The organism is Romboutsia sp. BSD2780061687b_171204_C1, assembly GCF_015560225.1.
Lineage (GTDB): Bacteria > Bacillota > Clostridia > Peptostreptococcales > Peptostreptococcaceae > Romboutsia_C > Romboutsia_C hominis.
The window spans coordinates 173,015-230,685 of the sequence record NZ_JADMRK010000003.1 but is presented as its reverse complement, the minus strand read 5'-3'; the positions used below and the strand labels follow the sequence as shown (position 1 = coordinate 230,685).

The 57,671-nt window shown below is 28.2% G+C and carries 47 protein-coding genes and 1 riboswitch (1 of these 48 cut by a window edge); of the genes, 7 read left to right on the top strand and 40 right to left on the bottom strand.

The genetic code is table 11. The annotated features are described in order from the left end of the window. The 10 genes from I2H23_RS08860 to I2H23_RS08815 all read right to left on the bottom strand — a co-directional run. A protein-coding gene (locus tag I2H23_RS08860) for an ABC transporter permease (RefSeq protein ID WP_092922848.1) crosses the window boundary here: on the bottom strand, positions 1 to 643 show its 5' portion. It extends 488 nt beyond the left edge of the window; the window shows 643 of its 1,131 coding nt (coding positions 1-643); it begins with the start codon at positions 641 to 643; its stop codon lies off the left edge, out of view. A 1-nt stretch (position 644) separates the two neighbouring features. After that, positions 645 to 1,763 carry an ABC transporter permease gene (locus tag I2H23_RS08855; RefSeq protein ID WP_092922845.1) on the bottom strand — a complete coding sequence of 373 codons (1,119 nt, stop codon included), beginning with the start codon at positions 1,761 to 1,763 and terminating at the stop codon, positions 645 to 647. A 13-nt stretch (positions 1,764 to 1,776) separates the two neighbouring features. Next, positions 1,777 to 2,709 carry an ABC transporter ATP-binding protein gene (locus I2H23_RS08850; RefSeq protein ID WP_092922843.1) on the bottom strand — a complete coding sequence of 311 codons (933 nt, stop codon included), beginning with the start codon at positions 2,707 to 2,709 and terminating at the stop codon, positions 1,777 to 1,779. A 217-nt stretch (positions 2,710 to 2,926) separates the two neighbouring features. Beyond that, positions 2,927 to 3,571, bottom strand: coding sequence for a response regulator (locus I2H23_RS08845; protein ID WP_092922840.1), 645 nt, complete (start codon positions 3,569 to 3,571; stop codon positions 2,927 to 2,929). 4 nt (positions 3,572 to 3,575) lie between these two features. Beyond that, positions 3,576 to 4,670: a sensor histidine kinase gene (locus I2H23_RS08840; RefSeq protein WP_092922837.1), complete on the bottom strand. Its 1,095-nt coding sequence runs from the start codon at positions 4,668 to 4,670 to the stop codon at positions 3,576 to 3,578. A gap of 207 nt (positions 4,671 to 4,877) precedes the next feature. Next, a complete protein-coding gene (locus I2H23_RS08835) occupies positions 4,878 to 5,069 on the bottom strand; it encodes a (2Fe-2S)-binding protein (protein WP_092922834.1) in 192 nt (63 codons plus the stop codon). A gap of 244 nt (positions 5,070 to 5,313) precedes the next feature. Continuing rightward, the gene (locus tag I2H23_RS08830) at positions 5,314 to 6,267 is read right to left on the bottom strand and encodes a TDT family transporter (protein WP_092922831.1); all 954 of its coding nucleotides are present in this window, start codon (positions 6,265 to 6,267) and stop codon (positions 5,314 to 5,316) included. An 18-nt stretch (positions 6,268 to 6,285) separates the two neighbouring features. Further along, entirely contained in the window at positions 6,286 to 6,741 is a 456-nt protein-coding gene (locus I2H23_RS08825) for a C-GCAxxG-C-C family protein (RefSeq protein ID WP_092922828.1), read from the bottom strand. A 429-nt stretch (positions 6,742 to 7,170) separates the two neighbouring features. Next, positions 7,171 to 9,672: a heavy metal translocating P-type ATPase gene (locus I2H23_RS08820; RefSeq protein WP_195581521.1), complete on the bottom strand. Its 2,502-nt coding sequence runs from the start codon at positions 9,670 to 9,672 to the stop codon at positions 7,171 to 7,173. Between the two features lie 445 nt (positions 9,673 to 10,117). Continuing rightward, positions 10,118 to 11,878, bottom strand: a complete 1,761-nt coding sequence (locus tag I2H23_RS08815; protein ID WP_166504796.1) for a 1-deoxy-D-xylulose-5-phosphate synthase — start codon at positions 11,876 to 11,878, stop codon at positions 10,118 to 10,120. Positions 11,879 to 12,048: 170 nt separating this feature from the next. Between I2H23_RS08815 and I2H23_RS08810 the strand changes: the two genes are divergently transcribed. Next, positions 12,049 to 12,423 (top strand): MerR family transcriptional regulator, encoded by a 375-nt coding sequence (locus tag I2H23_RS08810; RefSeq protein WP_092922819.1) that lies wholly within the window; start codon positions 12,049 to 12,051, stop codon positions 12,421 to 12,423. 136 nt (positions 12,424 to 12,559) lie between these two features. Here the strand turns inward: I2H23_RS08810 and I2H23_RS08805 are convergent, their stop codons facing one another. From I2H23_RS08805 to I2H23_RS08785, 5 genes are all read right to left on the bottom strand, one after another. Then, complete coding sequence (locus I2H23_RS08805) at positions 12,560 to 13,144, bottom strand: helix-turn-helix domain-containing protein (RefSeq protein WP_166504795.1); 585 nt, start codon at positions 13,142 to 13,144, stop codon at positions 12,560 to 12,562. A gap of 221 nt (positions 13,145 to 13,365) precedes the next feature. Beyond that, a complete protein-coding gene (locus I2H23_RS08800) occupies positions 13,366 to 15,135 on the bottom strand; it encodes a glycoside hydrolase family 3 protein (RefSeq protein ID WP_195581520.1) in 1,770 nt (589 codons plus the stop codon). A 56-nt stretch (positions 15,136 to 15,191) separates the two neighbouring features. Beyond that, positions 15,192 to 16,031, bottom strand: a complete 840-nt coding sequence (locus I2H23_RS08795) for an HAD family hydrolase (protein ID WP_092922810.1) — start codon at positions 16,029 to 16,031, stop codon at positions 15,192 to 15,194. A 263-nt stretch (positions 16,032 to 16,294) separates the two neighbouring features. Further along, positions 16,295 to 17,686 carry an MFS transporter gene (locus I2H23_RS08790; protein ID WP_195581519.1) on the bottom strand — a complete coding sequence of 464 codons (1,392 nt, stop codon included), beginning with the start codon at positions 17,684 to 17,686 and terminating at the stop codon, positions 16,295 to 16,297. A gap of 910 nt (positions 17,687 to 18,596) precedes the next feature. Beyond that, positions 18,597 to 24,992, bottom strand: coding sequence for an NPCBM/NEW2 domain-containing protein (locus I2H23_RS08785; protein WP_195581518.1), 6,396 nt, complete (start codon positions 24,990 to 24,992; stop codon positions 18,597 to 18,599). A gap of 210 nt (positions 24,993 to 25,202) precedes the next feature. Beyond that, positions 25,203 to 25,289: riboswitch (cyclic di-GMP riboswitch) on the bottom strand. A gap of 258 nt (positions 25,290 to 25,547) precedes the next feature. Here I2H23_RS08785 and I2H23_RS08780 point away from each other — a divergent pair. After that, complete coding sequence (locus I2H23_RS08780; RefSeq protein WP_166504791.1) at positions 25,548 to 26,306, top strand: SagB/ThcOx family dehydrogenase; 759 nt, start codon at positions 25,548 to 25,550, stop codon at positions 26,304 to 26,306. Positions 26,307 to 26,622: 316 nt separating this feature from the next. Here the strand turns inward: I2H23_RS08780 and I2H23_RS08775 are convergent, their stop codons facing one another. From I2H23_RS08775 to I2H23_RS08760, 4 genes are all read right to left on the bottom strand, one after another. Next, positions 26,623 to 28,032, bottom strand: coding sequence for a vWA domain-containing protein (locus I2H23_RS08775; RefSeq protein ID WP_166504790.1), 1,410 nt, complete (start codon positions 28,030 to 28,032; stop codon positions 26,623 to 26,625). Positions 28,033 to 28,035: 3 nt separating this feature from the next. Further along, a complete protein-coding gene (locus I2H23_RS08770; protein ID WP_166504789.1) occupies positions 28,036 to 29,166 on the bottom strand; it encodes an ATP-binding protein in 1,131 nt (376 codons plus the stop codon). A 12-nt stretch (positions 29,167 to 29,178) separates the two neighbouring features. Continuing rightward, a complete protein-coding gene (locus I2H23_RS08765; RefSeq protein ID WP_195581517.1) occupies positions 29,179 to 29,982 on the bottom strand; it encodes a hypothetical protein in 804 nt (267 codons plus the stop codon). Positions 29,983 to 30,182: 200 nt separating this feature from the next. Continuing rightward, the gene (locus I2H23_RS08760; protein ID WP_195581516.1) at positions 30,183 to 30,737 is read right to left on the bottom strand and encodes a helix-turn-helix domain-containing protein; all 555 of its coding nucleotides are present in this window, start codon (positions 30,735 to 30,737) and stop codon (positions 30,183 to 30,185) included. Positions 30,738 to 31,037: 300 nt separating this feature from the next. Here I2H23_RS08760 and I2H23_RS08755 point away from each other — a divergent pair, with 300 nt between their 5' ends. Then, a complete protein-coding gene (locus I2H23_RS08755) occupies positions 31,038 to 32,399 on the top strand; it encodes a D-serine ammonia-lyase (RefSeq protein WP_195581515.1) in 1,362 nt (453 codons plus the stop codon). Between the two features lie 201 nt (positions 32,400 to 32,600). Here the strand turns inward: I2H23_RS08755 and I2H23_RS08750 are convergent, their stop codons facing one another. From I2H23_RS08750 to pfkB, 19 genes are all read right to left on the bottom strand, one after another. Further along, complete coding sequence (locus tag I2H23_RS08750; protein ID WP_092922783.1) at positions 32,601 to 33,041, bottom strand: N-acetyltransferase; 441 nt, start codon at positions 33,039 to 33,041, stop codon at positions 32,601 to 32,603. 276 nt (positions 33,042 to 33,317) lie between these two features. Next, positions 33,318 to 34,433 (bottom strand): 4-hydroxybutyrate dehydrogenase, encoded by a 1,116-nt coding sequence (locus I2H23_RS08745; protein WP_092922780.1) that lies wholly within the window; start codon positions 34,431 to 34,433, stop codon positions 33,318 to 33,320. A gap of 250 nt (positions 34,434 to 34,683) precedes the next feature. Next, a complete protein-coding gene (locus I2H23_RS08740) occupies positions 34,684 to 36,714 on the bottom strand; it encodes an ABC transporter permease (RefSeq protein WP_195581514.1) in 2,031 nt (676 codons plus the stop codon). Then, on the bottom strand, positions 36,704 to 37,471 hold the full coding sequence (locus I2H23_RS08735; protein ID WP_092922774.1) for an ABC transporter ATP-binding protein: 768 nt from the start codon (positions 37,469 to 37,471) through the stop codon (positions 36,704 to 36,706). The genes I2H23_RS08740 and I2H23_RS08735 overlap by 11 nt, the downstream gene beginning before the upstream one ends. A gap of 223 nt (positions 37,472 to 37,694) precedes the next feature. Further along, positions 37,695 to 38,732 carry a sensor histidine kinase gene (locus I2H23_RS08730; RefSeq protein WP_195581513.1) on the bottom strand — a complete coding sequence of 346 codons (1,038 nt, stop codon included), beginning with the start codon at positions 38,730 to 38,732 and terminating at the stop codon, positions 37,695 to 37,697. Between the two features lie 2 nt (positions 38,733 to 38,734). Then, on the bottom strand, positions 38,735 to 39,403 hold the full coding sequence (locus I2H23_RS08725; RefSeq protein ID WP_195581512.1) for a response regulator transcription factor: 669 nt from the start codon (positions 39,401 to 39,403) through the stop codon (positions 38,735 to 38,737). Positions 39,404 to 39,838: 435 nt separating this feature from the next. After that, positions 39,839 to 40,999 carry an iron-containing alcohol dehydrogenase gene (locus tag I2H23_RS08720; RefSeq protein WP_195581511.1) on the bottom strand — a complete coding sequence of 387 codons (1,161 nt, stop codon included), beginning with the start codon at positions 40,997 to 40,999 and terminating at the stop codon, positions 39,839 to 39,841. Positions 41,000 to 41,024: 25 nt separating this feature from the next. Next, a complete protein-coding gene (locus I2H23_RS08715; RefSeq protein WP_092922762.1) occupies positions 41,025 to 41,225 on the bottom strand; it encodes a hypothetical protein in 201 nt (66 codons plus the stop codon). Positions 41,226 to 41,255: 30 nt separating this feature from the next. Next, positions 41,256 to 41,441, bottom strand: coding sequence for a helix-turn-helix domain-containing protein (locus tag I2H23_RS08710; protein WP_092922759.1), 186 nt, complete (start codon positions 41,439 to 41,441; stop codon positions 41,256 to 41,258). A 114-nt stretch (positions 41,442 to 41,555) separates the two neighbouring features. Beyond that, the gene (locus tag I2H23_RS08705) at positions 41,556 to 42,752 is read right to left on the bottom strand and encodes a MalY/PatB family protein (RefSeq protein WP_195581510.1); all 1,197 of its coding nucleotides are present in this window, start codon (positions 42,750 to 42,752) and stop codon (positions 41,556 to 41,558) included. A 4-nt stretch (positions 42,753 to 42,756) separates the two neighbouring features. Further along, positions 42,757 to 43,827 carry a M24 family metallopeptidase gene (locus I2H23_RS08700; RefSeq protein WP_195581509.1) on the bottom strand — a complete coding sequence of 357 codons (1,071 nt, stop codon included), beginning with the start codon at positions 43,825 to 43,827 and terminating at the stop codon, positions 42,757 to 42,759. Between the two features lie 9 nt (positions 43,828 to 43,836). After that, positions 43,837 to 45,168: a PTS sugar transporter subunit IIC gene (locus I2H23_RS08695; protein ID WP_092922750.1), complete on the bottom strand. Its 1,332-nt coding sequence runs from the start codon at positions 45,166 to 45,168 to the stop codon at positions 43,837 to 43,839. A gap of 31 nt (positions 45,169 to 45,199) precedes the next feature. Then, entirely contained in the window at positions 45,200 to 45,535 is a 336-nt protein-coding gene (locus tag I2H23_RS08690) for a PTS sugar transporter subunit IIB (RefSeq protein ID WP_092922747.1), read from the bottom strand. Positions 45,536 to 45,625: 90 nt separating this feature from the next. After that, positions 45,626 to 45,931, bottom strand: a complete 306-nt coding sequence (locus I2H23_RS08685) for a PTS lactose/cellobiose transporter subunit IIA (protein ID WP_092922744.1) — start codon at positions 45,929 to 45,931, stop codon at positions 45,626 to 45,628. A gap of 15 nt (positions 45,932 to 45,946) precedes the next feature. After that, entirely contained in the window at positions 45,947 to 46,990 is a 1,044-nt protein-coding gene (gene ypdE, locus I2H23_RS08680) for an aminopeptidase (RefSeq protein WP_092922741.1), read from the bottom strand. 2 nt (positions 46,991 to 46,992) lie between these two features. After that, positions 46,993 to 48,894: a BglG family transcription antiterminator gene (locus tag I2H23_RS08675; protein WP_195581508.1), complete on the bottom strand. Its 1,902-nt coding sequence runs from the start codon at positions 48,892 to 48,894 to the stop codon at positions 46,993 to 46,995. Between the two features lie 328 nt (positions 48,895 to 49,222). Next, a complete protein-coding gene (gene fba, locus I2H23_RS08670) occupies positions 49,223 to 50,074 on the bottom strand; it encodes a class II fructose-1,6-bisphosphate aldolase (protein ID WP_092922735.1) in 852 nt (283 codons plus the stop codon). A gap of 48 nt (positions 50,075 to 50,122) precedes the next feature. Beyond that, positions 50,123 to 51,292 (bottom strand): SIS domain-containing protein, encoded by a 1,170-nt coding sequence (gene agaS, locus I2H23_RS08665; RefSeq protein WP_092922732.1) that lies wholly within the window; start codon positions 51,290 to 51,292, stop codon positions 50,123 to 50,125. Between the two features lie 274 nt (positions 51,293 to 51,566). Then, positions 51,567 to 52,496 carry a 1-phosphofructokinase gene (gene pfkB / locus I2H23_RS08660; RefSeq protein ID WP_195581507.1) on the bottom strand — a complete coding sequence of 310 codons (930 nt, stop codon included), beginning with the start codon at positions 52,494 to 52,496 and terminating at the stop codon, positions 51,567 to 51,569. 231 nt (positions 52,497 to 52,727) lie between these two features. Between pfkB and I2H23_RS08655 the strand changes: the two genes are divergently transcribed. After that, a complete protein-coding gene (locus tag I2H23_RS08655) occupies positions 52,728 to 53,453 on the top strand; it encodes a GntR family transcriptional regulator (RefSeq protein WP_166504776.1) in 726 nt (241 codons plus the stop codon). Positions 53,454 to 53,491: 38 nt separating this feature from the next. Continuing rightward, on the top strand, positions 53,492 to 54,646 hold the full coding sequence (gene nagA, locus I2H23_RS08650; protein ID WP_195581506.1) for an N-acetylglucosamine-6-phosphate deacetylase: 1,155 nt from the start codon (positions 53,492 to 53,494) through the stop codon (positions 54,644 to 54,646). Between the two features lie 171 nt (positions 54,647 to 54,817). On the opposite strand, the gene I2H23_RS08645 is transcribed toward nagA, so the two are convergent. Both I2H23_RS08645 and I2H23_RS08640 read right to left on the bottom strand, forming a co-directional pair. Then, positions 54,818 to 55,480, bottom strand: a complete 663-nt coding sequence (locus I2H23_RS08645) for a B3/B4 domain-containing protein (RefSeq protein WP_195581505.1) — start codon at positions 55,478 to 55,480, stop codon at positions 54,818 to 54,820. Positions 55,481 to 55,586: 106 nt separating this feature from the next. Beyond that, positions 55,587 to 55,811, bottom strand: coding sequence for a helix-turn-helix transcriptional regulator (locus I2H23_RS08640; protein WP_195581504.1), 225 nt, complete (start codon positions 55,809 to 55,811; stop codon positions 55,587 to 55,589). Between the two features lie 335 nt (positions 55,812 to 56,146). Between I2H23_RS08640 and I2H23_RS08635 the strand changes: the two genes are divergently transcribed. Next, entirely contained in the window at positions 56,147 to 56,899 is a 753-nt protein-coding gene (locus tag I2H23_RS08635; protein WP_195237960.1) for a polyphosphate polymerase domain-containing protein, read from the top strand. Then, positions 56,893 to 57,579, top strand: coding sequence for a DUF4956 domain-containing protein (locus I2H23_RS08630; RefSeq protein ID WP_195581503.1), 687 nt, complete (start codon positions 56,893 to 56,895; stop codon positions 57,577 to 57,579). The genes I2H23_RS08635 and I2H23_RS08630 overlap by 7 nt, the downstream gene beginning before the upstream one ends. Positions 57,580 to 57,671 lie beyond the last annotated feature (92 nt).

Below are 57,671 nucleotides of genomic sequence, written 5' to 3'. Positions count from 1 at the left end.
AAATTCTCCTGTCTATTTTGAGCTCCCTTTCTTTTAATAATGGTGCTATACATCTTCCTCCTATAATTAAAAATGCCATTTCAAATAAACCAAACATGATTATATAATGGAAAGCATACGATAAATCACTATTTTCATAAGTAAATTTATAGCTATTCTTTTCATATTCTTTATATAATTTTAGGTATTCATCTTTGTTATCTCCAAAAGATTGAATTTGCATAATTCCAGTATTTATAACGCTAAGTATATACTCTTTGTTTCCTGAATTACTTTGAGAAATGACTTCTATTGTTCCTTCTTTATTAGTTTTTATATCTTTATATATATCTTTACTATTTATTATGACTCCAACAGATATATCTCCTTTATCTAAAGTTTCTTTAAGCTCTTTTACACTACTAACTTTAAAAAAACTACCTACTTTATCTGGTGGCAATAAACCATCTACTATTTCACTATTGTCTTTTGTATATATCCCTACATTAAAACTATTATTTGAATCTTCTAGAGATGAGTCTACTTTATCAACCAACACGCTAACAAGTATATTAATAGCTATTGGAAATATTAATACTAACCAAAACCACCCTTTCATAGTACCTTTTAAATTATGCTTTAATATAATCATGATATTTTTCATATTATTTCACCACTTTTCTACTTAAAATTAGTATTGATATAGCCATTAACACAATAGATGCTATAATTCCAACACCTAATGCAGTATATAAATTTTCACTATAATTTAAAGTTACTAATGAATTAAATTCTTTACTGATCCATACAAATGGATTTAACTTTAATATTGGAATATTTTTTGCAAATTGTTCTATTTTCGGCATAAGTTCGCCTGAAGCTAAAGCCATAACAGTTACAATTATAGAGCAGACATTTTCTCCAACGCTTCTTTTCTTACATATAGATGATGCAAATAGTCCTATACAAACAGAAAGCATACTAAGTACACTTATCAAGGCTATCATTCCTAATAAATTTTGTTTAGTAATATTTACACCATATAAAATGGATATTGCAAGTAACATTATAATTCCTTGACCAAAAATAACTATGAATGAGCCTATTAACTCTAGTGACATAAGTTTAGATATTTTCATTGGAGAGGACTTTGCCCTTTCTCCTATATTTTCTTTTATGTAAAAGGTATTTTTAAAAGAACAAGCACTTACTGCAAGGATTGCCATTTGAAGCATGACTACACTGAAGTATTTACCATAATCTATATCTTCTGCTATTAAGTTTTTGTTTCCTTCACTTTTGTATTCTGATACCTTTACTAAATTATTACTTATACTAGGTACTTCACCTTCTTTGGCCACTGATTCGTATACAGACATTAAATTAAAAAATTCTTTTGTAATCCCTTCAATAACTTCTTCACCCATACTAAGTTTTTTGCTTCCTTCAAACTTTATATTCCTATTTTTATCATCTATAATTACAGTTAAATTACTCTTATTTACTTCTTCAATATTTTTATCAAGTTCTTCTTTGTTATAGATTTTATAATCTAAGCTTATCATCTCATTTTCTTTATCAAATTCTTCTAATGCTTTTACATATGATTTGTTTATTTCACTATTTTTGTTTCCTACTATACTTATATCAAGGCTTTCCTTTACACTATCAAAGCTAAAAATTATTGAGAATATATAAGGAAGCATTATAACTAAAAATATAGTACCAATGATTGTATTCTTATCTCTTAAACTTCTTTTTATTGCAGATAGTATTATACTCATTTTTTCCTCCTCCTTAATCTCTAAGCTTTCTTCCTGTGAGATTTAAGAACACATCTTCAAGTGTTAGTGCCTTACTTTTTATATCTAAAATTTTAATGGATTTACTACTTATATAAAGTATGAACTCATTTAAACCATTAATTTCTCTATCTATACTTACAATAATTTTATTGTCTTTAAATTCAACACTATCTATTCCTTTTATATCCATTAACTCTTTTTCATTTATTTCTGTAATATCATTAACCATTACTTCAAACTTGTTTTTATCTGTAATAATTGATTTTAAGCTTTCCTTACTTCCACTTGCTATGACCTTCCCTTTATCAATTATTGCGATATTATTGCAAATAGCTTCTACTTCTTCCATATAATGTGTTGTGTATATTATTGTGCATCCGTTTTTATTTAGAAATTTTATAGATTTCATTATATGATTTCTGGATTGTGGATCTATTCCAACAGTTGGTTCATCTAAGATTAATAACTCTGGATTGTGTACTATTCCACAAGCAATATTTAATCTTCTTTTCATTCCTCCTGAAAAAGTCTTGCTTAACTTTTTAGTGTCTTCTAATCCTACAAATTCCAAAGCTTTTAATGCTTTTTCTTTTAAGTCTTTTCCTCTTAGCCCATATAGGCTACCAAAAAACATTGTATTTTCTAATGCTGTCATATCTTCAAATATAGCTAAGTCTTGAGGAACTATCCCAAGCTTACCTCTTATGTTAGCATCACTCCTTCTTAACTCTTCATTACATATTTTTATACTTCCCCTATCTTTTTCTAGTAGTTGGCAAAGTATATTTATTGTTGTACTTTTTCCAGCTCCATTTGGTCCAAGCAGGCCAAATATATCCCCCTTTTCTATATATAGATTTAAATTTTCTATAGCATTTACATCCCCAAAACGTTTATATAAGCCACTTATCTCAATATATTTCATAAATATCACTCCCATTTATTTACATTAGTTTATATTTTAATTATATTAAAGATATATAAATTCCTTAAGTACACATAGTCATTGATTAACCATGACTAAAGTCATAAATTTCATGATTATCAAATAACCTTAATCATTTACTAATTTCATTTAAAATAATTCCTTGTTAAATAAAAAAGAAAACCTAAGTGGTTTTCCTTCAAAATCAATTATGTAATTAGTGTATTTTACTATTTAAATACTCTATAGCTATCTGTGTCCTATGTTTCAAATCCATTTTAGACAGAATAGATGTTATATGATTTTTTATGGTTCCTTCAGATAAAAAAAGCTTATTTGCAATTTCTTTATTTGATAAGCCTTTTGATATAAGTCTTACTATGTCTTTTTCTCTATCTGTTAACCCATAAATATTTAAACCCTCATCATCTGACTTATCATTTTTATTACTACTACCCACTACCAATTTTGACACTATATCAGACTCAAACACACCATTTCCAAGATAAACAGATTTTATCCCACTTATGATTTTCTCTGGCTTACTACTCTTTAGCAGATATCCACTAGTCTTATGCTTTATAGCACTACTTATTAGTTTTTCTTCATCAAAAGTTGTAAGTATTAATACCTTAACCTTTATATTCCTCTTGCTAATTTCCTCTAGCACTTCTGCACCATCCATCACTGGCATTCTCATATCTAAAAGTACTACATCTACTTCATTTTCACTTAAAAAATCTATACATTCTTTCCCATTTTCCAAAGCTTTAACTACTTCAATTTCATTATCTATCCCTATTATTATTTTTAGACTTTCTCTTATTAAAACATCATCATCTACTATAATTAATTTTATCATTTTCTCACCTTTTAAGTATTATTAGGTTTGAAAATCCATCTTCATTATTAAAATAAATATCTCCACCTAAATTGATGATTCTCTCTTCAATCCCTAATAACCCCATTCCTTTTTTTATTTCACCCTGATAACAACCATTATCTTTTATATGTAATCTTATAATTTTATTTAATACGCTAATGTCAATGTTAATTAATTCCCCATTGGAATATTTCATGCTGTTTGTCAATATTTCACTACAACATTCTATTATAGCTTTCCAATAAACTAAATTTATCTCATTTAAATCTCCCTCTATATTTAATTTAGTATTTATATTAGATTTATTAGAAAAATCCTCTAACATTAACCTTAGATTATTTATATTAACTTGCGATTGATCTGGCTTTATTTTTCTTAAAGTTTGCCTTATATCATCCATACCATTTCTTAAGTTTGTAATTATACTTTCTAGCATTTCATTGCCTTTTTCTTTATCATTTACAATTACTATTTTTAAAGCTTCTAGTTGCATTATACTTCCTGCCAAAGTATGTCCTATCTTATCGTGAAGTTTTTGAGATATCATATTTCTTTCTTCGATTTTTACAACTTCAACATTTTGATGTCTTATACGATTTTCTTTTTTTCTTCTTTCTTCAATGTTATAGTTTTTCTCTTTTAAATCATAGTTAATTTTTTCTATTTTCAAGATTTTTTGTTCATATCTCATAATTTCATAAGTAAAAATACTAGCAATTATTCCTATAAATATATCATTATAATTTAATCCTATCTTTATAGATAACATTATATATACAAAAAGTAAAATATACCTACATTTATAGCCTTTAACTTGTATATATTCAGTTATCATATATGTCAAAATCACTAAAGATGGAGGATAAAGGTAGGTTACTATAATCATATATAAAATATTTCCTAATAGTATTTTTTTATTTTTAAGTTTGATTATGTATAGCATATAAACTGATAAGCTTATGCTAATTAAAGCTATACATATTGGATAACTTACTTTGTCGAAGTATATATCATTTTCCATACCATATAAAAATATATTTACTGCCAAAATAATGTTTACAATTATTCTAAGTATCATTATTATTCTCCCAATATAAAATTTAAAGCTATGATTTAATTAGCTTTAAGCCCCCCACTTTAATCCTATTTAAACTTTATTCAATTACTTAATTGTGTTCTTTTCAATCATATCACATAAATTATATATTATTTAATACTTAAAAACTAATATAATTTTTTTGTAAAATAAAAACCATATTGAATCTTTCATCAATATGGCCAATTATTACTTTATATAAAGTCTATTTAAAAGTACTTTTAAAATCATTAACTCTGCTTTATCTTTGCATCTACCACAGGCTCTTCCTACATTTGTTTCTTTAACTATCTCTTCAACACTTGTGCATCCATTTTCTTTAGCTTTTATTATATCTTCAATAGTCACATTGCAGCAACCACATATTCTATCATTATTCATAGTAAAACCTCCCTAGGCTAAAGTATATTTTATTTATACCTAGTAAACACTTAATTAAACTATGGAAATTCTATATTCTTAAATAAATCTTTATTACCTTAAATTTTTATAATATTAAATGTGTTTTTTATTTATTTACTAACATAAAAATGACTATAAATAATCGTTTATTCAAAATCCGCATTATACTCTTTTATATAAAATGGCATATAAAAAACAAGTGTAAAAACTACACTTGCTTTCTTTATACACTTAATCCTTTGTCATCTACTGTTTTAAATTTACTAAATAATAAACAAACAGCTTTAATTACTACATATGCTATAACTAAAGTAGCCACTACACACTGGACATATAATAATATTTCGCATATCCCTTGTAAATTTGAATTTTTATTTCCAAGATATTTTACATATCTTTGAGAAGCTATAACTCCTATAGATAATGGGAATGTCAATGGTGCTAAATGCGGAAGTGATTTTTCCCTTATAAGTTGTGGTAATAATACATAACTATAAATAATAGATATGTATGTTAATATTGCAAGAATGCTTACAAGTATTTGATTTTCCATATTGCTAGTAGCTAAACAACCCGCTAAACATACACTAGCTGGAGCTGTAAATATCATTATTGTAGATTTTGCAGGCCCTTGTAATTTAGAATGTTTTTTTAGTCTGTAAATCATAATTGGTGTTATTATTGCAAACATAGCTAATGCATAGTAAAATACAATATCCGAAAGTAAAGGCATATTCATTGGACCGCTGGTAACGGCTCCTACTCCTATTCCCACACTAGGAATAAACCAACCTGGTATCATTTTATCTAATTTAAACTCTTTAAACATTTCTTTGAAGAAAAATATACTTATTATAAAATGTAGAGCTATTGCAAATATCCATGTTCCTTTTCCTATCATATGATTAAAATCATTAAAATAGACAGCTATAACCATAATTGTCATACAGACAGTAGGATAAACACTTCCTAATACAGGGTGTTTTATTTCTTCTAAAACTACTTTTGGGTGCATAACATACTTTAAAAATATAAGTCCTAAACAAATTACTGAAAATAAAACTGCTATGTGTCTTACCCATAAAATATTAAATCCTGCAAAGGCAGTTCCCAATCCCATAAAACCTAATGATATAGCTGATAATGCTATTGGTATATTCTTAAAATTATCTTTCATAGTAACTAAATCCTTCGACTATTTATTTAATTTATTATCTTCCATTAAAGTTTTTGCTACATATTCGCAAACTTCACCAGTTATTTTTATACAATGTTGTCTTCTTTCTTCTGATACAAATTCAAAATTTCTAGTCATAACCCTACAACAAGTGCTTTTGTAAAGTTCTTTTATGTGGTCATGTAATCCAGATGAACGTTTAAACATATCCTCATTCATAGGCTCTCCATGTTTTCTACCATATACCATTCCTAGGGCCATTACTCCACCACTTACTGCTCCACATAAACATCCAGCTTTACCTATTCCTATAGGAAAACCTGATGCTAGTTTAGTTATATCATCACTAAAAGGATTACCTAAAGCGTCATTTATAGTTTTTACTACTGCTTCAGAACAGTAAAATTCTCCTCTTTCAAAGTATCCTTCGCCTATTTTTCTTATTTCTTTTGCTTTTTGTTCAATATTATTCATAATATCCCTCCTATTTTTTCTGGTTATTATTATAACATTGGAATTTTCCCACGTTAAATAGATATTTTCTATAATTAAGTACTTGAATATAGAAATAATACTTGAATAAGTTTTCCCTATAAAATATTTTTTAAAAATTTATACATAAAAATGAGCTAGATTTTACCCTAGCTCTTGAAAATCCATATATGATTTTATTTTGATATAATCTTACCACTTTGGTATTTATTAATCTTTTACTATATTAAAAATACATTTTATCCTTATGATTATAAAAGTTATAGTTTTTTCATTGACCTTTAAATTTATGGAATCATCTTTTATGGATATTTACGTAAATTCATTTTGTAAAAGAATATTTTGTATTTCATAAGTTAATTTAATGTTCATACTTTATATCTGTCTAATCAACTTATATTAACTAGAATATTATTTATATGCTTTGAATCCTTTAAGTCTAAGTGCATTAGTTATTACAGATACTGAGCTTAAACTCATAGCCGCTGCTGCAAGCATTGGATTTAATAATGGTCCACCAAACATATATAATACACCTGCTGCTACTGGTATTCCTACTGTGTTGTATGCAAATGCCCAGAATAGATTTTGTTTTATATTTTTTATAGTTTCTTTGCTTAATTTTATAGCTGTTGGAACATCCATTAAGTCACTTCTCATTAAAACTATATCAGCAAATTCCATGGCTACATCTGTTCCACTACCTATTGCTATACCTATATCTGCTTGTGCTAACGCTGGAGCGTCATTTATTCCATCTCCCACCATTGCAACGAATTTACCTTGCTGTTGAAGTTTTTTAACTTCATTTGATTTATCTTGTGGTAAAACTTCTGCAAGTACTATATCTATTCCAACTTCTTTTGCTATTGCATCAGCAGTTTTTTTATTATCTCCTGTTACCATAGCAACTTTTATTCCCATGCTGTGAAGTTTATCTATTGCTCTTTTACTACTTTCTTTAACTACATCGGCTACTGCTATTATTCCACCTAATTCATTTTCTAAAGCTATATACATAGGTGTTTTACCTTGCATTGCTAATTCATCTGATTTATTACTTAAATTTCCTAAGCTTATTTTTCTATCATCCATAAGCTTTTTATTTCCAAGTAATACATTTTTATTATCTATAGTTACCTCTATACCATGACCTGGTATAGCTTTGAATTTATCTACTTTCATAAATCCAATATTTTTTTGTTCACCAAATCTTACTATTGCTTCTCCTAATGGATGTTCTGAACCTTTTTCAGCACTTGCTGCTATTTTTAATAAATAATCTTTATCAATATTGTTAGTTACTACTATATCTGTAACTTGAGGTTTACCTTCTGTTATTGTTCCTGTTTTATCAAATATTATAGTATCTATCTTGTGTGCTAACTCTAATGCTTCTCCACCTTTGATTAATATACCATTTTCTGCACCTTTGCCTGTACCTACCATAATCGCTGTAGGTGTTGCAAGTCCTAGTGCACATGGGCAAGCTATTACAAGTACTGATATAAATATTGTAAGTGCAAATTCTACACCTTTTCCTCCAACTGTAAACCAAAGTAATGCCGTTACTACAGCTATTGTTATAACTGTTGGTACAAAATATCCTGATACAGTATCTGCTAATTTTGCTATTGGTGCTTTTTTACCTTGTGCATCTTCAACTAATTTTATAATTTGAGATAAAGCTATATCTGCTCCAACTTTTTCTGCTTTAAACTTTATACTACCGTTTTTATTTATACTTGCTCCTGTAACTTTATCTCCTACACTTTTCTCTACAGGTATACTTTCACCTGTAAGCATAGATTCATCTACAGAAGTATGTCCTTCTATTACTATACCATCTACTGGTATCTTACTTCCTGGTTTAACTATTATTACATCTCCAACTTCTACTTCTTCTATTGGAATTTCTATTTCTTTTCCACTTTTTATAACTATTGCTGTTTTAGGTTGAAGACCCATAAGTTTTTTTATAGCTTCACTTGTTTTTCCTTTTGATCTCGATTCTAAATATTTACCAAGTAATATTAGTGCTATTATTATACCTGCACTTTCATAATATAATTGGTGATGTTCATGTCCTGCTACCATATTTGTAGTAGCCATTTGGACTGTTGTATATAAACTATATAAAAATGCTGCTAATGTTCCTATTGCTACTAGTGAATCCATATTTGGACTTTTATTTATAAGTGCTTTAAATCCATTAGTGTAGAATTTATTTCCAGCTATCATTACTGGTATTACTAGTACTATTTGGATTAAAGCATAGTTTAGAGAATTTGTCATTGGGTTTATAATATCTGGAACTGGCCACGGTCCAATTGGACTTGGTACCATAGGTCCCATCGCTATATAAAATAGCGGTATTGAAAATCCTACTGCCACTAAAAACTTTATAAATAGTGTTTTCATTTCTTTTTCTTTTCTTAATTTATCTTCATCTACATTGTTTGATTTACTAGTTGTACTTTTTTCTAATACTTTATATCCTGCTTTTTCAATAGTATTTCTTATTGCGGTTAATTTTAGCTTAGATGAATCATAACTTATAGTTGCTTTTTCGGTAGCTACATTTACATTAATACTTTGTATTCCATCCAATTTATTGACTGCTCTCTCTATTGCTTTTGCACAAGAAGCGCAAGTCATACCACCTATTTTAAAATCTATTTTGCTATAACTAACATCTTCTAATAAATTGTAACCTGCCTTTTTTACTGCATTTTGCAATTCCTCAAAGCTAACCTTATTTTTATCATATTCTATGTTAATTTTTTCTGTAGCCATATTTACACTTTGGCTGACTACGCCATCTATTTTTTTGACAGCTCTTTCTGCAGCTTTACCACAGGCTGAACATGTCATTCCTGTTACTTTGTAACTTCTTTTTACTATATTATTCATGTTAAATCTCCTTTCATATTTTTTATAGACTTTATATATTTATAAGCCCTATTTTTTATTTCAGCCGCTTGAATACTATTTTCATTATACCCCCAGGGGGTATTAATATCTATAAGTATATCTCATTTTTTTTATTTGTCAATAATCTTTAAGAAAATAGAATATATTCTTAAAATAATTTTAATCAATTTAAATATACACTATACAATAGAAGTTAAATCTATCATTAAACTTCATATCAAATTGATATAAACCCTTATTTAAATTAAGGTGGTTCTTTGTTATACAGTACCTTATTTATACATAAATTATTTTTACATAAATAAAAACCATATTGATAAATTCATCAATATGGCTCTTAATAGTGAAAGCTACTCCTATTCTTACCTCTTAATATTCGCAATAATTAGGTTGATTATAATCTATCTATAATCAAATTTTAATCTTATTTAAGAGCATCCTTTATATCTGAAATTATTAACTCTTCAGTTAGGTGATAACGCTCATATAATTCTTTTAATGATACACTATCTGTAAATTCTTTTGATGCTCCAAAGTTTAATACTTTCATATCTTTATCCCCATAGAATCTCGATATCTTTTCACCAAATCCACCGTCAAGTATTCCATCTTCTAATGTTACTACTAATCTATGGTTATCCAATAGCTCAGTTAATAATTTTTCATCTATTCCACTTATGAATCTAGGATTTATTAATGTAGCATTTATTCCTGTTGATTCTTTTAGCATCTCTTGTACCCTATTTCCTAAATGGTAGAATGAGCCAAGTCCAATAATTGCTACTTCACTTCCTTCTTTAACTTTTTCATAAGTGTTTAAGTTATCAAAATTAGGTTCTACCTTAACACCTGTTGACACTACCTCCATATTAGGAACACGTATTGCAACTGGATGTCTATCTTGCTCTATTCCCCACTCCATCATTGCAATATATTCTTCTTTATTAGTTGGTGCAAGATATACTATGTTTGGTATATTAGATATAAGCGGTATATCAAATAATCCAAGATGTGTTACATCACTATCTGTTATTCCTCCCCAATAAACCATGATAAGTGCAGGATTATTATTTATAGCAAGATCTTGAGATAATTGGTCATAAGTTCTTTGTATAAATGAACTAACAAAAGATGCAACGGGTTTACCACCTTGTGATGCTATACCTGATGCAAGTGCTATTGCATGTTCCTCAGCTATTCCAACATCTATAAATTGATCTTTAAATTCATGTCTAAATGAACCTAAACCAACTGGCCCAGGAGTTGCAGCTGTTATTGCTACGATACTACTATCTTTTCTTGCCTTTTGTGATAAAAATTCGCCTGCAACCTCTGAATAAGATTCACCTGTACTTTTAAATCTTGGTTCTTTTGTTTCCAAATCAAATGGCATTACCCAATGGAAAGCTTCTTTATTTTCCTCTGAATCTTTATATCCCTTTCCTTTGATAGTATGCATATGAACTACCACTGGATGATTTGTGTCTTTAACTTTTGAGAATGTTTTAATTAAAGACTCAATATTATTTCCATCCTTAATATAATGATAATCAAATCCTAATGCTTTAAAGAAGTTATTTTCTGATTTTCCATTAGTGTTACGAAGTAAAGCTAAGTTTTGATAAAGACCTCCGTGGTTTTCAGCTATAGACATATCATTATCATTAACTACTATTATTATATTTTTTCCTGATGCTGCTGCATTATTTAATCCTTCGTAAGCTTGCCCACCACTTAAAGAACCATCACCTATAACTGCTATAATATTTTCATTACCACCTTTTAAATCACGAGCCTTTGCTAATCCACATGCTAAACTAACTGAAGTTGATGTATGTCCGATTGTAAAGAAGTCATGTTCACTTTCTTGAGGTGAAGTATATCCTGTAACACTGTTGTATTTATCAGGATTTATAAATGCATTTTTTCTTCCCGTCAAAATTTTATGTGTATATGATTGATGAGAAACATCATAAACTATCTTATCTATAGGTGAATTAAACACATAGTGTAGTGCTATAGTTGCTTCAACCATCCCTAAATTAGGACCAAAGTGGCCACCTGTTGTACTTACTTTTTTTATTAAAATTTCCCTTATTTCGTCAGCTAATACTTTTAAGTCATTACTACAAAGTCCTTTTAAATCTTTTGGTTCATCAATTTTATTTAAAACATTTAATATCATATTAATTCCTCCTAGATGCTAGTCTTTAAAGTAATTTTCGTTGTTTTAATAAGTATACCCCTTAGAGTAAACTCTAAGTCAATAAGTATTTTTTAGTTTATCTATTTTGATTTTGCTTACAATTAACTATAGAGGTATAATATATTATCATATATTTTAGGAGGCTATATATGTCATATACTATTAAAGAAGTAGCACAAAAATATAACTTGTCACCTCATACACTTCGATACTATGAAAAAGAAGGGTTACTCCCTTTTATTGAACGTAATGAACAAGGCAATAGAATATTTAAAGATACAGATTTGGAGTGGCTTAATCTAATATGCTGTTTAAGAAATACTCATATGCCTATTTCTAAAATTAAAGAATATGTTAATTTATGTATAGAAGGTCCAGATACCATATGCCAACGTGAAGATATACTTTTAAAACATAAAAAATATATCGAAGATGAGATAAAAAATTTTAATTCTTCTCTTAAAATTGTCAATAATAAGATAAACTTTTATATTAAAGAACAAAAATCTAACATATGTAAATAATTAAAATTTATATAGTATTTTTCTACTATTATTTTCTTATAAAAAAACCTACCATCAATAAATCGATAGTAGGTTTTATCTTTAAAATTAATATCTCTATATAAATATATTTGTTTTTTGGTAACTAATTTTTTCTCTATACTATTTGATAAAATAGTCCGTGTTCTTTACAATAAAAATATAATTTACCACGTCCATTTTGATTTAACCTAAACTGCATATTCCACTCTGGATATTGTTTTACAATCTGAACTCTATCTCCTTTTACATGTGCTACAAAAGAAATATAATGTTCCTTCTTCATTTCATGTTCTGATGTAATAAATAACTCATTTTCTATATTTTCTACATTAAGTCTATGTCCATCTTCTGCTTTTTTTGCAATTGATGGTTCTATTTTCTTACCACAACAAGATATAGATGCTTCACCTGTTGTTGTTATTAAATTTCCACATTTATCACATATATAAAATCTTATATTTTTCATATTTCCTCCCTCTAATTCATTTAAATTTATTTCTCCTGATAGAATCCCTTCTATACTTACACCAAATATATCTGATAATTTTAAAAGTAAAGAAATGTCAGGGCAACCTAATCCTCGCTCCCATTTACTTATTGTTTTATCACTTATATTCATTAATTCGGCAACTTGTTTTTGTGTCATGTTTTTTTCTTTTCTTAGTTCATATATTAATTTGCCAACTTTCTTACAATCCATCAGTTTCACCTCTTGTTAATAATTTAAACTATTAGAGAAAATCTTTCAATAAACTAATCGTAGAGTTTATATTATGTTTTTCTTTTTATATTAATTATTTTACATCATTTAACTATATCCATTAGTCATTTAAAAAAAGTTTTGTAATATATTAAAAATAGTTGTAGTTAAATACAATATTTAACTACAACTATTAGTATTTGATTATTTATATTTATAAATTAATATTGTGTATCTAATAATCCACAGTACGCATCTACTGAGCTTACACCGACAAATTCTGATCTACCTAACATCTTTTCAACTAATGCTTTTATAGTGTATTCTTTATTATCATAAGTGTTTATATAAGTTTTTACTTGAGGTACATCAGCTAAATGGAATGGACATTGTACTGACACAAATATTGTTGGTATTTCATTTACATAAAATGGTATATCAGGAGTACCTTTGCTCATTGGCCATTGTATACGTTGGTCTGTTCCTGGTCCAATATCTGCTATGTTTATTATTAAATCATATTTGCTAGTTAACTCAGATATAGGACGCTTTCCTGAGTAAATATCCATCATTGATTTCATCATCTCTTCTGGTGGTAACTTCATTGCTTTTTCCATTGGAGATTCATATATTTCAACTACAAATCCTTCTGCTTCTAATAACTCTTTCATTAACTCGATTGCATTTTTACCTTTTCCACCCATCATAGCCATTAGTTTTCCAAATCCACCGTCATGACCTTTAGGCTCTACAAGTAATACGCGTTTTTGATTTTCTGGAGATATAGGGAATATATCTTCTTTATTCTTAACTAATGTTATAGCTTTATCTGCTATTTCTAAAGCAGGTATTTTATTTTCTTCTAATCCTATTTTAGCCATAGCTTCTTCTTTTAGTTGTAGTATTTCTGTTTTAGCTTTTTTATGTAATCCTAAAGCAGCTTTTAATCCTAATATACGAGTTAATGCTTCTTCAAGACGCTCATCAGTTATTATTCCATTCTTATAACCATCCATCATCCACTTGAAGTCCTCATCTGGATCATTGAAGAATAGGAATAAATCACTACCTGCCGCTATAGCTGTTGGTAACATTTCACTACGCTTCATTGCCGATGTCATAGCTACCATATGGCTTGCATCTGTTACTATTACTCCATTGAATCCCATTTTTTTACGTAATAAATCTGTTAATATATATTTACTTAATGTGGCTGGCATAGTTAATTCTTCAATAGTTGCTTCTGGATTAAAGTAACGTACATATTCAGGTAAAGCTATATGTCCTGCCATTATTGATGGAAGACCTGCATCTATTAATCCTCCGTATACCTTTCCAAATGTAGCATCCCATTCGTCTACTGAAAGCCAGTTTGGAGCAAATGATAAATGTTGATCACGTTCATCAATTCCATCTCCAGGGAAATGCTTCGCCGCAGGCATAATACCACTTTCCATTATTCCTCTCATGTACTCTAAAGAAAATTCTAATACTTGCTCTGCACTAGATGAATAACAACGAGAAGATATTATTGGATTTCTCCAGTTTCTATTTATATCAACTACTGGTGCAAAGCTCCAGTTACATCCTATTGCTGCTGCTTCCACACCAGAAACACGCCCCATTTCATAAGCATATTTAGGGTCATTTGTTGCTCCTATCTTAACTTGGCTTCCTACATATGTCCCATCTGTACATGCTCCATTACCACCATTTTCAGTATTTGCAGCTATTAATAGTGGTATTTTACTATTTTCTTGTAATATTTTATTTTGATCATATACATCTTCAGCTTTACCTGGATTGTATCTAACTGCCCCTATATGATAATTATTTAAAACACCTTTTAAGTATTGTTCATCACGGCTTGCACCCATATTTACAAATAGTTGACCTATTTTTTCTTCTATCGTCATATTTGCAATTGTGTCTTTTACCCATTGTATAGATTGTTCATCAAGATTATAAGGTTTTGATTTTAAATTTAACATATAATTATTCCCCCTATTGTATTTATTATGGATGTTTTTTATTACAAATATTTTTATTATTTTAATGAATCATTAAATTCCTTTATTAGTTGATTTTGATAAGCTTCATCAAATGTACCATTCATTAATTTAGGAACTACTTCATTTACTAATCTTTTCCAAGAATAACCTTCCTTATTTACTAATATAGGATAGAAATTTACATTATTATTTTTAGCAGCTTGTAAATCTCCTGGTGCATCTCCTACCATTAATATTTTCTTCTCATCATATCCTTTTTTCTTAAGCTCAGATATACAATATTGTTTTGTTCCAGCTTCTTGCCCTAGTAGTGCTTTAAGATGCCTAACAAAATTATGTCTATTCCACTCATCATCTAAAGCTTCTCCATTTGCTGATGATACTACTGCAACATCTACTAACTTAGATAATGTTTCTAATCCTTCTTTTACATTTTCAAATGGTTCATCACCCTTTGGTAATTGTTCTATAGATTTGTTTACATTTAAAGACCATTCATATGCCATTTTTAAGGCCTTACTATTAGTCTTTTCTATTTCTCTTTCTAAGGATTTGTTTGATAATTCATTTGTAGTCTCAACCCAATTTACAAGGCTATCAAGGTCATCTATTTCTATACCTTCGTTGCTTATGATTTTAAAGGTTTCAGCTAAACCTTTAAATCTATTTATACCCCTAGTTTTTGTATAAAGATTTATGTCATACCAAAGGTTTAATATATAATCTTCTTTTTCATATAAGTTCCATGTTTTTATCATCTCTGGTGCAAAACATCTTCTATGCTTTATTTCCATAGTATTCATTGCACATCCATCAGAGTCAATACATATTAAAAATTCTTGTGTCTTTTCATACTTATCAAATATATTCGCCATAATATCCTCCATTAGTAAGCAATTATATAGCTCTTTCCTTTATACTAGTATACTAACATACGCAATAATTAAAGGCAATCGTTTTTCAATTCATTTCTACAAAAATTTTGCTTTTTAAAGTTAATAAAAAATAAATTGATAAAATTCTAATACCTAATATAATTTAGCCTATAAACTATAAGCCCTTGTACATACAAGGGCTAATTAAGTATTTATATCTGTTTTGCTTAATTTTCTTATAATTTTATAGTAATTTCCTATATTTATCCCCTTCTAAGTTCTAACTCCTTTGTCATTTCTGCTAATTTAGTTTTTGATAAGTTATACACAAATGTCATAGCTATAGTTGAAATTAAAGCTGATACGAAAGGTAGTATTGTTATTATGTATTTTATCCCTTGAGCAACTTCTGGTGTTTGTGTTGCTACCCCTGCTTTGTATCCAATGAAAGTAAGCGCAAATCCACCTATTCCACCAGCTATAGCTTGACCTAGCTTTCTAACTAAAGAGTAAGATGCATAAACAATACCTTCTTCTCTCTTACCAGTTATATATTCTTGATAATCTATTGCATCACCTACTAATGCCCAAATTAATACATTGAAGAACCCAGTTCCTATAGATGCTATAAAGTTTATAGCCATATACACATATGGACTTTTTATAGGCATTAAGAATAATGCTAAGTTTGCTGCTACAGCAATTAACATAGTTCCTACTGAAAGCTCCTTCTTTCCAAACTTATTAACAAGTGGTGATAAGAATGGTAATATTAAAAATGATGAAATCATTCCAATTACACCACCAAGAGATATTAGTTCTGGTGCTTTAAAATAATCTTTATATAAGTATGGTGTTAAAGCATTAACTGCCATCATAGATGCTAACATACCAAATGAAGCTAACATTAACCCTATTAAAGCTCTATTACTTAGTAAAGTTTTAACTGTTTTTATAAAACTTGACTTTTCTTTTGTTTCTTGAACTTTATGCTTAACACGCTCTGTTGTTAATTTAAATGCCCCAAAATAACATAAATTAGAAAATACTACAAAGACAGCCGAAGCTTTCATAAACCCACCTGCTGTGGCTACACCATCACTAAATACTAATTTAGGTACTATAATCATTATTGCTAAATTTGCAATTAGTGCACCTACTGATCTAAATGTAGATAAAGATGTTCTTTCCACTGGGTCTGTTGTCATTACTGATGCCAATGACCCGTAAGGTATGTTTATAGCTGTATAACACATACCAAAACCTATGTAAGTTATATATGCATATACTAACTTTAAGTTATCTGGTATACCAGGTATAGCTGTAAATGTTAAAAATCCCATAATCGTTACAGGCAACGCGGCGTATAATAAGTACGGTCTAAATTTACCATTTTTGCCAACTTTTCTTCTATCTATAAAAGTCCCCATCATTGGATCATTTATTGCATCCCATATTCTAGCAATTACTAACATAGTTCCTACTGCCCCCGCAGTTATTCCTAACACATCTGTATAGAAAAGCATTAAATATCCACTTACAAATTGGAAGAATAAGTCATTTCCTAAATCCCCTAACATATATCCTATCTTGTCTTGCATACCAAAAGGTTTTACTACATCCTGCTTTAGAACTTTCTCTGTTGATATTTCCATTTCCCCACTCCTTAGAACATATTATGATTCTTTTTTCCTTATGATATTTCAAATTTTTCACTTTGTTTTATACTAGTATACCAACTTCACCCAAATTTAAAATATCGTTTTCTTAATTATTGATGATTGCTAAGCGCAATTTAGTATATAATCTGAAATATCTGATTTGGACTTAGTCATTATCCATATAATTTCCTTTGTTATTTTTTTATCTATCCAAGCCCTTCCTCTTTATACTAGTATACTAACACACTTTTTATTTTCTTAGCAACCGTTTTCTAGAAATTCATCAATTTTTGTCATTAATTTTTAATTTAAATATTTTATAGCACTCTGATATTAATTATTTATTTAATCATTCACCTATATATTTAAAACAAAACCATTAATGTGGTGTGCCTTTTTCATAAAACTATTTGAAAATAAATTTCTAATAATTTCTTCATTTTTTTCGGTTATAGAAATTTAAATACTTCCCATTTGCTAGTATTTCATCAGTAGTATTTAAAGTAAGCAAATCTAGAGCAATTTGATGACAATTATCAAATACAACTACCTTTTCACCACCATAGAGTGCATTATAAAGTTCTGATAAAAATAAATTATCTGCATCTTTTTAAAGTTTATATTTTGAAATATTTATTGAATATGCTCCTTTTTGTTTTATTATTTTTTGATCTTTTAAAATTTAGTTATTAATTTTACTTATACGTGTCTACCAAAACTCTTAGGTCGCGTTATAAATATAGTATTGTTTACATTGTATCTTTTTCTATATTCAAATGGTCTTTTAAAAACAATTACTAGCTTAGATAAATCAATATGTTTAATAAAATATAAAAAATCACTGCCTATTAAAAATAAGCAGTGATTTTTCTATAGTTAAAAAAGTAATATTTTGAATACTTTTTTAATTTATATTGAATAGATATATCATTATGCCATCAAAATCTTCGTCTTCAAATAATACATGAACACCATATAAACCTTTAGGTAAACCTTCTATACTTATAACAGACTCATCTTTAGCATCTTGTTCTATTACTGTATTACCATCTTTATCTACAAGTTTAACAGTTTTAGCTACATTTTTTCCTTCTCTGTTATATGCTTTAGAGTCAACTACAACTTTACCATTAGATGGAGTTAATTCTCCTACTGCAATAATTTGCTCTTTTGCATCTAATGTTTTAAGTTTTTTTAGATTTGCTAATGGTCTTAAATCTTTAACTTCATTATAGCTCATTTCTAGAGTCTCTAAGTTTCTAGCATGCTCTATACCTGTTAAATCGACAACACCAGATAACCTTAAAGTAGTTAAACTACGCATATCACCTAAAGTTATATTTCCGGTTTTTCCCAATTGATTTTGTATAGATTTAACTAAATATTTATCTGGAATATTAACAACTTCCTGTAGATTTATTTCTATTAAACCTTTTACATTATCTTGAAGTTCTTTTGTCATAGCGTCTATAGATTCTTGATTTGGTTTCTCTTCTGTTAATAATGCTTCAGCTTTAGCTATACTGTCTGCTAAAACTTGATAACTTTTGTCTGTATAATTATCCTTATCCAACTTCTTAGCTTCTTCTAATGCAGTAGTTAATTCTTCAGTATAAACTCTTTCAGTATTAACATAATGTAACTTAGCATCTCCCCAAGTAGCATGATCAGAACCTATTCCGTTTCCACCATCTTTAGCTATTAGTTTAAGTTCTTTAGCTCCTGCTAAGTCTACATCCACAAACTTTTGTGAATCTCTAGAATTCATTAAACCACTATCATAAACTTTTTCACCATCTACATACACTTCAAATTGTACACTACCTACTGAACCATACATAGCACGGTCTACTCCTACAAATGCACTAAATAAGTCTACATTTTTATCTGTTAAATCATATACTATTGTAGAGTTTGCATGAGTCCCAATTCCTTTATCATATACAACCTCTTGACCATCTTCTCCAGTAAGTTTTAACTTATTTCCACTTACTGCGTTGTCTTTCCTAACACTTTGCCAGCCTGAATTTGCAGACTTCCAATCAAAGTCACTCAAGTATTTAAAGTCTTCCATGTTTATTACATTTATAACTCTACTCTTCTCTACCTTATTGCCGTCTTTATCTGTTACACTATAAGTTATAGTATAGTTACCAACTCTATTAAAGTTAACTTTGTCTTGTCCAGTCACGACTACATTACCAGTTATGTCACCGTCTTCGGCATCTGTAGCTTTGTAAGTTCCAACTATGTCTTCTAAAGTTTGACCAACTTTAACAGTTTGAGACTTAGGTATAGTTAACTCAGGTTTAGCATTATTAGTTGTTAATTTAGGTTCTACAAATATACCGTGGTCTGAAGTATTTCCGTTTCCACCATTGTTAACTTCTAATCTAAGTTCTTTAACTCCTTTTACAGGAACATTTATATACTGCATATTATCCTCATGCTTTAATACTTTAGTTGTTGCTAAAGTCTTTCCATCGCCTACAATCTTGAAAGTTATACTTGAATTATTTTGAGCTTCTAAGTTCATGTCTACTCCAACTTTAACCTCAAAGTTATCATAGTTATGCTCACCTAAATCATAAACAACATTTCCGTTAGCATGTAATCTTATTCCCTTATCGTAGTCTTTAATCTCTCCTAAAGTTCTTCCCTTTATAGAGTTATTACGTGATGGTTTACCCCAATCGGTATGTTCACTCTTCCACTCACTATCTGATAAGTAATCATATTTACTAACAACATTAACGTTCATTGTTTCTTTAGAAATTGCATCATTATCAGTTACCTCATAAGTTACTGTGTAGTTACCCTTCTTAGTAGTATCCACATCACTTGTGACCTTAATGTCTTTCAATTTATTACCATTGTAATCAGTTGCCTTAACATAATCTAAAGCATTGAAATTTTCACCTAAAGCTAATGTCAACCCTCCGACTGTTTCTAATATAGGTTGATGTGCCTTAACGCCTACACCTTCAGAAGGATTTAATTGAGTATCGTAAGCAACTACTTTATACTCGTGATTAGTACCTGGATTTATGTTAGTGTCAATGAAAGTATCTTTAGTAGTAAATCCTATCACTTTACCATCCCTAATTATCTCATATCCAAGAAGACTATTAGCATTAGTTTTATCTATTGATATATCTAATTTAACAGAAGTCTCTTGTGTCTTAACTTTAACTTTACAATCTACCTCGTTATTGAAACCTTCACCTTTGTTCAGATACTTATTATCATTTATATACCATAACTTCTTATCTGGCTTTTTGTACTGAGCCATATGCTTAGCAGTCTCTTCATTAACGTAGAAACCATGTCTAGCAAAATGTTCTTTTAAGTCTAATTGAAGAACATCTGATGCAACAACTGCCCAAGCTTCATGCTTGTTATTCCAGTCACCGCCACCTATGTTTCTCTCTCTAAATTGTTGCTCAAAACGAGGCCAGAATGTATTATCATATAGTTGTAATTGCCATAATGGTGCCATATGAGTTAATGAACTAGTGTCACTTGCAGGGTACCACTCATTGTTAGAATAATCTTCTTTACTTACTTTAGGGAATATTTTACTCTCCCATAAGTTTTGTTGAGATATCTTACTAGCTTCACCTTTAATCATTTGGAAATGAAGAGGTAAAATATTATTAGTTATCTCAGGCATTGCTCTATTATTTGTATCAAGGTTGTGTCCTAATTCATGCATGAATCCCCAGCCAGTGTCAACGTTTAGAGCTCCACCTTGTTGCCCTTGGTTGTATCCAGTTATACCGTTTCCTGCATTCATGAATACTCCACCACTTAAGTTCTTAAGCATAGTTACATATCTAAAGTTGAAGTCCGAATGTATATCTTTAGAACCATCAAATCCCCAGAACTTCATTGCTTCCTTTATTACTTCGTCAGATCTATCTGCTGTATAACTAGGTACTTTATTATTTTCTGTATACCAATCTAAAGCATACGTTGCTCTAACGTTTACTAAAGCTTTATCTCCTAATACTTCGAATACATCAGGTAGTTTAGGATCTTTCTTTAACTTCTCAGTATATTCACGTAACTCATTTATTACCTGTTCATCATTATCTACACCTTTTACGAATTGAGGATAACTTACACCACCTATTATTCTTATCTTAGGCTTTCTTGCTTGTTGCTCTGGAGTATAAGGATTTGAAGCATATAATACTCCTGCTTTAGCAGTCCCTGGTCTTATATCATTTACTTCGACCTCAGGTATTGTAATTTCGTTCTTACCTCTAGTTAATCTTATATCTGCTAAACCGTTATGTCTACTATCCATTTGTTTAAATACTAAGTTAGGTACTGGGTCGCCTGGTTCTGTATCAACATACACAGTTATCTTTTCACCTGACTTAACTGCTAAACCTGTAGGTTGCCAATCTCTGAAATTCCATACCTTTCTCTTTTGACTTTCCTTTATAGCGTCTCCTCTGCTTTCTAATTCATAAACATGACCTTTATTCTTATCAGGAGATTTAATTAAATCTTTAGCCATATCTATACTTTCCATAAGTTCTACTTTTAATGGATGTGTTTTAACTTCTTTCTCTAAAGCTTCAATAGCTTCTAATGAATTGAATTCTGGGTTTAACTCATTCTTTAATTCATTTGTAAATAAGTTATTAACTTTATCTGAAACTATATCTCTCTTAAAGAACATTATTTCGTTTAGTGTAGCCCAGTTTTGGTTACTTTTAACCCACTTTAATTTCATTCTCTTAAATGTTGTAGGTTTGAATTTAGCTTCAACTAAACCAGAAGTACTGTCTGCTCTACCTGTAGCCACTAATTGGAAGTTATCACCTTTAGTAGCGTTAGAACCATATATCTCGAATTCCTCTAAAAATCCTTTTCTATCTGACTGTCTAGCACCATAAGCTATTCTGCCTACAGTTATAGGTTGTTTGAATTCTATAGTTACTTCATTAGACCATTCTTTATCGTTTCCTCTATTAGTCTCCCAGTAAGTGTCTACATTACCATCAACCGCGTTATTTATATGCTGTTGTAGATATTGCCCTGCATTATTACTTATACTCTTTATATTCTCGTAAGGTATTCTAAATTGTTTTACATACTCCGCATTATCCAGATGATTAAACTTCTTACTTGTAGCAACAGAACTCTCTACCTTGCCTTGTTCTATTAGAACTCTTGCATTGTATAAGTCCTCTTTAAAGTCTTCAAAGAATGGGTGTGTACTACATTCGTTCTCTAAAGCTTTTAATTTATCAACTGTATCAAACTCTTCACTTACTTTAGACATAGTATCATCAGTGAATAACCTTTGTATTTTATCTAGAGTTTGGTCTTGTTTATATAATCCGAACTCAGAGGCTAAAGCCCAACCTTCATATCCTTGCTTATAAACAAACTTAACTCTTCTAGCTTGAGTTGGATTAAACTTTATAGATATAGAGTCTCCAGTTCTTGAAGCACTACCACTAGTTACTTTAGTAAATGTGTCTCCTTCACTAGTCTTAGAAGTATAGATATCGAACTTCTCTGCGAAACCTCTATCTCTCGGAGAATAATATACTATTCTATCTAAAGTTCTTATTTGGTCTAAAGTCATTATAACTTCGTTTGTATGAGTTTCGCTATTTCTAGCATCAGAATGCCAATTAGTGTTAGGATCACCATCTATAGCTTTATCTATAGTTTGATTTGACCAATGTCTACCGTTAGTAGTTATATTCTTTATATGACTATTATCTATCTTATAAGTCTTATCATACTCTGCTAACTCTGGAGTTCCAAAAGCTTTAAACTTCGAAACTTTAGCATCTGCATAAGTTACCTCGTTACCTTCTAATACAAGTTTAGCATCATCTAAATCTTCTTTGAACTTACTGTATAAAGGATGTGCCTTCGCTTCATTCTCTAAAGCAGTAAGTTTCTCTAAAGTCCCAAAATCAGGGTTTACTGTATTCTTATTACTGTCTGTAAATAGTTTATCCATTTTCTCTGATAAAGCATCTTCTTTATAGAACCTAGCTTCTGATATGAATGGTCTATTTTCATGGCACTCTTTAAATACAAACTTCAGTCTCTTAAAGTTTGTTGGGTTAAATTTAAATTGCATGAAGTCTTTAGTAACTTCTGCAGTACCGCTAGAAACTAATTTGAATGTATCCCCTTGAGAAGTTTCTGAAGCATATATTTCATACTTAGTAGGAAATCCTTTTTGATTTCCGCTTCTAGGTAATAATGCTATTCTATCAAGTTGTTCTATTTCATCAAAAGTGAATACCACTTCATTAGTGAAACCATTACCATTGCTTCTGTTTGTTTCCCAATGTGTATTAGGGTCACCATCATACATATATTCTATTTTTGTTGTAGAGTAAGTTCCACCATTTACTTGTGTATTAACGATGTGGTCTTTACCTAACATAAACTTGTCATCATAAGCTTTTTGGTTTTCAGTTCCATACCCTAATAACTTAGATACTTTAGTTTCAATAAAGTTAACCTCTTTGTTCTCTAGAACAAGTCTTGCATTATCTATATATTCTTTAAAGCTATCGCGGAATGGATGTCCTTCAGTTTCTTTCTCTAAAGTGTTTAATGCTTCAGGAGTTGCAAACTCTTTACTTACTTCATTCATGTTTGCATTAGTAAATAATCTTTCCATCTTATCTAGAATTCTATCCTCTTTATAGAACCAAAACTCTGCGGCACTTGCCCACTCGTCATGTGCTTCTACGAATTTGAATTTAACTCTCTTTGCTCTTACAGTATCAAATTTAAATTCAACCATTCCACCTGTAACTTTACTTCCTTCTATTTTTCCTGCTAGTTTAAAATCTTCACCTATTTCACTCTCTGAAACATATATCTCTGCACTAGTAGGATATCCTTTACCTTTAGCCCCGTCTTGTCTTGTAGCATAAGCTAATCTATTTATCTCGGCTATATCTTTAAACTCCACAATTACTTCATTTTTAAATTCATTTGTATTTCTAGTGTATGTTTCCCAATGTGTATTAAGTTTTCCATCTATAGCATTTTCTATCTTAGTTCCTGGGTAACTTCTTCCATTGTTTGTTATAGACTGTATCTCAACTCTATAAAGTTCATTATACTTAGCGAAGTTAGGATTGTTCTTAATTTTAAAATCACTAACTGTCATACTTTTAGAAACTTGTTCCTCTATCGCTAATGCTTTTTCCTTTATTACTTCGTTAGCAAAAACATTTAAAGCAGGTGTGCTGTTTGTTGCTATAACAGATATGGCCAATATTGATGCTATCTTTTTCTTCATAATATTCTCCCTCTTATATTATATGAATTTACAATAACTAAATATTTTACCCCAAATTTCAAAATATAGTCTTGCTATAGAGCTATAGTTGTTTTTATTAAATAAAAAACTACCCTTTATAAAGGGTAGTTGCCATCTAAAGTAAACATTATAAAACAATCTTACAATTATATCATAAGATAACTCTATAAAAACAAAGAATATCAATTCTTTGGCAACTGGCTGGCATAGTCTAATTTTACCTTAGCCCCTTTAGCTTTGCGTCGCTAGATTTCTCTAGGTTTGCTAATATGTAATTTTTAGTCATCTATATTAATTATACATAATTTTTTATAAATTAAAATAGTTTTTTTTAATTTAAAATAATTTTAATATATTTTTGAATATATTCTATTAAAGCAAATATTAATTATTACTACACAAAAATATTTATTAATTTTTATCTGTAATTAAGCTTCTAATATGAAATTTTTACCATTTAGGCTTTTTCCACTTATATTTATATATATGGTATAATAAGTGTAAAAATTTATACATTTTAATAAGGAGACATCTATGGATAAAATTGCACAAAACAGAGAATTTTTCAAAGCTGATTTTGAAATACTAAAACAGATAAAAACGGATAAACAAAAAGGAATACCCGCTCCTTCTTTCCAAAAAGAATATGATTCAAATTCTAATTTAATAGAGTTACCTCCTGTAAGCAAAGACATTTTAGTTAAACCTAACGTACTAGATTGTATAAATGATAGAAGAAGTATAAGAAAATATAGTGATGAAAAAATAAATTTATCTGAACTTTCGTATTTACTATGGGCTACTCAAGGAATCCAAACTGTAAAAGATAAATTTAGTGCCTTAAGAACTGTACCTTCTGCTGGTTGCACTCACCCATTTGAAACATATTTAATAATAAATAATGTTGATGGTTTAAAGAGTGGAGTTTACAGATATTTACCTTTAGAACATAAACTTTTATTTATAAAGACTTTAAGCAATATAGATGATGAAATAGATAAAGCAACTCCAAACCAACCTTTTGTTCAAGGTTTCGTATCTAAAAGTGCCGTTGTGTTTGCTTGGAGTTGTATTCCATATAGAAGTGAACATAGATTTAGTATAACTGCTCATAAGAAAATACTTATAGATATTGGACATGTTTGCCAGAATCTTTACATAGCATCAGAATCTCTTAATTACGGGACTTGTGCTATCGGAATATATGATCAGGATATAATTGATAATATGTTAGATTTAGATGGAGAAAATGAGTTTGTAATTTATATGGCTTGTTTAGGTAAAAAACTTTAATAAATTAGCTTAATTATTAATATAATTGTATTACTTTAAAGTAAAAATCTCAAAAATATCTTAAATTAAGATACTTTTTGAGATTTTTTAATTTTAATATTTTTAAATAAAGTATAGTATAAAGTACTTTATTTTGATATTTGACTTAATATATATGAGGTTACTTCATCAGGAGAAATATTTAAAATAATCGCAAATTATTCATTTAATAATCTTTCTGCTTCTTTCATAATATTATTATCTCCTTTAGAAATTATATTTCTCATTGAAATTTTATTATTATGTTATTAGAATAACCAGAATTTAATACATAAATTTATAAAATTGGAGCTTGGTTATTCATTGAATATCCATCATTTCTAACATCACTCATATCTAATGTATCATCTTTTATTTTAACCTTGCTAAGTTTTTTAACTGCTCCATAAGGCTCTCTTAATGAAAGTTTGTCTCCTCTTCCTGAAATAACCCATAAAATTTTATATCCTCTAGGTATTACTTGTAGCCTGTCTTCTCCTTTACCATCAGTAAAGTATACCAATAAATTAATTTTTTTATTATTAGCATATTCAAAAACTGGGCTAAATTTAGTTGATCCTCTTCTTTTAAGCCTTTCTTTTATATCTTTTACAGATTTGACTTTATACACACGTCTAATTTCATTATCACATTCTATGATTGTAATTTCATGGTTATAATTTTTTACTATATTAAGTACTTCCTTAATAGCTTGTTTAAATTCTTCATCACTAATACTTCCACTTATATCAAGTGCGACAGCTATCTCTGCTTTATGAGATCTCAACTGTCCCCTCAAATCTAATCTATTTGGCTGTCTTCTATTTCTTCTTGTTATAGTCTTCTTTTTATTGCTTTCGACTGTTCCCATCAATCTATTAAGATATAAGTTCCAAGGCAATTCACCTTTACTATTTTTAAGTGATGATATCATACCATCTAAGTATTCTGGAATTTTACCTTTTTGAGAATTATTAATAGCTTTTTGGGTAAATTCTTTAAGAGTTTCCTCATCTATATTACTAGAATCTTCCCAAATATCATGAGTTTTTTCTGGATTGTATTCAGTTTCTATATCATCAGACTGACGAGTATCATCTTCTTCGCCATCTTTATCTACTTCTTGTAAATCTAATTCAGTTTGAATTTTTTCTACATAGTATTCAAAAGGCTCATAAGGCTCAAGTTTTAAATTATATTTTACATTTACATTTTCTAAAGTAACAGCATATGGTGGTAAATTATTTAAATATTTATTAACCACTATATCCATCGCCATATTAATAGCTAATGTACTGTATTTTCCTTTTAATTCTCTTGCTCTTACTAAATGCATAGATATTACATGAAGAATTTCATGTTTAATTGTACTTTCCATTTGTCTCATATTAAGGTCTAAAAAAATTATTGGATTAAAGTATATGACATACTTAGCACCTTTAAAATTTATAGCAGTGGGACTACTTATATCAAATCTTATTTCTCTTGATGTTTGAAATAAAAAATATCCATAGAAATTATCTTTGTCTTCCATAAGGCTTAGATTAACTTTATCTACTAAACTGAAAAATTCATTTTTGAAATCTTGTGGTATATCTATCTCAAATTTTTCACCCTTGTGATTTGCTTTTAACATAGCATACGTATCTATAATTTTTTCTGTTTTATAATAAAGATCTCTTTTTTGTTTATCAAAGTAAGTTTCCATAGGCTATCCCCTTATTAATTTATAAGATTCGAAGTAAGCTTCTACAAATTCTTCATTTTCTATAGCTTTTTCATATACTTTTTTATAGCTATTTTTAATCTCTTTCATAATTCCTACCATTAAATCTATAGGGTATACTTTTAAAAACTGTACAAATCTATTAATATAATAGCTTGCCTCATAATCTTCATTTTTAATATTTGATTCTAAATCCCTTAAAATATTCATTACTGATAAATAAAGTCTTGTATGACTTTCATTTTTTACTTTTTCTATAACAGATTCACTTAAAGTTTCTCCACAAAAAACCTCTTCATAAGATATAAGTGGACTATAATCTGATTCAATAAAGTTTATAAATTCCTCTGCGATAACTTTACCTACATTTCCTTTTATAACATTTAAAAATACAGCCTTTGGTATTGAATCTTTTTGATCCTTATATACTTTGTAACTTTTAGAAACTCTTTCATAACTTCTTGGAGTTGCTGATACATCTCCTTCATTTATTTTGTGTAAATATTCTGGGAAGGTTGAAATAAACTCTATAACCTTTTGTTCAAGACCTTCACCTATTGCCCATTTTAGCCATTGATTATAATCAGACTCCATATTTAGCCATACAAATCTATTTTCTTGAGCTGCATCCATATCTACAACTTGATAATCAAAATCTGAACCATACTTGCTTGATGGATTCATTGCTGCTAAAATTTTTACATCATCATGTAACTTATATCCATTTATTTCTCTATTTAATATTAAGTTCATAAGCTCTTGTTGTACCGTATGCTCACAACGATTTATTTCATCTATAAATAAAAGAACATTTCTTCCTTTAGATATTTCTTCATCAATTTCCCTTAGCTTGTTATGAACTGCATATACTGTTGTTTTCTTTACTACTTCCTGACCATTAGAATTGCTTATTATATAAGATTCTACAGTTGGTAAGCCTCCTATTTCACCTTCTTTAAGTAAGTTTCCATCAATAACAATTAAACTCCACTCATTTTCTTTAGCAAGCTTTTTTGCTAATGCAGTTTTTCCTATTCCACTTTCGCCAACTACTAGAGGTACTTCCCCAGTAGCTAAAACTAAGTCAACGCTTTTTAATGTCTCTATAAAATTCATTTTTTATTTCTCCTATATCATCTTAAGTTTTTCATCTACAGCTATTTTTTTAGCTTTTTTACTTCCGTATTTATGAATGAATATTATCTTATCCATGGATATATTATCATTATTTTTATCTATAGTTTTACAGTTTAAAAAATCTCTAACATATTTTTCTTCAATATCTTCCTTTGATAGCATTTCTTTTAACACTTCTTCTAATTCTTCTTTAGATATCTTATTTGAAATATATTTAATAGTTAAAATGTTTGCCTTTAAAAATTCTAACATTTTATTTTTATCTAAGTTTTTTATAAATCTAATAGCCGATTCATTGCTTTTAATAGCTAAAATCTGTGCATTATAGCTAGGTGAATCTATATATCTTAATGCAGTATAATTTATTTTTACAGCCTCTTCTTGAACACTTTCATAAGGATTTTTTATATATTTTAATGAATCATAATCTTTTCTTACTGCTAATAATTGTAGCTCCTCATTTGGATTTTCAACATATTTAATAGCCCATCCAGCTTTATCTATAGCTAATTTAATTACCTTATCAGTTGGATTTTTAATGCACTCTAAAATAGTCCATCCATCACTTACAGCTTTTATCATCATATCTTCTGTTGGTTTATCTATATATTTAATTGCTCTAGCATTGTTGTCTATAGCTAATTCTTGCATCTCTATAGTTGGATTTTCTATATACTCTAATACAAGCCCATTTTTCTTTATAGCTAATAACTTAATCTCATCTGTCGGATTGTTTATAGTTTTTATAACAAATGGATTATTATTTATCATCTTTATAAGTTTTGCTTCTTCCATAGCATACCTTTCCCTCTATGTTTATTTTTAATTTTTATCTATTTTAATTATTTCTTATTATAATTAATATACCTTTTTAATAAATTTAAACAGAATAATTATGGCAATATATAAAAAAAGTACCTAAAACTATTTTAGCTTTAGGTACTTTTTTATACAAATCCTTCTATTTTTCTAATTTATTTTAAATTTTTTATTTTTTAAAATGATGGCGGTGTTACTGCAAATATAACCTCACAATCCTCATCAGAATTATTTTCCCACTTATGATTTGAGTATGGTGGTATTTTTACACTATCTCCACAATTTAACTCAATAACTGTATTCATCAAATGTAAACTTACACAGCCTTTCATAACATAAGCCACTTCTTCGCCCTTATGACTAAAAAGTTCTTTTGAAGATGACTCTCTTTTAGGTATCTTCATAAGCATAAACTCTATGGTTCCTCGCGAGTTTGGAGTCAATAATTCATAAGCAAAGCTATCATCCTCAGCAAACATTATTTTTTTTCGACTATCTTTTCTAACTACTAAATTTTCAGTAGGATTATCATTTATAAAAAAATTAAATAGGGGTATATCTAAAGCCTTAGAAATTTGTTTTAGCGTATTTATAGACGGGTTTGATGTTCCCTTTTCTATTTGACTAAGTAAAGAAGGTGTTACACCTGTTAAGTTAGCTAATTCTTTTATGGTTAAATTTTTACTTTTTCTATATTCAGTAATATTTCTTGATATATCTACTTCATTCATATGTTAATTTACCTCTTTTGTGTATTTGAAATTATCATTACATATTATATCAATATAACTTATTCTTATCAATTTAATTAAATTTTATTTAAATTTTATAATAATAATTAAATTCAATTGACGTCAATCATAAAAAATGTTAGTATTAGTTAAGTATTATTTAATTATTTGAAATAAAATTAATTAATACTTATTTGAATTAACAAATAGTTTTAATATAAACTTCATTTATCTTAGGTAAATTTATATAAATATTTATCTTTAAGAATTAAAAATAAAAATATAAAGGTGGTTATTATTATGTCTAATACAAAAGTTTTAAACAAAGAAATATCAACTTGGATTGATGAATATCCTTTATTACAAGAAATAATAGATTTAAAAGAATCAATATGGATAAATCCACTTCATACTAATTTTGATAAAGGTATGGAAAATGTTTCGCTTTCTAAAGCTGATGTACTAGATGCAGAAGCAAGATTAAATAGATTTGCTCCATACATAGCAAAGGTATTTCCTGAAACTCAATCAGAAAATGGAATAATAGAATCTCCAATAGCTAAAATAGATAACATGAAAGCTAAGCTAGAAGAAATCTGTGGTAAAGAACTTGCTGGAAATCTATTATTAAAATGTGACAGTCACCTTAAAGTATCAGGATCTATAAAAGCTAGAGGTGGAATATATGAAGTATTAAAACATGCTGAAGATTTAGCTTTAGCAAACAATATAATATCATTAGAAGACAACTATGCTAAATTAGATAGCGATGAAGTTAGAAAGTTCTTTTCTCAATATTCTGTAGTAGTTGGATCTACTGGAAACTTAGGCTTAAGTATAGGTATAATGAGTGCTAAACTTGGTTTTAAAGTTACAGTTCATATGTCTGCAGATGCTAGACAATGGAAAAAAGATTTATTAAGAAGCAGAGGCGTTGAAGTTATAGAGTATGAGTCTGATTACAGCAAAGCTGTTGAAGAAGGAAGAAAACAATCTGAAGCAGATGCTAATAGCTACTTTGTAGATGATGAAAACTCTAAAAACTTATTCTTAGGATACTCTGTTGCCGCTAAAAGATTAGATAAACAATTAAAAGATATGAATGTAAAAGTAGATGATAATCATCCATTATTTGTATACTTACCATGTGGTGTTGGTGGAGGTCCTGGTGGAGTTGCCTTTGGACTTAAGCTTTTATACAAAGATAATGTACATTTCTTCTTTGCTGAGCCAACACACTCTCCATGTATGATGATAGGATGCATGACTGGTGAGCATGATAAAGTTTCTGTTCAAGACTTTGGAATAGACAATATAACTGCTGCTGATGGATTAGCTGTTGGTAGAGCTTCTGGATTTGTTGGTAAAACATTAGAAAAATTAATGAGTGGATGCTACTCTGTTACTGATGAAAATATGTACAGATTATTAACTAAAATGGCTGATAGTGAAAATATATTCTTAGAACCTTCAGCTCTTGCTGGTGTCCCAGGTATAATAAATGTACTTACTTCTGAAGAAGGTAAGAAATATTTAAAAGCTAATAATCTTGAAGATAAGATAGAAAATATAACTCATATAGCTTGGGCAACTGGAGGAAGTATGGTTCCTAAGGATATGATGGATGAATACTATAACAAAGGTGTTTCACTACTTAAGTAGTGAATAAAAGGTATTATCAAGATTTTGATAATACCTTTTATTTATAAATTTAATTTTCTATTTAAATTCCCCTACTTTTTATATGACTTCGATTTCATTTTTTTAAATTTTAAATTATTCTTCTATATAAATCTTCAGACTAAATCTAACAACTGTATCTATTTATCAAGTGTAGCTATATTACTTATCTAACCAACTAATTTATCTATGAATTTTACTTTTATTTTTCATAGTATATTCAATACACATAGTGCCCTCATCAATACTTTCACTAACAACTTCAAAATTCATCTTTTTATAAAATTCAACAGATTTTGTATTATCTTTATAAACAGATAAAGTTAAGTTATCGTATAAATTAATTGTATGTTCAATTAACTTTCTACCAATTCCACAACCTTGGTAATTATTATCAACAAATAATGCACCTATAAATTCATTATTTATAATTGCTATAAATCCTTTTATATTTTCTTCATCTTCATAAACAAAGACATCTGATACAGGTATATAATCATGTTTTACTGTATTATAATTATCTTCCCAATATTTTTTTTCTATAAAATCGTGAGCTTTTATAGTACTTTCTAACCATATTTCCATTATTCTATCTATATCTTTATTCTCTAACATTCTTATCATATTGACTTCTTTCCCCCTACCTACGTATTTTATTTTAATGTTATCATTAACTTTTAAGTAATACTTAGTACATATATACTTTGTATAATTTTTGTACTATAAAAAAGTGCATTAACTAATTTTTTAATTACTTTAACGCACCTATTTTTTATTAATCTAATATAAATATATTCATCTATGTTTTCAGATTAAAAAATACATCTTACTTTATTAAATATAAAAGCTTATTTATATTTATATAAAAATAAAATAAATGTAAAATTTAACATTAGACATTTAGAATAACTCATTATAAATACATTTAATATTTTCTTTTGATAATGAAGTATAACTCTGACTAAGTAATCTTTGTTGGTTAGCTATAACATTTTCAGTAAATAGTAATATGTCAGATTCCTTCATACCGTACTCTCTTAAAGATTTTTTTTCTATAATATTACTTAGTAACTTTTCCATTTCATCATATACATTACAAACTTCACATTCTAGTAATCCACTTAAAATAATATTTAAATCCATTATCTTTCCACTTGGATTTTTTTTATTATAGACTTTAAAAACAGATGTGAAAAATTGATAATTAGCTTCACCATGAGGTACATGATATGTTCCACTTAAAGGAGATGATAAAGCATGCACTGCTCCATTTCCTGCATTACCAAAAGCAATTCCAGCTAAATTACTAGCAATAAGAAAATCATCTAGCATCGAAACTCTTGCATCTTGCCCTTCTTTAACAATTCTTTTAAACCCTTTTATTATTATTTCCATAGCTTGCTTACTAAACATCTCTGTATAAACATTAGCCTTTGGTGAAAGAAATGATTCTATAGAATGAATTAACGCATCTATTGCACTTGTTGCAAAGAATTTATATGGTAAATTTACTAGTAACTCTGGAATAAGTACCGCATAATCTGGATATAACTCATCAATTGCCAGTCCAAGTTTAGAGTTTAACTTAGTTATTTCTGTTATACTAACATTTGATACCTCTGACCCCGATCCACAAGTTGTTGGAATTGTTATCAATGTTCTTACTTTTTCTAACTTTATCTTTTTCTCAAATAAATCTGCTGTACACTTTCCATTTTTTAGAACTAATATTTTAGCCATATCTATTACTGAACCACCACCAATGGCTATAACTCTTTTGTAGTTACCTTTATTAAAATCTTTTAATAGAGCATCCATCATTATATCTGTAGGCTCACCATTTCCATATGTATCTTTATAAGCTACCGTTGCCTTTATGTCTAACTCTTTAAAATTTCGTTCATATATACCTTTACTTGCAAAAATAAAGTCATTCTCTCCTATTTTAAATTCTTCAATAAACTCTTTTGCCTTTTCAAATTTATGAATATTTGTCTTTGCCATAAATAAGTTCATTATTTTACCCCCGATGTTTATATTTTCTGTATATCATTTGTACTTAAAATAGTATATAAAAATACAGTCTATCCAACTAGTCTATAATTAAATTTATTTATATGCTATAATTTAAATATAGAAAATAACTCATCCGATAACTTAAACTTTCAATTATAGGATGAGTTATTTTTATTCAATGGTTGATACAATCATTAAGAATCATATGCAATATTGACTATCTATGTTCTTTCAATAGTACATACTTTAATTACTTATTTACAATTCTCCTATATCCTTTACATGTTCCAAAGAAGTATATAGCATAAATTACACATATACTCACTACTGCAACCACATTAGTTCCTACTGTATCATAGTCTCCAAATATTTTAATTACGTTATTTGCTACCTTTATTCCAAAATAACTATGAACTAAGGCTAAGGCTATTGGAAGTGAGAAATATATAAATACTTGTATAAAAATTGATTTGTTTATCATTTTTGAGCTTACTCCAAGTTTTTTAAGTATTTCATATCTTCCTAAACTTTCTGTTGCTCCTGATAATTGGTTAAGTGCAAGTACTGCTGCACTAGATATTAAGAATATTATCCCTATATATAAACCAATGTATAAAAACATAGCTGCATTAGACATATTAATTTCTAAAACCATTTGTTTACTTATAAATATTAAGATTGAACCATTGTCTTTTTGATATTGAATTTGTTTATTTTTACTTTTTTCAAGATTTTTAGTTAGATTATTTTCTGTATCTTTTTTATCTCCTACATAATTAAAACTTAAACACTTTTGACTTATATCATATTTATCTGCGTATTTATCTTCAACTACAAATGTTATAAAATTATCTTTTGCTAAATCATTTTCTAAAGATTGATTTTGATAGTTTTCATTTATTTTAAATTCATCATTTCCTATTTTTATACTTTTATTATTTTTTATATAATCTTTTATTGGGTTCTCCATAGTAGATGAATTTGTAACAAAAAGTACTTCTTTATCTTTTAAATTTATTGTTTTTTTACCTGCCATTTTATTTAGCTTATTATAATCTGATAGTTTTATAATAGGAATATTATGATCCATCGTAACTTTTAATTGCTTAGATAAAAAATCATCTGAAGTATTTTCAAACATTTTAATAAACTTTATAGGAGATTTGTAAAAATTATAATCTAAATATTCTTTTGAATAATCATTTACATTTAAATCTAACTTTTTAAGTATTTCACTTAATTTTTCATTGTTATAGTTTGTTTTTTCTTGAGGATTGTACGTTTCTATAAAAGTTGCATCATATGGGGTTTGAGACTCTGCTGATTTTTCCATGGCATTTTTTAGTCCTATTGCTGAAGAATACATCCCAATTGATATAAATAACATTAAACATATAATACTCATTGATATATAGTTTGTATTAATTTTACTGTTTAATTGTCTTAAAGTGAAAGTGTTAAGATTTTTTAGATATAAGTTTTTATCATTTTGAACTAATTTTATTAAAAATCCTGCCAAAGATCTAAAAAATAATACTGTTCCTACAACGCCTAAAAGTATAGATAGTTTAAAATTATTATCTGTTATGTCTACAAGAGCATTTTCTAAAATTAATTTATATGCAAATCCTAAACAAACTATAGATATTATAAATAGTGCTACAGATAATATTAAATTTGTGCCTTTTAACTTTTCATTTTTTCTTTGACTATTTATTAAATTTATAAGTTTATATCTTGAAACTACTACAAAATTTAGAATCATAGTTATAAAAAACATTATACTAAAATATATTATTGTTTTTATACAAGCTTCCTTTGAAAATATAAATTGATATTTTTTCATATCCAGTGAAAATAATTTTGCAGTAACTGAAGCTAGTCCTTGAGATAAAAATACACCTACAAATAGTCCTACTGCTAAAGACATAACCCCAACTATTATAGTTTCATAAAATAGCATAAAAGCAATTTTACTTCTACTAATACCTAGTGTCATATATATACCAAATTCTCTATTTCTTTTTTTAATTATAAAGTTATTTGCATATATTATTAAAAAACCTAATATGAAAGACACAAAAACTGATACTATTGAAATTATCATAGTTGTAACTTCCATTAGCTTTTTTTGATTTTCTGTCATATCCATCATAGCTGTTTGAGCTTCTACTGAGTTGAATATATAAAATATACAAACTCCTAGAACAAGTGTAAAAAAGTAAATACTATAATCTTTCATACTTCTTTGAACATTTCTTTTGGAAAGCTTAAATAACATTGTTATTGTCACCTCCTAAAAGAGTAACAACTTCTATAATTCTTTTGAAAAATTCTTTTCTATCATCATTTCCTCTTACTAACTCATTAAAGATTTTTCCATCTTTTATAAATAAAATTCTTTTACAATAACTAGCTGTAAAAGCATCATGAGTTACCATCATTATTGTAGAATTCATACTTTCATTTAGGTCAGATAAATTTTCAAGTAAAACTCTTGCTGATTTTGAATCTAGAGACCCTGTTGGTTCATCTGCAAGAATCAAAGACGGCTCATTTATTATAGCTCTTGCACAAGCTACTCTTTGCTTTTGTCCTCCTGATATTTCGTATGGAAATTTACTTAATATCTCTGATATTCCAAGTCTACTTGATACACTTTTTACTCTTTTATCTATTTCTGATCCCTTTACTCCTAGTATAGATAATGCTAAGGATATATTCTCATATACAGTTAAAGTATCTAGTAAATTAAACTCTTGAAATATAAATCCTAAATGTTCTCTTCTAAACTTTTCTATATTTTTTCTTGATAAAGTTGTTATATCTTTATCTTCAATTTGTATGTTTCCGGTAGTTACCTTATCTATTGTTGCTATACAATTTAAAAGTGTAGTTTTACCACTTCCACTAGGTCCCATAATCCCTATAAATTCACCCTTATCAACTTCAAACGAAATATTATTAATAGCTTTTGTTAGATTTTTCTTATTCCCATAATATTTTTCTATATTTTTAACCTTAAGAACTGTACTCATTTTATCTCCTCCATATTTTTTAATTTATAACTTTATTTTATAGTCTTTAGAGGATTTAATTAATAAGATAACCTTACGACTATCTTACGAAAATGTAAGTTTATTTACTTCTTAGGAAATTATATTTAATCCTGATTTGTGGATAAATATAATTTCCAACATATAAACTTGAGTAACGGACCTGTTTTTCAAGGTCGTTGGCAACATGAGCAAAGCGAATTTTTTATATTTGAATCATATTACTTTTTGGAAAAGTTATTTTTACAGTAGTTTCTTTATTAACAACAGAGTATATATCTAATCCTAAATACATCTTTTCTGCTAATCGTTTTGATATATAAAGTCCCATTCCTGTTGATTTTTTTAGTTTTCTTCCATTAATCCCTGTAAAACCTTTGTTAAAAACTTTTTTTAAATCCTTCTTATCAATTCCAATTCCATTGTCTTTTATATACAATTCTAGGCTATTGTCTTTAAGCTTTGTGTATATAGATATCTTTGGAAGTTCTTTTTCTAACTTTTTATTTATAGTTTTATCTCCTATGTATTTTATAGAATTTACTATAATTTGATTTAGTATAAACTCCATCCATTTTGCATCACAATAAACTATTTCTCTAAAATCTTGTATATCTATACAAATCTTCTTTTCCCTAATTAAGTTTTTATTTCTTTTAATAGTGTTATTTATACACTTTCTTAAATCTGTTTCTTTTATTATGTAATCTATTTCTATTTCATTAGATTTTGAATAATAAAGAGCTTGTTCTATAAAACCTTCTACTTTTTCTATTTCTTCTAAAATACTTAATGTATGTTCATTTTTATTATTTTCTATAACTAACTTACTAGCTGCTATTGGAGTTTTTATTTCATGAACCCACAAATCAAGGTATTCTCTGTATTCTTCTTGATTAAATTTATATTTATTGACTTCTTCATTCATAGATTTATCTGTAATGCTAAGTACATCATATAAAATTTTTCCTTCGCAAAAAGATGGTCTTTTTATAACTACTGGTAGTAAATACTTTTTGTCTAATTCATTTAAGGAATTTATTACTTGATCGTAGTAACTTTTCTTTTTAAAATATCCATAAAAAATTTCTATACTACTTAAAACTATCCAAAGCATTGTTGTAAAAATTATTGTTACTCTTTCAACTTGAGATGCTTTTAGTATAAAAATTACAAAAGCAAGAAATATAAAATTTAATAATATACCTAAGCTTCTATCTTTTAAATAATATTTTATATTCATAGTTACGGCATTATATAGCCTCTCCCCCTTTTAGTTTCTATATATCCACTACATCCAATTTCACTTAATTTCTTTCTAAGCCTATTTATATTAACAGTTAGAGTATTATCATCTATAAATAAATCTAAGTCCCATAAATAATCCATTAAATCTCCTCTTGATACTATCTTCCCCTTATTTTTCATTAAACAATTTAGTATTCTAAATTCATTTTTAGTTAAGTCTACTTCTTGATTTTCAAATATAGCAATATCTTTAGATAAATCCAATGCCAACTCTTTATATAAAAGTATGTTTGTATTAGATTCTTTATATGTTCTTTTTAAAATTGAATTTATTCGTGCTAATAAAATTTGAGTATTATACGGCTTTGTTATAAAATCATCTGCTCCTAAATTCATACTCATAAGCTCATCCATTTCTGTATCTTTACTCGTTACTACAATTATAGGTATATCAGATTTTTTTCTTATTTCTCTACAAATATAATACCCATCATATATAGGTAAATTTATATCTAATAAAATTAGATGTCCATTCAACTTTAAAATATCTTCTATAATATTTTCAAATTTTGTTAAGCATACAACGTCATATTTATATTTTAATAAGAAATTTTTTAGCTCCATTCTAATTTTTTCTTCATCTTCTACTATAATAATTTTCTTCATAATATTTTTTACCTCCATTTTAAAGATAATTATATCATTTTGGTTGATTCTTTCAATTTATTAATTTTAAATATTATATGAACAGTTTAATAAGTTTTAGCTAAAATACATATTTTATAGCAAAATATAAGTTTCTAATATTTTAAATATATTTTTAGGTATTGAGTATTCATTTTTATTAATCATTATTAATATTGTTAATTTTATTAAATTACTTTCTTTTTCTAGTTTAATTGTGCAGTACTTTTTATTTCATTTTGTTTTATAGGTTTATAATAGTAAGCATGCTTGAAAATCTCTAATAAAGTATTTACGAAATTTTTAAAATAAAAAAGTTGAAACAAGTATCGTAAATAAATACTTGTCCCAACTTTTATATTGTTAATTAACATTCCCTTTTTGATATGGTATTTTAAATATTATGAGATGTTTTTATTAATATGCTGCTTTAAATATATTTATTATATCTTGTTTGTTACCTTTTCTAGGATTACTAAATGCATTTCCATCTTTAAGGGCCATTTCAGCCATATATTCAAAATCTTCTTCTTTTATTCCCATTTCTTTTAGTGAAGTTGGTATACCTATATCTTTAGATAATCTAAACATTGCATCTATCGCTTTTTCAGCTGCTTCATGAACTGATAAACCATCTATGTTTTCTCCCATAAATTCAGCTATATCAGCGAATTTTTGTGGGTTAGATATTATATTATACTTACAAACATGAGGTAATAACATTGCATTAGCAACACCATGTGGCATATCATATAATCCACCTAATTGGTGAGCCATAGCATGAACATAACCTAAGTTAGCATTATTAAATGCCATACCAGCTAATAATGATGCATAAGCCATATTTGTTCTAGCTTCTAAATTCTCACCCATAGCAACTGCTTGTCTTAAGTTATTAGATATTAATTTTATCGATTGTATGGCAGAAGCATCTGTTACAGGGTTAGCATCTTTAGAAACATATGCTTCTACTGCATGAGTTAAAGCGTCCATTCCTGTAGCTGCAGTAAGTCCTGCTGGTTTTCCAACCATTAATTCTGGATCATTGAAAGATACTAATGGTAAGTTTCTCCAACTTACTATAACATATTTTACTTTTGTCTTTGTATTAGTTATAACACAGTGTCTAGTAACTTCACTTCCAGTTCCTGCTGTTGTGTTTACTGCTAATATTGGTGGTAGTGCATTAGTTAAAGTTTCTATACCTGCATATTCATATAAATCACCTTCATGAGTTGCAGATATACCTATACCTTTACCACAGTCATGAGAAGAACCTCCACCTACTGTAATTATCATATCACAGTTTTTATCTTTGAAAACTTTTAAACCATCAGCTACATTTGTATCTTTTGGATTTGGTTCAGTTCCATCGTATATAACAACTTCAAGACCTGCTTCTGTTAAATATTTTATAGTTTGTTCAACTGCTCCATTTTCTTGGTTTCTTAAGAATTTATCTGTAACTATTAAAACCTTTTTCCCGCCTAACATTTTAGCCCTTTCGCCAATAACTTTTAAACATCCTGGTCCCATAAAGTTGACACTTGGTACTAAATAATCATACATTCTGCCCATTTTATATTCCTCCAATTTGTATACATTATTTTTTATTTATAAAAAGCATAAAATATTTTGGGATTAAATTTTGTATCCTACCCCAATTTAATGTTTTCGTTTTCCTTGTTATAATTTTAACTTTTTTTCTTATCAAATACATCTTAATATCTTGTTTTTCTATGTAAAATTTTAGTCTATTTTTATTTAAAAAATGTAATTTTTTGTTCTTTGCTATTTTTCCCATAAAAAAAGTCCTATTTTTCAATAAGACTAGTTATATATATCTAAATTCTTTTGGCGTTATTCCCTCTAACTTTTTAAATACCCTTATAAGGTAGCCACAATTTTCAAATCTTAAATATAAAGAAATACTATTTATTGATTTGTCTATATCCATTGACAGTGGTTTTGCCCCTGCTATCTTTTTCATATTTAAATATTCGATAAGATTAATTCCCATTTTCCTCAAATAAAATTTGACTTGTCATCATAGCTCCTAAATAAAAATAAATCCCATATATATCGATTAAAATTCAATATATATGGGACTTACCTTTTATGCCTTAAAATTGATTTAAGCTTTTTGACAATACATACTTATATAAGTTTCTTTTATTCTATTTAGAGCTTCATTTAATGTTTCTTTAGGACATCCTATATTAAGGCGAATAAATCCTTCTCCATCTTTTACAAAATAACTTCCAACTACCATAGTTAAATTTGCACTTCTAAAGAATTCTTTAGACTCTTCTTCATCCTTAAATACTTCTCTTACGTCTATCCATGCTAAGAAAGAAGAGTCAGACTTCATAACTTTTGCTTTTGGCATATATTTCTCAAAGAAGTCATAAACTATTTCGAAATTACTTTCTACATAATCTCTCATCTCATCTAACCATTCTTCACTTTCTTTGTATGCTGCAACAATGGCTGGAATAGCAAATACATTTGGAGAAGTTATTGAGTTACTTTTTAGTCTTTCCAATAAAGTTTCTCTAACCTTAGCATCTCTTATTACTACATAAGATGTTTTTAGCCCACCTAAGTTAAATCCTTTGTTAGGAGATACACATATTATACTATTTTTATAAATTTCTGGATGAGCATTCCATAAAGATATAAATGTATGTCCTTTAAATACTACGTCTCTATGAATTTCATCACTTACTAAAAGTACATTATACTTCAAGCATAATTCTGACACTTGATATAGTTCTTCTTTTGTCCATATACGGCCTGATGGATTCTGTGGACTGCAGAATATAAATACTTTTATATCACCAGACTTCATTTGATTTTCCATATCTTCAAAGTCAAGATAATATCTATTATTTTCTAGCTTTAATGGGCTACAATATAACTTTCTATTGTTATTTACTACAGCTTCTGCAAAAGGATCATAAGCAGGTGTATTTATTAATACTCCTTCTCCTTCTTTAGTATACGCTTGAACTATATAATGAAGAGTTGAAACTGTTCCGAAAGTTAATTTTATCCACTCTTTTTCTATATGAACATCAAATCTTCTTTTGTTCCAATTTATCACGGCTTCATAGAAGTCATCTCCTATAAAGGTATAACTATAATCTCCCACAGATGCTCTTTTTGTAATAGCTTCTTTTATAGCTGGAGCACACTCAAAATCAATATCAGCTAAATCCATAGGAATTGCATCTTCATCTAATCCGAATTTTTCTTGAATTACACTATTGCTCCATTTTCTACAATTACCTTCTTTACGATTTAACACTTTGTCAAAATTATATTTCATAGCTTTACTCTCCTAATATTATAAAGTCCTTAGATGTCTTATTGAGTGAAATACCTTTACCATCGATTATGACAATATCATCTTCTATTCTAACTCCCCCTACATCTGGAATATAAATACCTGGCTCGCAGGACATTACCATACCTTCTGTTAGAATATCATCACTTCTTGGGTTTAGTGTTGGCACTTCCCCATCACCAAGACCTATTCCATGACCTAATCCGTGGTTAAAATAATCACCAAATCCATGATTCTCTATAATTTGTCTAGCAATTTTATCAACATCACTAGCTTTCATACCTTGTTTAATTGACTCTATTGCCGATAGTTGTGCTTTTAAAACTACATCATATATTTCTTGAATAATTTTAGGTGGCTTACCTATAGATACTGTACGAGTCATATCAGATTGATATCCTTGGTAAACAACACCAAAATCTATTGTTATAGCTTCATTTTTCTTTAATTTTTTAGTTGTAGGTCTTCCGTGTGGCATTGCTCCCCTTTCACCAGATACTACTATTGGTTCAAATGACATGCCACTTGCACCCTTTTTAAGTGCATGATATTGAAGTAGGGCTGAAACTTCTAGTTCAGTCATACCTTCTTTTATTTCAGATATGACCTCACTAAATACTTCATCTGTAATCTCACAAGCTTTTTTAATAAGCTCAATTTCCTCTTTAGATTTTACAGCTCTTACTTTACCTAATTCGTTAGTTATTAAGTTAATATTAAAACCTGCCTTATCTAATAAAATATACTCTTGTATACTCATAGTTTGGCTTTCTATTGCTATATTTTTTATATTCATTTCTTCTAACAATTCAATTATATTTTCTATATAAGATCCCTGAGATACAACCCTTTTTATAAATCCAGATGTTTTCTTATCTGCTTCATCAGTATATCTACCATCTAGAATTTGATATTTTTGTTCTTTTGTGATAAGCACATAAACACCGCTACCGGTTAATGCTCCTATATATCTTTTATTATTTTTTCCTTTAATTAAAAGAGCGTCAACGTCTCTTTCTTCAATTAAATCTATTATTTTTTTTACTCTATTATCCATAATAAAATATTAGAAATCTAATTCTAAATCTCCTAATAAATCTTCGTCTTCTTTAGAGAATATATTCTTAGCTGCATTTTTAGCTTCTTCTTGTTCCTTAGCTTCTTGTTGACGTTCCATTATCTTGAAGAATGGCCAATATAGCGCAACTGCTAGTACTAATTGTAAAGCATTAACTACTATAGAACGCCAATCTCCATTAGTTAAGAATCCTTCTAAGAATACTCCTACATATGGAGGGTCAAATACTGGTTTTGCTAGCCATCCCCAGTGCATAAGAAACATTGGCAATGTACCTATTATAGCTCCACCAAATACATGTGGTATAAACATTATTGGGTTTAATATTATTGGAGCACCAAATAATATTGGTTCATTTATTCCAAATAATGCTGGGAATAATGATACACGTCCTATCTTCTTATAAGTTTGGTTTTTAGATAACATACAAGCTACTACACATCCTATACTAATACCACAACCTGTAAATCCGAAGAATGCACTTGAAACCCCTCCTGTAAAGAAGTGAGGTATTGCTTCTCCTGCTTGCATTGCTGCTATATTTTCAGCTATAAATGTAACCATTATAGGTCCTGTTAAAGGCTTAAATACTGATGAGTGTATACCAAAGAAGAATATAGTACATATAGCAAAGTTAAGTGCAAGAACTGCCCATGGATTATCCATACTTCCTACTAACGGAGATAGGAATTGAGTAAGTATTTGTGGAGGTAATTCTCCAAATACAGCTAATGAAATAAAACGAGCTGCTATGAAAGTACCACAAACTATAATAGTAGTTGGTATTAATTCAAAAGATTTAGATACAAAATCTGGTACTCCTTCTGGCATTCTTATTGTAATATTCTTTTTCTTACAGAAGTTATATAACTCTACAGATCCAAGACCTGCTATCATACCTGTAAATAGACCTTTAGCACCTAGGTTTCCTAATTCTAATGCACCATCTGGTGTAAAAGTTGCTACTAAGAATAAAAATGAGAAAGTTGCAAGTGTAACACAACCTGGTATATATAATTTATAATAATTACCTAAGTTAAAGGCAATACACATACAGGCATATAATCCTATTAATCCTATAGAAAGACTTACTGGTAAATCTAATACTGCTGCATTTTTTAATATAAATTGACTTATTGGATTGCTTTTTCCAAGCATATTTGGAAGTGCTGGAAGTATTGCAAATATACTCCCCAGTATTGTGAATGGCGTCATAGCAACCATACCAGCTTTTATAGCCCCAAGGTGACGTTGATTGTCAACCTTGTGAGCTAAAGGCATAAATACTCGATTCATAAACGCTTCAAACTTAGCAAACATATTTAATCCCCTTTTCCCTATACTATTTTTATTATCCTTGAGCTAATTGATGTTTTTTATAAGTTACTAAAGCTAACTTCATAACTGTAGCTCCATCCATTTTTCCATAAACATCTTTATCTATTACTGCATAAGGTTTATTTTTTGGATCTAATATCCCTTTTAAGAAGTCTAACTTATGAGATATTTGAGGTCCTATAAGTACTATATCCCACTCATCAACTTGACTTTCTATTGAATCTGCTGGTATCGCGGTAAATTCGAAATCGTTTTCATCAAGTTTAGCACTTTCTTTTACTACCTTCTTCATATTTTGCATTAACATATTTGTAGAGAATCCACCTGCACAGCATAATAATATTTTCATAACAATTCCTCCTAAAGTTTATATTTTTTATTTTCCTTTAGAAAGCTTGCCTTTCTAAAGGAGTATTTGTATAATTAATTTGTTTATCTACTACTTATCAAAAACTTCTATTAAAGCTTCTATTAAATCTTTTGCTAATTGAGAAGTCATATAGTGGTCTTGAGCATGAACCATTAAAAGACTCATTGCTGGACTTTCAACATCTTCATTTAAATCTTGAGTTATTAATTCTGTTTGTATTCTGTGAGCCTCAATATCTATTTTACGAGCTTCATTTATTAATGCTCTTGCTCCCTCAAAATCCTTTTCCTTAACCTTTTTTAAAGCTTCGAAAGCTTTTGCTTTACTGTCACCTGCCGTTGATATAAGCTCCATTATTTGCATTTCTGTTGACATTTTTTTATTCTCCTTTTAAATAAAATTCTTTATATTTTTATATCTTTCTTCATCAAAATTTAAAATTAACTGAGTATACAACTCTATAATAGCTTCTAAGTCTTTATTACTTACTATAGAAAATGCACAATGTCCATATCTAACTGGGACACAAGTTACTGCACAAGGTTTACCTTCATTTATAAGATGTGCCTCTCCACCATCAGTTCCACCTGATTCAAACATATCATGTTGAAGATGTATATTGTTTTTATCAGCAGTTTCTATTATGTAATTTATCATTTTTCTATTTGGAACTAAGGTTCTATCTCTATGCATTAGCATTATGCCTTTATCTATTTGTTTTTGATTTGTATGATCTCTTAAAAATTCATTTTTAGCACATGCTACATCTATTACAAATACTACATCAGGATTTATTAACTGAGTTGCTGTTTTTGCACCTCTTATACCAACTTCTTCACTACTCGTAGCTGCAAAATGAACATTACAATTTATATCTTTTTTCTCTAGTCTTTTTAAGACCTCTCCCATTACAAAGCATCCAATTCTATCATCAAAGGCCTTACCTACTAATCTATTTTCTAAAGTAAATTCTTCAAAATCAGTAGTGTATGTTACCATGTCCCCAACTTGAATACCTAAATTGTATACTTCTTCTGCTGTATATGCTCCAACATCTGCATACACCTTCTCAACTTTACCATCATTATATGTTCCATTTATGATAGCAGGGATTTTCTTCCCTTCGCTTGTAGTGATTCTAACTTTTTGTGTGAATTGTGCAAGAGGTTTTACTCCTCCTATTGTTATTAAATGAATCATACCAAGCTTATCTATACTTCTTACCATAAACCCTACTTCATCCATATGAGCACAGATCATTACATTTGGTGCTTTTTCATTTTTTATCTTAGAAAAAATTATACTCCCTAATCCATCACATACTATTTCATCACTATAATCTTTCAACTCTTCTAATAAGACTTCTCTAATTTCTCCTTCATTAGAGGCTATCCCATCTGCTTCTGATAATTTCTTAAAAAAATCTATATTCATATCTAACCCCCTATGTAGATTTTTAATTTATACATAAACTCTTCATAAGATTGTGATCTATTTAGCATATCTACTATATCTTTATCTGCCATAATCTTAGTTAAGTATTTAGATATTTGTTTGTGAAGCTCTAGATTTCCCTTTATTAGCGAAATCATAAAAATAATTTTTGGTTTTCTATTTTCATGAATAATATCAGAGTGTACCAAAGCTACTGATATTATATTTTTATTACCTGTCATTTCAATTGGATGAGGTATTGATACCCCATTTGTATAAATGGTACTTAAATAACTTTCTCTTTCCCATACATCTTGAGGATAACTTGGAGAACAAGCACCTTCATCAACTATACACTGTGACATATTATCAAGAATATCTTTATAATCAATTTTTTCTTTTATACATCTAAAATGATTTTTATTAAACAGACTTAATATATATTTCTTAGGATTTGACAAACTCCCTATCTGGTCTGCAAATCGTACACTTTCTTTAATATTTAGATAATCTAATTCATCTAAAATTTCATTTATAAGTATAACTGGAGCATTTGTTTTGAATTGTGGATTTGTTATTGAAAAAATCAAGTCTGGCTCAAAACATACTACTTCTTCTTCATCTAACAAAGAAAAGTTTTTTATTTCAGCATTTGGAAAAATTTCTCTTAATCTTAATTTTATTAGAAATGCACTTCCCCCTCCTGATGAACATATTACTGCTATTTTATATTTTTGATTAAAACTAGCTTCTTCTCTTTTCTCAAATGGTACAGCTATATGAGTGGCTATAAAACCTATTTCCTCTTGACTTATCTTTATCTGATATTCACTTTCTATAACTTTGGAAAGTTGAATAGCTAAATTAAAAACTGTTGGATATTGCTGACTTATCTTCACCGAAAAAGGATTTTTTGTGTTATGATTCCTTTTTACACGTTCTATTAAAGACGCGATATGTAAATAAAGTAAATTAAAGAATTCTTTATCTTCTAAAAAACTAGTATTATATTTTTTATCTATACCTTTAAAAAATTCGTATATTATATCTTGAAGTTTACTTTTGTCAGCATTCATTATGGTAGCTTTTTTATCTTTAGTCCTTAGCTTTATAAGTTGCTTTAAGTAATCATTTTCCTCATAAGTAAGATAATATTTTTTGTCTTTAAAAATTTTATCTAGTAAATCATTTATTATTAAATCTTCTGTATCTAACTTTAATTCATTAATATTTTCTAATACTCTCAAATTGACCCTTATATATAAAGTAACAATTTGAGCTAATATTTCTTCAAGTTCCGTTAGGTTTGCTTCCAAATCATGCTTATTAAGTACATTTTTTATTGTGCTTCTAATATCATCTAATTTGAAATCATCTATAAATTTATCTCTATATTCCGTTATATTTCTATTTTCTTTAAAATAATTTTCTACTAATATTTTTTGAATAAATTTAACAGTACCTTCTATCTTAATTCCATAATGAGCCTTACGCTCTAACTTCAATTCTGTATCTCTTAGCTTTTTATCTACTTTTTTTAAATCATTTTTAATTTGAGATGAACTTACTAAGAATTTTTTGCTTAGCTGATCTATAGTTTTGTAACCTTCATTTACTAATAGTTCTACTATTATAGATTCTATCCGTTGTTCTGGATTTTCAATTGAATATGAGGGTAAGTTTTTTAGGTAATTCTCGAACTTTTCTTGGTCTTTAAGATTTAAAATATATCCTAGTCTAGTCTTGTATTCTAATTTAAAACCATTGCGTTCTTCTACACTTTCTATATTCTTAATTTCATTTCTAATAGTTCTAGTAGATACCCCTAGCTTATCTGCAAAATAATCTAGACTTAGATAGTCACCACTGTTTCTTAAGCATTCAAGAATAACACGCTCTCTCATATACCCACCTCCCTCAGTTATTTTTATACTTTTAAATAATGTTATGAATTGAAAACACTTTCTTTAAAAAGTCGATCTTTTCTATATTTATAGCGAAATTTATGTATCTTAATATATCATAATAAAATATATGTTTGATACAACAATAAAACCTATAGTTTATTTTTTATTATATTTTAATTATATCTTCAATCTTTTTCCAATAAAAGCCGATATTTTTCAACAATTATATGAAAAAACTATACCATTATTTAAATAAATGACATACCTTTTTCAAAAATAAAAATATCCTAGATTTATCTAAAATAAATCTAGGATATTTTTATTTTTATGCTTTATTTATAGACCCACATACAACCATTTTTTCTTTTACAAATGATTTTACTGATTGAAGTCCAGCTTTTCCATATTTCTTTGGATCTATAACTTCAGGATCTTCACTTAAAACTTTTTTTACACCGTTACTATATGCAATTCTTAATTCAGTTGCATAGTTAACTTTAACAATACCTCTTCTTATAGTTTCTTTTATAGTTTCATCAGGTATTCCTGATCCTCCATGTAATACTAATGGTACTGAAACTAATTTTTTAATTTCTGATAATCTATCTAAATCTATTTTAGGTTCTCCTTTGTATAAACCATGTGCTGTACCTATGGCTATAGCTAATGAAGACACTCCTGTTCTTTCAACAAATTCCTTTGCTTCTTGTGGATCTGTATGAGCACTTCCTTCTCCACCATCTAGATCATCTTCTTTTCCCCCAACTTTTCCAAGTTCAGCTTCTACTGGTATAAGAGATGGATTACAAGCTTCTACCACTGCTTTTGATAATGATATATTTTCTTCAAAACTTTGATGGGAACCATCTATCATTATTGATGTATAACCTGTTCTTAAAGCCCTCATTGCAAGATCAAAACTTGAACCATGATCTAGATGCATTGCTACAGGTACTTTCGCTCTCTCTGCTGCAACTTTTGCATTTGCTAAATAATAGTCAAGACCTGCATATTTTACAGTAGATGGAGTAGTTTGTAGTATGACTGGAGAATTTAGTTCCTCTGCAGCTTCTATAACAGCCATTACCATTTCCATATTCTCTACATTAAAAGCCCCTACTGCATATTTTCCCTCTTGTGCTTTTTTAAACATTTCAGTTGTCGTTACTAATGCCATATTTATACCCCCTAATTTTAATCTAAATATTTATAAATTTTCAATTTCTTACTTCTCATATTCGTGTATTATTACACCTTTTACTACTCTATTTACTGTCCCTGTTGGCGATGGTGTATCTGGTTTATTATTACATTTTACTGATGCAAATAGTGATATAGTTTGTGCAAATAATACATATGGGAATGCAAGGTATGCATCTGGTAATTTATCGTATTCTCTTTCAAATCCAAATGTTGTACCTGAGAAATTATTTTCATTTTCTACTGATATTGCACAAGTAAGTTTAGCAATTTTATCTGCATTTATTTCTTCTAAAACATCTAAATCATATTTTCTTGTGTATACATTATTGGATACAAATACAAATATAAGTGTATTTTCATCAATGAACGACTTTGGACCATGTCTAAATCCCATAGGAGAATCATATGCTGTAGCTATTTTCCCCGCTGTAAGTTCTAATAACTTTAACTGTGCTTCTTGTGTTAATCCTCCTAGACCTCCAGATCCTAAGTATACTACTCTATTAAAATCTTTATTTATTAACTCGTGTATTTCATCTTTTCTATCTAATACATTTTTACCCATTTCTATTATTGCATCTATATAAGATTTCTCTACATCTTCTTCTAAGTTATCAAATATTAACATTGCAGTTAACATCATGCATGAGAAACTTCCTGTCATAGCAAAACCTTTATCATTTGATCTTGATGGCATTAATAATAAATAATTATTTTCATCATTTTTAGTTACTTGAGCAAGTTTTCCTTCTGGAGCACAAGTTATAGCTAAATGATAAAAATTATCTACAATTTGTCTTCCTAAATTTAGAGCTGCTAAACTTTCAGGGCTATTTCCACTTCTTGCAAATGAAACTAATAATGTTGGTACATCCTTTTTTAAGTAATCATATGGATTAGAAACTATATCTGTAGTAGGTATTGCTTCAATTATACATTTTCTTATATCATTTTTATTTTTAAGATATGGAAGTATTGAATTTCCTACATAAGCTGAAGTTCCAGCACCTGTAAATATAACTCTAAATTGTCCATGCTTATTACCTATATTTTCTATAAACTTATTTAATTGCTCTTTATTATCCTTATATATTTCATAAGCTTCTAACCATAACTCAGGTTGTTGCTTTATTTCTGTTGTTGTTATTATTGCACCTAAATCTTGTAACTTTTGTTCTTCTAATTTAAACATATTACTTTCCCCTTTCATATTTTCAAATTTAAATCTGGTAATAAGGTTATAACCAGTTATTTTTAAAAAAAATATATATCATACTTAAACTATTTTATTCTCTCCCAAGTGGTAATTACCAATAATCCAAATATAAATTAATTTGAATTTTTTGTCAATAAGAAAAAGTTTATATTACTCTCCTTATAAACTTTATGCTTTAATTATAATTAAGTTTACAATTATAAAAATATGCTAAAAATAATTATTATGAACCTATTTATCTCAGATTTTACTAACTTAATTTTGTTACTTTAACTAAGCCTTGATATTTTTTAACTTCTTCTAAAGTTACAAATCCAGTTTCTATGTTAAGAGCATTACTTATACCACAAGCATTCGAAAGTTTAAGCAAGTCTTCTACTTCATATCCTCTCAAAATACCTACACTAAATCCAGCTATTGTACTATCTCCACTACCTACAGTATTCACAGCTTCTATCTTTGGTACTTTTGCTTCATATACTCCATATTCATTTAAGTAAATCATTCCATCTTTTCCTAGAGATATACACACATTTTGTGCTCCCATTTCAAGAAGTTTTTTCCCCGCAGATATAACCTCATCTCTTGATTCTACATTGGTTCTTAATATCTGTTTTATTTCATCTGTGTTAGGTTTTATTAAATATGGTTTTGATTTTAGTGCTATTTTTAATGGTTCTCCTGATGTATCTAATATAAATTTTATATTATTTTCTCTACATATATGACCTATCTTTTCATAATAATCTAGCGGCATATTTTGACAGTAGCTACCTGAAGCTATTAGTATTTTAGTATCTTTTATTACTTCTTTTATATCATTTTCAAACTTTTCTAAATCACTATTTCCTATTATTGGACCTTTTTCTAAGAACTCTGTACTTACCTTATTATCTTCAATTATATTTAAACAATTTCTAGTCTCTTGCTTTATTTCTGTAAATTTGTTTTTTATACCTAATTTTCTAAGTTCATCTTTTATAAATGCTCCATTAAATCCCCCTATAAATCCCATAGCTAGCGGATTTTCTCCTAAAATTTTGCATACTTTCGTTACGTTTAGACCCTTTCCTCCAGCAGTTGCATTTGTACTTATTACTCTTTGAACTTCACCTATATTTATACTATTTACTCTATACATTCTATCTATAGATGGATTGAATGTTATTGTCGTAATCATAATTACTTCTCCTTTTATTAATATACAAACCCCTAATCTATAACCTTCAATGTGGTTACTACCACTTTGAATATAAATTATTTTATTATTTTTGTCAATACTATGTAGTTTTAGCATAAATTAATAATTTTCCTTGCTCAGTTATCTCTATACTTTATTCATTGACAGAAATAGTTGCTCATTTTATAATTAAAATGTGGTAATAACCACTTAGAGAGGATTAAAATTTTTATGATAAACAGAAATGATAAAAGACCAATATATGATCAATTAGTTGAAATACTAAGAAATAAAATCGAAAATGAGATGGAGCCTAATGATAGGATGCTATCAGAAAGAAAAATTTGTGATGAATACGGAGTAAGTAGGACCACAGTTAGATTGGCCATGGCTGACTTAGAACATATGGGGTATATATACAAAAGACATGGAAAAGGAACTTTCGTAGCTGCACTTAATCAAAATTCACAAAATTTAATGGATAGTTATAGCTTTACTGATCATATGAAAGCTCAAGGAAAAAATCCAAGTACAAAAGTATTATCCTTTGAGATAGTAGAAAGTACAAAATATTTTGCTGAAAAGTTAGGTATAAACCCTGGCGAAAAAATAATAAAAATAATGCGTCTAAGACTTGCAGATAATATTCCTATGATGCTTGAAAGAACATATCTTCCTATGAGAGAGTTTGCGGGATTAACACAAGAAAAAGTTATACAAAAACCTTTATATGAAATATTTAGAGAAGACTATGGAGAAATTATCAAGGTGGCTGATGAGGAATTTTCTGCAGGTATAGTATCTGATAAAGAGGCGGAGCTATTGGAAGTACCAATAGATTCAGCATGCTTAAAGTTACTTCGTACTACATATAATGATAATAATATAGTTATTGAATTTACTCTAAGCGTTGCTAGAAGTGATAAATTTGTATATAAAATAAGACATTTGAGATAAGAAACATACCAAATATAATATGATTAGGGGGATCAACTTTGAAAAATTTTATTTATGCAGATAAGTTTTTTATGAAATATGGTATAGAGGAAAAAGGATACCTTAGTATAATTGATGGTAAATTTGGCAAATTTCAAAAAGAAAAACCAGATGTTAATGACAATATCATAGATTACTCAGGTAAGTATATTGCTCCAGGTTTAGTCGATACTCACATACATGGTCTTTTAAATGCAGATGTTATGGATAACACATTTGAGGCTATTAATACAATTTCAAAAGGATTACTAAAATATGGAGTAACTTCTTTTCTACCAACAACTTTGACTGATTCTATAGAAACACTAAGTGAATCTATAGAAAATATAAGTAATAATTACAAAAAAGTTGAGGGCGCAAAAATACAAGGAATTTTCTTAGAAGGTCCATTTTTTACTGAAAAACATAAAGGTGCCCAGAATGAAAAATATTTTAAGGACCCTGAAATTAATATCCTAAAAAAATGGCAAGAGAAATCAGGAAACTTAATAAAGAAAATAGCAATTGCCCCAGAACGTGAAGGTGCAGTAGAATTTACTAAATATGCTACTAAAAACAATATATCAATAGCACTTGGGCATAGTTCATCTACATTTGAACAAGCCGAGAAAGTAGTTAATTCAGGTGCTAAAATATTTGTACACACATATAACGGTATGAGCCCATTAAATCATAGAGAACCTGGAATGGTTGGAGCAGCTATGGCATTAAAAGATACATATGCAGAGCTAATATGCGATGGACATCATGTAAGCCCTATTGCTGCTAAAATAATGATGGATATTAAATCTAGAGATAATATTGCCTTGATTACAGATTGTATGAGAGCTGGTGCTATGCCTGATGGTGAGTATATTCTTGGGAAGTTCGATGTTAATGTAAAAAATGGAGTTGCAAGATTAAGTAGCGGAAGTTTGGCTGGAAGCGTATTAACAATGAATAATGCTATTAAAAATGTAATTGATTGGAATATAGCAACTTTAGAAGAGGCAATAAAAATGGCTTCATATGTACCTGCTTTAAGTTGTAATATTAATGATGTATGTGGTTGTATAGACCAAGGTATGGATGCAGATTTTATAGTTATAGATAATAATTTAAATGTACATGAAACTTATATAAATGGTGTATGTAAATATAAATCTGATAAGTAAATTTATATAGAGAGAAATATCTAAGTATGAGAGTGTAGATAGATTTGTGTAAAAACAAGCTTATCTACACTCTTTTTATTATTTTAAATAATCTTACAAAATCAACTTAACTTCCCCCTTTTAATTTTATACTAAAAAAGATGTTAGTATTTCTACCAACACCTTAATTCATTAGCTAATTACTTTAATCGAAATGTTTTTTGCACTTGCATACTTTTCTAATAATTCTTTTGCGTATTTTAAATACTCTTCTATTTCTTGCTTTCCACTAAAAGAATAAATACACATAATTATCTCACTCACATCATTAGTTATCATTGCTCTTTCTGAATCACTTGTAGGACTACCAAAAGTAGATATCTCATCCGATAATACTGGCAGATTTTCAATATTTATAAGATCTTTACCAATACCTTTATATTTTTGTCCTTCTTTCCCTATAGTCAAACATATTGGAGGTTGTGTATTGTTTATATTATAACTCCCTACCGAAAAACCAGATTTTAAAGATATTAAATTATTAATTTCTACAATGTTATTTATTTTATAAAGTCCTTTTTTCTGTAAAATTCTTCTCATTAAAGATTCTGAAGATACTCTGTATTTACTAGGTGATTTGCCTAATTTTTTATATAATTCTCTAGCATCCTTTATTCTCGGTAAACTTGCTATATCTTCTAAAGAAATTTTTTTAATTAGATCTTCACAATATTTATCTATTTCTTTTAATATGCTTTCACTACTACTTTCCACTTTTACACTTGCTTGTATACATCCTAATGTAATATCTGGACATACTTCTTTTAGCTTTTCTGAAACTTTAATATCTATCATAGTATATCAATTCCTTTCTCAATGGTAATAAATTATTGATATTTATTGATTTATAAATTATTATACTATGCAGTAAAAATATTCTTATCTCATATACAGATACTTTTTAGCACTTATTTAGAATATTTCTTGAATTATTTTGGTCTAATATTTTCTTATCAATTCTTAACTTTTGGAGACATTCAATTGGAGATACACCCATATTATTTTTAAACCATTCAGTATAATAATTCATATTATAATCTTCAATTTGAGCTAAATTTTTTAAATCTATATCATTCATATAATGCTCATTTATATATTCTACTGATGCAAATTTCTTTTCACACATAATCATCTCATAACAATATAAAAATAAATTATTTATTGAAGATGAGCTATACTTATTATTTATTTCGCTTAAAAATAAATGTTTTACTGCCTTCCACTTATCATTAAATATAATTTCTTGTACTTCCTTTTTATATTTTTTCTTTATTAGCTAATTAGCATATTAATTATATCATTTTAAAATATAAAAACACATTAGTAGTAATATCAATATATTTTTCATGGATTTCAATAGGGTTACTTAAACAAAGCAAATTTTATTTTAAGATTCATTTAAGGTTAAATTTATACAATAAAATCACAGAGATATAGAAATATTTTTTAGGATGTATTTTGATGGCGATTAAGTCATTTAAACGTTATGAAAAGAAGTTTATTTTAACTCAAAAACAGTATGATGCATTAATACCAAGATTACTAGAGTATATGAATCCAGATGAACATTGTAAGTCTGGTAAGAACTACTCTATCTACAATATATATTACGATACAGATAACAACGATGTTATTAGACATTCTATTGCTAAACCTTATTATAAGGAAAAGCTAAGACTTAGAAGTTATACTGTACCTAATAGTATAGATGATAGTGTCTTTTTAGAACTTAAAAAGAAAATCAACGGTATTGTTAATAAAAGAAGAGTTGTTCTTACTTTAGATGAAGCCTATAAATTTGTAAACCAAGGTATAGCACCTACTTCTAATGATTATATCAATAAACAAGTTATTAATGAGATACAGTATTATCTAAAAAAAAATAAAGTCTATCCAAAAGTATATATTAGCTACTCTAGAAAGGCATTTTTTGCTAACGATGATAGAGATTTTAGATTAACTTTTGATTCTCAAATTATTACTAGACGAGATGATTTAGCTTTAGAGTCTGGAAGTTTTGGACAAGATATTTTAGGCGAAAGTAAGTATTTAATGGAAGTAAAAATTTTAGGTGCTATGCCTTTATGGTTTACTAGAATACTTACTGAACTAGAAATTTACAACACTCATTTTTCAAAGTACGGGAGTGAATTTATGAATTACTGCTTAAACAATTCAAATATAGATATAAAAGGGAGAGAAAAAGTATGTTAGAAACAATAATTTCATCAACAAGTGGGGAGTCATTTACTCTGATAAATACTTTTATTGTAATAATATCATCAATTGTTTTAGGACTTTTAATTAGCGTTATATATATGAAGACAAACAAAAACACTTATAGCTCAAGTTTTACTACTACTCTTATTATGCTACCTGTGGTTATAGCTATAATAATTTTATTAGTAGGAAACAACATAGCTAGAGCATTTAGTTTAGCTGGTGCATTTTCAATAATTCGTTTTAGAAGTGCTCCTGGAGATCCTAAAGATATAGCTTATGTATTCTTTACTTTAGCTGTTGGTCTTACTTGTGGTATGGGATATATTGGATATGCTGTAATATTCACTACTATATTATGTGCAGTTATGGCAATCCTTGAATTGACTAAGTTCGCAACACCTAAAAATAAAAATATGCAACTTAAAATTACTATTCCTGAAGATTTAAACTATGAAGATGCTTTTGAAGATATATTAAACAAATACACTGACTCATTTTATATAGAAAGAATCAGGACTAGAGATTTCGGTGCATTGTTTGAATTAAATTACAAAGTTCAATTAAAGCCTAATGTAAATCAAAAGAAATTCATTGATGAATTAAGATGTAGAAATGGAAATTTAAATATAGTCTTAACGTTAGCTGGATTTGAAAATAATACTTACAGTTAATATTAACCCCTTAAAGTAATTTTAAGGGGATTTATTTTATAATTTTAAATTTAGATAATAAATGTGTAATTATTTGGTAATATATTATTAGA

Coding starts and splice junctions, on each gene's coding strand:
- I2H23_RS08740 (WP_195581514.1), bottom strand. CDS start 36,714: ATGTTATTTAAGCTTTCCAAAAGAAATGTTCAAAGAAGTATGAAAGAT.
- I2H23_RS08795 (WP_092922810.1), bottom strand. CDS start 16,031: ATGGCGAATATATTTGATAAGTATGAAAAGACACAAGAATTTTTAATA.
- I2H23_RS08685 (WP_092922744.1), bottom strand. CDS start 45,931: ATGTCAACAGAAATGCAAATAATGGAGCTTATATCAACGGCAGGTGAC.
- I2H23_RS08640 (WP_195581504.1), bottom strand. CDS start 55,811: ATGTGTGAAAAGAAATTTGCATCAGTAGAATATATAAATGAGCATTAT.
- I2H23_RS08830 (WP_092922831.1), bottom strand. CDS start 6,267: ATGAAAGATAATTTTAAGAATATACCAATAGCATTATCAGCTATATCA.
- I2H23_RS08710 (WP_092922759.1), bottom strand. CDS start 41,441: ATGGGAATTAATCTTATCGAATATTTAAATATGAAAAAGATAGCAGGG.
- agaS (WP_092922732.1), bottom strand. CDS start 51,292: ATGTTTAAATTAGAAGAACAAAAGTTACAAGATTTAGGTGCAATAATA.
- I2H23_RS08735 (WP_092922774.1), bottom strand. CDS start 37,471: ATGAGTACAGTTCTTAAGGTTAAAAATATAGAAAAATATTATGGGAAT.
- I2H23_RS08675 (WP_195581508.1), bottom strand. CDS start 48,894: ATGAGAGAGCGTGTTATTCTTGAATGCTTAAGAAACAGTGGTGACTAT.
- I2H23_RS08820 (WP_195581521.1), bottom strand. CDS start 9,672: ATGAATAATATAGTAAAAAGAAGTTACAAAGTAACAGGAATGACATGT.
- I2H23_RS08700 (WP_195581509.1), bottom strand. CDS start 43,827: ATGGATAATAGAGTAAAAAAAATAATAGATTTAATTGAAGAAAGAGAC.
- I2H23_RS08725 (WP_195581512.1), bottom strand. CDS start 39,403: ATGAAGAAAATTATTATAGTAGAAGATGAAGAAAAAATTAGAATGGAG.
- I2H23_RS08825 (WP_092922828.1), bottom strand. CDS start 6,741: ATGAATAATATTGAACAAAAAGCAAAAGAAATAAGAAAAATAGGCGAA.
- I2H23_RS08845 (WP_092922840.1), bottom strand. CDS start 3,571: ATGATAAAATTAATTATAGTAGATGATGATGTTTTAATAAGAGAAAGT.
- I2H23_RS08775 (WP_166504790.1), bottom strand. CDS start 28,032: ATGGAAACTTACTTTGATAAACAAAAAAGAGATCTTTATTATAAAACA.
- I2H23_RS08705 (WP_195581510.1), bottom strand. CDS start 42,752: ATGAAATATAATTTTGACAAAGTGTTAAATCGTAAAGAAGGTAATTGT.
- ypdE (WP_092922741.1), bottom strand. CDS start 46,990: ATGAATATAGATTTTTTTAAGAAATTATCAGAAGCAGATGGGATAGCC.
- I2H23_RS08840 (WP_092922837.1), bottom strand. CDS start 4,670: ATGATACTTAGAATAATTGTAAACATTATTTTGGCAGTAAATATATTT.
- pfkB (WP_195581507.1), bottom strand. CDS start 52,496: ATGATTACGACAATAACATTCAATCCATCTATAGATAGAATGTATAGA.
- I2H23_RS08755 (WP_195581515.1), top strand. CDS start 31,038: ATGTCTAATACAAAAGTTTTAAACAAAGAAATATCAACTTGGATTGAT.
- I2H23_RS08770 (WP_166504789.1), bottom strand. CDS start 29,166: ATGAATTTTATAGAGACATTAAAAAGCGTTGACTTAGTTTTAGCTACT.
- I2H23_RS08690 (WP_092922747.1), bottom strand. CDS start 45,535: ATGAAAATATTATTATGCTGTGCAGGTGGATTCTCTACAAATATGTTA.
- I2H23_RS08760 (WP_195581516.1), bottom strand. CDS start 30,737: ATGAATGAAGTAGATATATCAAGAAATATTACTGAATATAGAAAAAGT.
- I2H23_RS08635 (WP_195237960.1), top strand. CDS start 56,147: ATGGCGATTAAGTCATTTAAACGTTATGAAAAGAAGTTTATTTTAACT.
- I2H23_RS08855 (WP_092922845.1), bottom strand. CDS start 1,763: ATGAGTATAATACTATCTGCAATAAAAAGAAGTTTAAGAGATAAGAAT.
- I2H23_RS08720 (WP_195581511.1), bottom strand. CDS start 40,999: ATGGGCAGAATGTATGATTATTTAGTACCAAGTGTCAACTTTATGGGA.
- I2H23_RS08655 (WP_166504776.1), top strand. CDS start 52,728: ATGATAAACAGAAATGATAAAAGACCAATATATGATCAATTAGTTGAA.
- I2H23_RS08645 (WP_195581505.1), bottom strand. CDS start 55,480: ATGATAGATATTAAAGTTTCAGAAAAGCTAAAAGAAGTATGTCCAGAT.
- I2H23_RS08810 (WP_092922819.1), top strand. CDS start 12,049: ATGTCATATACTATTAAAGAAGTAGCACAAAAATATAACTTGTCACCT.
- I2H23_RS08815 (WP_166504796.1), bottom strand. CDS start 11,878: ATGATATTAAATGTTTTAAATAAAATTGATGAACCAAAAGATTTAAAA.
- I2H23_RS08785 (WP_195581518.1), bottom strand. CDS start 24,992: ATGAAGAAAAAGATAGCATCAATATTGGCCATATCTGTTATAGCAACA.
- I2H23_RS08765 (WP_195581517.1), bottom strand. CDS start 29,982: ATGGAAGAAGCAAAACTTATAAAGATGATAAATAATAATCCATTTGTT.
- I2H23_RS08730 (WP_195581513.1), bottom strand. CDS start 38,732: ATGAATATAAAATATTATTTAAAAGATAGAAGCTTAGGTATATTATTA.
- I2H23_RS08835 (WP_092922834.1), bottom strand. CDS start 5,069: ATGAATAATGATAGAATATGTGGTTGCTGCAATGTGACTATTGAAGAT.
- I2H23_RS08745 (WP_092922780.1), bottom strand. CDS start 34,433: ATGAACTTATTTATGGCAAAGACAAATATTCATAAATTTGAAAAGGCA.
- I2H23_RS08850 (WP_092922843.1), bottom strand. CDS start 2,709: ATGAAATATATTGAGATAAGTGGCTTATATAAACGTTTTGGGGATGTA.
- I2H23_RS08800 (WP_195581520.1), bottom strand. CDS start 15,135: ATGTTAAATTTAAAATCAAAACCTTATAATCTTGATGAACAATCTATA.
- I2H23_RS08630 (WP_195581503.1), top strand. CDS start 56,893: ATGTTAGAAACAATAATTTCATCAACAAGTGGGGAGTCATTTACTCTG.
- I2H23_RS08805 (WP_166504795.1), bottom strand. CDS start 13,144: ATGGATTGTAAGAAAGTTGGCAAATTAATATATGAACTAAGAAAAGAA.
- fba (WP_092922735.1), bottom strand. CDS start 50,074: ATGGCATTAGTAACGACAACTGAAATGTTTAAAAAAGCACAAGAGGGA.
- I2H23_RS08790 (WP_195581519.1), bottom strand. CDS start 17,686: ATGGAAATATCAACAGAGAAAGTTCTAAAGCAGGATGTAGTAAAACCT.
- I2H23_RS08750 (WP_092922783.1), bottom strand. CDS start 33,041: ATGATAAGAATGTTAGAGAATAAAGATATAGATAGAATAATGGAAATA.
- I2H23_RS08715 (WP_092922762.1), bottom strand. CDS start 41,225: ATGGGAAAAATAGCAAAGAACAAAAAATTACATTTTTTAAATAAAAAT.
- I2H23_RS08780 (WP_166504791.1), top strand. CDS start 25,548: ATGGATAAAATTGCACAAAACAGAGAATTTTTCAAAGCTGATTTTGAA.
- I2H23_RS08695 (WP_092922750.1), bottom strand. CDS start 45,168: ATGTTTGCTAAGTTTGAAGCGTTTATGAATCGAGTATTTATGCCTTTA.